General features: G+C 65.4%; 42 protein-coding genes, 1 tRNA gene and 1 riboswitch (1 of these 44 only partly in view). Of the genes, 9 read left to right on the forward strand and 34 right to left on the reverse strand.

Annotation, left to right across the window (positions count from 1 at the left end; genetic code table 11):
• Positions 1-2,580 carry the 3' portion of a DNA polymerase III subunit alpha gene (gene dnaE, locus ACE3RQ_RS07850; RefSeq protein WP_374521405.1) on the forward strand. Its footprint begins 984 nt before the window's first position, so 2,580 of the gene's 3,564 nt are visible here — the last part of the coding sequence; the start codon falls outside the window, past its left edge; its stop codon occupies positions 2,578-2,580.
• 150 nt (positions 2,581-2,730) lie between these two features.
• Here the strand turns inward: dnaE and tolA are convergent, their stop codons facing one another.
• The 25 genes from tolA to ACE3RQ_RS07975 all read right to left on the reverse strand — a co-directional run bounded on the left by tolA (position 2,731) and on the right by ACE3RQ_RS07975 (position 25,809).
• A complete protein-coding gene (gene tolA / locus ACE3RQ_RS07855) occupies positions 2,731-3,690 on the reverse strand; it encodes a cell envelope integrity protein TolA (protein WP_374521406.1) in 960 nt (319 codons plus the stop codon).
• Between the two features lie 6 nt (positions 3,691-3,696).
• Complete coding sequence (locus tag ACE3RQ_RS07860) at positions 3,697-4,131, reverse strand: ExbD/TolR family protein (protein WP_374521407.1); 435 nt, start codon at positions 4,129-4,131, stop codon at positions 3,697-3,699.
• 15 nt (positions 4,132-4,146) lie between these two features.
• Positions 4,147-4,839 carry a protein TolQ gene (gene tolQ / locus ACE3RQ_RS07865; RefSeq protein ID WP_374521408.1) on the reverse strand — a complete coding sequence of 231 codons (693 nt, stop codon included), beginning with the start codon at positions 4,837-4,839 and terminating at the stop codon, positions 4,147-4,149.
• Positions 4,840-4,869: 30 nt separating this feature from the next.
• Positions 4,870-5,286, reverse strand: a complete 417-nt coding sequence (gene ybgC / locus ACE3RQ_RS07870) for a tol-pal system-associated acyl-CoA thioesterase (RefSeq protein WP_374521452.1) — start codon at positions 5,284-5,286, stop codon at positions 4,870-4,872.
• A gap of 2 nt (positions 5,287-5,288) precedes the next feature.
• Positions 5,289-6,509, reverse strand: coding sequence for a pyridoxal phosphate-dependent aminotransferase (locus tag ACE3RQ_RS07875; protein ID WP_374521409.1), 1,221 nt, complete (start codon positions 6,507-6,509; stop codon positions 5,289-5,291).
• Positions 6,510-6,516: 7 nt separating this feature from the next.
• A complete protein-coding gene (gene nusB / locus ACE3RQ_RS07880) occupies positions 6,517-7,023 on the reverse strand; it encodes a transcription antitermination factor NusB (RefSeq protein ID WP_374521410.1) in 507 nt (168 codons plus the stop codon).
• Positions 7,024-7,025: 2 nt separating this feature from the next.
• Complete coding sequence (gene ribH, locus ACE3RQ_RS07885) at positions 7,026-7,490, reverse strand: 6,7-dimethyl-8-ribityllumazine synthase (RefSeq protein ID WP_374521411.1); 465 nt, start codon at positions 7,488-7,490, stop codon at positions 7,026-7,028.
• 26 nt (positions 7,491-7,516) lie between these two features.
• A complete protein-coding gene (gene ribBA, locus ACE3RQ_RS07890; protein WP_374521412.1) occupies positions 7,517-8,647 on the reverse strand; it encodes a bifunctional 3,4-dihydroxy-2-butanone-4-phosphate synthase/GTP cyclohydrolase II in 1,131 nt (376 codons plus the stop codon).
• Positions 8,644-9,288, reverse strand: a complete 645-nt coding sequence (locus tag ACE3RQ_RS07895; protein WP_374521413.1) for a riboflavin synthase — start codon at positions 9,286-9,288, stop codon at positions 8,644-8,646. The genes ribBA and ACE3RQ_RS07895 overlap by 4 nt, the downstream gene beginning before the upstream one ends.
• A gap of 69 nt (positions 9,289-9,357) precedes the next feature.
• Positions 9,358-9,777, reverse strand: coding sequence for a type IV pilin protein (locus tag ACE3RQ_RS07900; RefSeq protein ID WP_374521414.1), 420 nt, complete (start codon positions 9,775-9,777; stop codon positions 9,358-9,360).
• Positions 9,735-12,704 carry a pilus assembly protein gene (locus ACE3RQ_RS07905; protein WP_374521415.1) on the reverse strand — a complete coding sequence of 990 codons (2,970 nt, stop codon included), beginning with the start codon at positions 12,702-12,704 and terminating at the stop codon, positions 9,735-9,737. The genes ACE3RQ_RS07900 and ACE3RQ_RS07905 overlap by 43 nt, the downstream gene beginning before the upstream one ends.
• 6 nt (positions 12,705-12,710) lie before the next feature.
• A complete protein-coding gene (locus ACE3RQ_RS07910) occupies positions 12,711-13,286 on the reverse strand; it encodes a PilX N-terminal domain-containing pilus assembly protein (protein WP_374521416.1) in 576 nt (191 codons plus the stop codon).
• Entirely contained in the window at positions 13,283-14,014 is a 732-nt protein-coding gene (locus tag ACE3RQ_RS07915; protein ID WP_374521417.1) for a PilW family protein, read from the reverse strand. The genes ACE3RQ_RS07910 and ACE3RQ_RS07915 overlap by 4 nt, the downstream gene beginning before the upstream one ends.
• 5 nt (positions 14,015-14,019) lie before the next feature.
• Entirely contained in the window at positions 14,020-14,496 is a 477-nt protein-coding gene (gene pilV / locus ACE3RQ_RS07920) for a type IV pilus modification protein PilV (RefSeq protein ID WP_374521418.1), read from the reverse strand.
• A complete protein-coding gene (locus ACE3RQ_RS07925) occupies positions 14,490-15,002 on the reverse strand; it encodes a GspH/FimT family pseudopilin (RefSeq protein WP_374521419.1) in 513 nt (170 codons plus the stop codon). The genes pilV (ACE3RQ_RS07920) and ACE3RQ_RS07925 overlap by 7 nt, the downstream gene beginning before the upstream one ends.
• A 161-nt stretch (positions 15,003-15,163) precedes the next feature.
• Positions 15,164-16,303, reverse strand: a complete 1,140-nt coding sequence (gene ribD / locus ACE3RQ_RS07930) for a bifunctional diaminohydroxyphosphoribosylaminopyrimidine deaminase/5-amino-6-(5-phosphoribosylamino)uracil reductase RibD (RefSeq protein ID WP_374521453.1) — start codon at positions 16,301-16,303, stop codon at positions 15,164-15,166.
• Position 16,304: 1 nt separating this feature from the next.
• Positions 16,305-19,691, reverse strand: coding sequence for a pilus assembly protein (locus ACE3RQ_RS07935; protein ID WP_374521420.1), 3,387 nt, complete (start codon positions 19,689-19,691; stop codon positions 16,305-16,307).
• A 20-nt stretch (positions 19,692-19,711) separates the two neighbouring features.
• The gene (locus ACE3RQ_RS07940) at positions 19,712-20,266 is read right to left on the reverse strand and encodes a hypothetical protein (protein WP_374521421.1); all 555 of its coding nucleotides are present in this window, start codon (positions 20,264-20,266) and stop codon (positions 19,712-19,714) included.
• 65 nt (positions 20,267-20,331) lie between these two features.
• Entirely contained in the window at positions 20,332-21,270 is a 939-nt protein-coding gene (locus ACE3RQ_RS07945) for a PilW family protein (protein ID WP_374521422.1), read from the reverse strand.
• An 8-nt stretch (positions 21,271-21,278) separates the two neighbouring features.
• Positions 21,279-21,893 carry a type IV pilus modification protein PilV gene (gene pilV, locus ACE3RQ_RS07950; protein ID WP_374521423.1) on the reverse strand — a complete coding sequence of 205 codons (615 nt, stop codon included), beginning with the start codon at positions 21,891-21,893 and terminating at the stop codon, positions 21,279-21,281.
• Complete coding sequence (locus ACE3RQ_RS07955; protein ID WP_374521424.1) at positions 21,890-22,363, reverse strand: GspH/FimT family pseudopilin; 474 nt, start codon at positions 22,361-22,363, stop codon at positions 21,890-21,892. Before ACE3RQ_RS07955 ends, pilV (ACE3RQ_RS07950) begins: the two co-directional genes overlap by 4 nt.
• Positions 22,360-22,794: a type IV pilin protein gene (locus tag ACE3RQ_RS07960; RefSeq protein WP_374521425.1), complete on the reverse strand. Its 435-nt coding sequence runs from the start codon at positions 22,792-22,794 to the stop codon at positions 22,360-22,362. Before ACE3RQ_RS07960 ends, ACE3RQ_RS07955 begins: the two co-directional genes overlap by 4 nt.
• A 201-nt stretch (positions 22,795-22,995) precedes the next feature.
• Positions 22,996-23,445 (reverse strand): transcriptional regulator NrdR, encoded by a 450-nt coding sequence (nrdR, locus tag ACE3RQ_RS07965; protein WP_374521426.1) that lies wholly within the window; start codon positions 23,443-23,445, stop codon positions 22,996-22,998.
• A gap of 22 nt (positions 23,446-23,467) precedes the next feature.
• On the reverse strand, positions 23,468-24,712 hold the full coding sequence (glyA, locus tag ACE3RQ_RS07970; protein WP_374521427.1) for a serine hydroxymethyltransferase: 1,245 nt from the start codon (positions 24,710-24,712) through the stop codon (positions 23,468-23,470).
• Positions 24,713-24,748: 36 nt separating this feature from the next.
• A riboswitch (ZMP/ZTP riboswitch) is annotated at positions 24,749-24,894 on the reverse strand.
• 27 nt (positions 24,895-24,921) lie between these two features.
• Positions 24,922-25,809 carry a lytic transglycosylase domain-containing protein gene (locus ACE3RQ_RS07975; protein ID WP_374521428.1) on the reverse strand — a complete coding sequence of 296 codons (888 nt, stop codon included), beginning with the start codon at positions 25,807-25,809 and terminating at the stop codon, positions 24,922-24,924.
• A gap of 796 nt (positions 25,810-26,605) precedes the next feature.
• Between ACE3RQ_RS07975 and ACE3RQ_RS07980 the strand changes: the two genes are divergently transcribed.
• Both ACE3RQ_RS07980 and ACE3RQ_RS07985 read left to right on the forward strand, forming a co-directional pair.
• Positions 26,606-30,112, forward strand: coding sequence for a DUF748 domain-containing protein (locus tag ACE3RQ_RS07980; RefSeq protein WP_374521429.1), 3,507 nt, complete (start codon positions 26,606-26,608; stop codon positions 30,110-30,112).
• Positions 30,113-30,241: 129 nt separating this feature from the next.
• A complete protein-coding gene (locus ACE3RQ_RS07985; protein ID WP_374521430.1) occupies positions 30,242-32,827 on the forward strand; it encodes a DUF349 domain-containing protein in 2,586 nt (861 codons plus the stop codon).
• On the opposite strand, the gene ACE3RQ_RS07990 is transcribed toward ACE3RQ_RS07985, so the two are convergent.
• The 6 genes from ACE3RQ_RS07990 to ACE3RQ_RS08015 all read right to left on the reverse strand — a co-directional run bounded on the left by ACE3RQ_RS07990 (position 32,817) and on the right by ACE3RQ_RS08015 (position 37,972).
• Positions 32,817-33,659: a zinc-dependent peptidase gene (locus ACE3RQ_RS07990; RefSeq protein WP_374521431.1), complete on the reverse strand. Its 843-nt coding sequence runs from the start codon at positions 33,657-33,659 to the stop codon at positions 32,817-32,819. The genes ACE3RQ_RS07985 and ACE3RQ_RS07990 overlap by 11 nt on opposite strands.
• A 6-nt stretch (positions 33,660-33,665) precedes the next feature.
• Positions 33,666-34,496: a UDP-2,3-diacylglucosamine diphosphatase gene (locus ACE3RQ_RS07995; protein ID WP_374521432.1), complete on the reverse strand. Its 831-nt coding sequence runs from the start codon at positions 34,494-34,496 to the stop codon at positions 33,666-33,668.
• 33 nt (positions 34,497-34,529) lie between these two features.
• A complete protein-coding gene (locus ACE3RQ_RS08000) occupies positions 34,530-35,036 on the reverse strand; it encodes a peptidylprolyl isomerase (RefSeq protein ID WP_374521433.1) in 507 nt (168 codons plus the stop codon).
• Between the two features lie 2 nt (positions 35,037-35,038).
• The gene (locus ACE3RQ_RS08005) at positions 35,039-35,623 is read right to left on the reverse strand and encodes a peptidylprolyl isomerase (protein ID WP_374521434.1); all 585 of its coding nucleotides are present in this window, start codon (positions 35,621-35,623) and stop codon (positions 35,039-35,041) included.
• Position 35,624: 1 nt separating this feature from the next.
• Complete coding sequence (locus ACE3RQ_RS08010) at positions 35,625-36,908, reverse strand: murein L,D-transpeptidase family protein (protein WP_374521435.1); 1,284 nt, start codon at positions 36,906-36,908, stop codon at positions 35,625-35,627.
• 143 nt (positions 36,909-37,051) lie between these two features.
• Entirely contained in the window at positions 37,052-37,972 is a 921-nt protein-coding gene (locus ACE3RQ_RS08015) for a tetratricopeptide repeat protein (protein WP_374521454.1), read from the reverse strand.
• 288 nt (positions 37,973-38,260) lie between these two features.
• Between ACE3RQ_RS08015 and cysS the strand changes: the two genes are divergently transcribed.
• The 6 genes from cysS (at position 38,261) to ACE3RQ_RS08045 (ending at position 43,877) form a co-directional block, all read left to right on the forward strand.
• Positions 38,261-39,736, forward strand: coding sequence for a cysteine--tRNA ligase (gene cysS, locus ACE3RQ_RS08020; RefSeq protein ID WP_374521436.1), 1,476 nt, complete (start codon positions 38,261-38,263; stop codon positions 39,734-39,736).
• Positions 39,736-40,386 carry a DNA-3-methyladenine glycosylase gene (locus ACE3RQ_RS08025; protein ID WP_374521437.1) on the forward strand — a complete coding sequence of 217 codons (651 nt, stop codon included), beginning with the start codon at positions 39,736-39,738 and terminating at the stop codon, positions 40,384-40,386. Before cysS ends, ACE3RQ_RS08025 begins: the two co-directional genes overlap by 1 nt.
• A 43-nt stretch (positions 40,387-40,429) precedes the next feature.
• On the forward strand, positions 40,430-41,416 hold the full coding sequence (locus ACE3RQ_RS08030) for an acetyl-CoA carboxylase carboxyltransferase subunit alpha (protein WP_374521438.1): 987 nt from the start codon (positions 40,430-40,432) through the stop codon (positions 41,414-41,416).
• 13 nt (positions 41,417-41,429) lie between these two features.
• Positions 41,430-42,383 (forward strand): tRNA lysidine(34) synthetase TilS, encoded by a 954-nt coding sequence (tilS, locus tag ACE3RQ_RS08035; RefSeq protein WP_374521439.1) that lies wholly within the window; start codon positions 41,430-41,432, stop codon positions 42,381-42,383.
• Positions 42,384-42,453: 70 nt separating this feature from the next.
• Positions 42,454-43,734, forward strand: coding sequence for an aspartate kinase (locus ACE3RQ_RS08040; protein WP_374521440.1), 1,281 nt, complete (start codon positions 42,454-42,456; stop codon positions 43,732-43,734).
• A gap of 50 nt (positions 43,735-43,784) precedes the next feature.
• Positions 43,785-43,877: transfer RNA gene (locus ACE3RQ_RS08045), tRNA-Ser, on the forward strand.
• Between the two features lie 241 nt (positions 43,878-44,118).
• On the opposite strand, the gene ACE3RQ_RS08050 is transcribed toward ACE3RQ_RS08045, so the two are convergent.
• Genes ACE3RQ_RS08050 through ACE3RQ_RS08060 form a run of 3 tightly spaced genes read right to left on the reverse strand, consistent with a single transcriptional unit; the run spans position 44,119 to position 46,633 of the window.
• A complete protein-coding gene (locus ACE3RQ_RS08050) occupies positions 44,119-45,795 on the reverse strand; it encodes a recombinase family protein (RefSeq protein WP_374521441.1) in 1,677 nt (558 codons plus the stop codon).
• Entirely contained in the window at positions 45,795-46,196 is a 402-nt protein-coding gene (locus ACE3RQ_RS08055) for a DUF2924 domain-containing protein (RefSeq protein ID WP_374521442.1), read from the reverse strand. The genes ACE3RQ_RS08050 and ACE3RQ_RS08055 overlap by 1 nt, the downstream gene beginning before the upstream one ends.
• Positions 46,193-46,633, reverse strand: a complete 441-nt coding sequence (locus ACE3RQ_RS08060; protein ID WP_374521443.1) for a DUF3489 domain-containing protein — start codon at positions 46,631-46,633, stop codon at positions 46,193-46,195. Before ACE3RQ_RS08060 ends, ACE3RQ_RS08055 begins: the two co-directional genes overlap by 4 nt.
• Positions 46,634-47,002: the final 369 nt, after the last annotated feature.

Genomic DNA, 47,002 nt, shown 5'->3' on the forward strand with positions numbered 1-47,002 from the left:
CGCCCGCGCTACGTGGAGCGACTGGAGTTCGAGCTGAACACCATCTTGAAGATGGGGTTCCCGGGCTACTTCCTCATCGTGTCGGACTTCATCAAGTGGGCCAAGGAAAACGGCTGCCCGGTGGGCCCGGGTCGCGGCTCGGGCGCCGGCTCGCTGGTGGCCTATGCGCTGCTCATCACCGACCTGGACCCACTGCAGTACAACCTGCTGTTCGAGCGCTTCCTGAACCCGGAGCGGGTGTCCATGCCCGACTTCGACATCGATTTCTGCCAGAGCAATCGCGACCGCGTGATCGACTACGTGAAGGACCGCTATGGCAAGGACGCGGTGAGCCAGATCGCCACCTTCGGCACCATGGCCGCGCGCGCGGCCATCCGCGACGTGGGGCGCGTGCTCGACTTCGCCTATGGCTTCTGCGACGGCATCTCCAAGCTCATCCCCAACAAGCCGGGCATGAGCGTGACGCTGCAGTACCCGCCCAATCCGCCCAAGGACGGCGACAAGAACAACTACGCCATCGCCATGGAGCCCATCCTGGCCGAGCGCATCCAGAAGGAAGAGGACGTCAAGACGCTGATCGAGCTGGCGCAGAAGCTCGAAGGCATGACGCGCAACATCGGCATGCACGCCGGTGGCGTGCTGATTGCCCCGGGCAAGCTGACCGACTTCTGCCCGCTCTACATGCAGCCAGGCAGCGAATCGGCCGTGAGCCAGTACGACAAGGACGATGTGGAGGCCATTGGCCTGGTGAAGTTCGACTTTTTGGGCCTGGCCACGCTCACCATCCTGGAGATCGCGCGCGAGTTCATCATGAAGCGCCACAAGGGCCAGGAGAACTTCGCGTACGAGAACGTGCCGCTGGACGACCCCAAGGTCTATGCGCTGTTCTCCAAGGGCCAGACCGAGGCCGTGTTCCAGTTTGAAAGCCGCGGCATGCAGGGCATGTTGCGCGACGCCAAGCCCTCGCGCCTGGAAGACCTGATCGCCCTGAACGCGCTCTACCGCCCGGGCCCCATGGACCTGATCCCCACCTTCGTGGCCCGCAAGCACGGGCGCGAGGTGGTGGAGTACCCGCACCCGCTCACCGAGCCGGTGCTGGCCGAGACCTACGGCATCATGGTCTATCAAGAGCAGGTGATGCAGACCGCCCAGGTGCTGGGGGGCTACTCGCTCGGTGGCGCCGACATGCTGCGCCGGGCCATGGGCAAAAAGAAGCCCGAGGAGATGGCTGAGCACCGCATCATCTTCCGCAAGGGCGCAGCCGAGAAGGGCATCAGCGAAGAGAAGGCCGACGAGGTTTTCGACCTGATGGAGAAGTTCGCCGGCTACGGCTTCAACAAGTCGCACGCCGCCGCCTACTCGCTCCTGGCCTACCACACGGCCTGGCTCAAGGTGCACTACACGGCCGAGTTCTTCTGCGCCAACATGACCGTGGAAATGGACAACACCGACAAGCTCAAGGTGTTGTGGGAAGACGCGCTGAAGATGGGCCTGAGCTTCGAGGCGCCCGACGTGAACCGGGGCTTCTACCGCTTTGAGCCTGTCACCGACAAGGTGATCCGCTACGGCCTGGGCGCGGTCAAGGGCACTGGCCAGCTCGCCATTGAGGCCATCGTGGCCGCGCGCGAAGGCCGGGGCGAGGGCCCCAACGGCCAGGAGAGCGGACCCTTCACCAGCCTGTTCAATTTCTGCCTGCGGGTGGACCGCAGCCGCATCAACAAGCGCACGGTGGAGGCCCTCATCAAGGCCGGCGCCTTCGACAGCCTCAACCTCAACCGCGCCGAGTTGCTGGCCTCGCTTGACCTGGCCTTTGAATACGCCGCCACCACCCAGGCCAACGCCAACCAGGGCGGCCTGTTCGACATGTTCGACGACGGCCACGGCTCCAGCACGCAAGAGCCGCCGCTGGTGGCCACCACGCCCTGGGGCGTGAAAGAGCGCCTGACGCACGAGAAGAGCGCCATCGGCTTCTACTTCTCGGGCCACCTGTTCGACGAGGTGGAGCGCGAGGTGCGGCGCTTTGCGCGCACGCCGCTGGCCAACGTGACCGAAAGCCGCGACCCGGTGGTGCTGGCCGGCATCGTGTCGGACTTCCGCGTCATCAACGGCCAGCGCGGCAAGCTCGCCTTCTTCAAGCTGGACGACAAGACCGGCGTGCTGGAGGTGAGCGCGGACGAGAACCTCATCAACGCCCACCGCGCCATCTTGAAAGACGACGAACTGCTGGTGGTGCAGGCGGTGGTGCAGCCCGACCGCTTCTCGGGCGGCCTGCGCTTGAAGATCCAGCACATCTGGGACCTGGGCTCGGCCCGTTGCCGTTTTGGCAAGTACCTGCGCGTGGCCGTGAATGGCCATGCGCCCGACATCGCCCAACTCGTCAAGACCTATGCCCCGGTGCGCGAGCAGACCGAGCAAGGCGAGTTGGTGCGTGGCTTGCCGGTGCGCCTGTCGGTGCTGCGGCCCGGCGCGCAGTGCGAAATTCAGCTGGACGATCGCTCGCTGTTCTTCCCCTCGGACGCGGCGCTGGCGAGCTGGATGGCGCAGGCCCACGAGCAAAAGGCCGAGATCGTGTTCGATTGACCCCCCCCTGCGCCGCTGCGCGGCTTCCCCCCGAGGGGGACGCCACCTGGCGGCCCGGCGGAGCCGGTTCCGCGGTGGCCACTGGGTTAGGGGTGGCGCGCCGGAGACAGGGTTGGGTTTTCGCTGCGTGCGGCAGGCGTGCCTGCCGGCTCAGTCCAGCGGGCGCAGGCCGATCACCAGAGACGAGGGCACGCGGCCGTCGGTGTCGCGGGGCAGGGTGGCGGTGCGGTCGATGGCGCGCAGCACGGCGTCGTCCCACGCGGGGTTGCCGCTGCTCTTGGTGATGCGCCGTGAGGTAATGGTGCCGTCGGGCAGGGTGCGCACCTCGACCTCGGCGCGCGGGTTGCCGGGAGCGGATTCGGTGAACACGATGTTGGGCTTGATGCGCGCGGCCACCTTGGCGCCGTAACCCGGCGTGGGGCCGCTGGACTGTTGGGCCGTGCCGGTGCTGGTGGCGCTGCCGGTGGCGCCGGCCTGGCCCATCATGCGCTTGAGCTGGTCTTGGCGCAGCTGTTCCTTCAGCTGGGCTTCGCGCTTTTCGTCGGCGGCTTTTTTCTCGCGCTCGCGCTTTTCCTCGGCCAGTTTCTTCTCGCGTTCGCGTTTCTCTTCCGCGAGTTTTTTCTCTCGTTCTTTCTCGGCCTTTTCCGCTTTCTCGGCCGCGAGCTTCTTCTCGCGCTCGCGCTTTTCCTCGGCCAGCTTTTTCTCGCGCTCTTTTTCCTTGCGTGCGGCTTCCTCGCGCGCTTTCTTTTCTGCCTCGGCCTTTTCTTTGGCCTTGGCCATGGCGATATCGGCCTGGCTGGGCGCGGGGGGTGGTGGCGGCGGTGCCTTCACCACCGGCTTGGGCTCGGGCGCGGGGGCTGGCTTGGGTTCGGGTTGCGGCTCCGGGGGCGGTGGGGGCGGGGGCTCCACCGCGCGCGGCGCCGCCTGCTGCGGCAGGCGCGACCAGAGCTCGGCCTCGACCGCGGGCATCTCGGCGTCTTGTTTCCACTGCACGCCCCAGGTCAGCGCGGCGATCAGCGCACCGTGCACCACCAGGGCCAGCGTGAGCGGGCGGCCCCAGCGGTCTTGCCGGGGCGGAGCGAATTCGGAACGGTCAGCGGCTGTCTGCATCGTGGCTCAACGGGCGGCCTGAACGGCCAGGCCCACGCGGGCAATGCCCTTGGCCTGCAGCTCGCCCATGACCTTCATCACCACGTCGTACTTGACGTTCTTGTCGGCGCTGATGATCACCGGCGTGCCGCCTTCGGTGCCGTCGGTTTGCAGTTGGCGCACGCGCGCCACCAGTTGCCCCATGGGCACGGCTGGCGTGTCGGCGCTGCTGTTGCCGGGGCGAACCTGAATCTGTTCGTCTTTGTCGATGATCACTTGCACGAAGGCATCGGGCTGGCGCGCGGCCTGGCCCACGCTGGGCAACGCGATCTGGCTCGGCGTGATGAGGGGAGCGGTCACCATGAAGATGATCAACAGCACCAACATCACGTCGATGAAGGGCACCATGTTGATCTCGTTGATGGTGCGGCGACCCCGGCCGCGGGCGGCGAGCTTGGCCATGTGTGCGCGCTCCGGTCAGCGGCCCGAGGGCGATTGCGAGCCCACGTTGCGCTGCAGGATGTTGGAGAACTCTTCCATGAAGGTCTCCATGCCGTTGGCCACGCGGTCGATGTCGTGGGCGAAGCGGTTGTAGCCGACCACCGCCGGAATGGCGGCAAACAGGCCGATGGCGGTGGCCACCAGCGCCTCGGCAATGCCGGGGGCCACGGTGGCCAGCGTCACCTGGGTGAGCGCGGCCAGGCCGGTGAAGGCGTGCATGATGCCCCACACCGTGCCGAACAGGCCCACGTACGGCGCCACCGAGCCCACCGTGCCCAGGAAAGACAGATTGGACTCCAGCACGTCGAGTTCACGCTGGAAGCTCGCCCGCATGGCGCGGCGCGCGCCGTCGAGCAGGGTGCCGCTGTCGGTGATGTGGCGCTCGCGCAGCTTCTGGAACTCGCGCATGCCGCTGGCGAAGATGCGCTCCATCGGCCCGCCGGTGCGAGCGGACTGGGCGGCGGCGGCGTACAGCTCGTTGAGGTTCTTGCCTGACCAGAAATCGCGCTCGAAGTCGTCGTTCAGCGCGCGCACGCGCTTGAGCGTGGAGAGCTTGCGGAAGATGGCGGCCCAGCTGATCACGGACATGGTGACCAGCAGGGCCACCACGGCCTGGACAACCCAACTGGCGTTGAGCATCAGTTGGACGATGGAGAAGTCGTGGCTCATGGCGATGGGAGGAAAAAACCGGTCGAAGGTTCAGGCGGCGTGGCCGGCCAGGGCGTCGAGCACCTCGGCCGGAATGCGTTGGGGGCGAAAGGTCTGAGCGTCGATCCAGCCGATGCGGATGCTGCCTTCGCACAGCAGTTCACCGTCTGGGCCGGGGCCTCGGCGCGCGGTCTGGGCGATTGTCATCGACGCACGGCCGGCTTCGACGACCTGGGCTGTCACCAGAAGTAAATCGTCCAGGCGCGAGGGCCGGTGGTAGCGCAGCTCGGTGCCACTGACCACGAACATGCCCCCCGTGCGCTCGCGCAAGGCCTGCTGTTCCACGCCCAGCGAGCGCAGCCACTCGGTGCGGGCGCGCTCGAAGAACTTGAGGTAGTTGGCGTAGAAGACGATGCCGCCGGCATCGGTGTCTTCCCAGTACACCCGCACCGGCCAAGTGAAGGGCACGGTCACAGCGCGGCCTCCAGGCGGGCGATGGCCTCGCGCAGCTGTTCCATCGAGTTGGCGGTGGAGAAGCGCAGGTAACGCCCTGGTTCGGCCTGGGCAAAGTCGCGCCCTGGCGTGGCGGCAATCTGGCAGCGCTTCATCAGCTCAAAGGCCAGCGCCCAGCTGCCGCCCTGGTCGGGGCGATCGCCTTGCGGCGGGATACCCCAGCGCTGGCAGAGCTGGGTGACGTCGGCCCAGGCGTAGAAGGCGCCATCGGGCATCACGGGCACGCAGAGGCCCAGGCGATTGAGTTCGGGGATGAAGGCGTCGCGTCGGGCCTTGAAGGCGGCACGACGCCGCTCGTACTCGGCCAGGCTGTCGGGGTGGAAGCAGGCCAGGGCCGCGTGCTGGGCGATGGTGCTGGCGCAGATGAACAGGTTTTGCGCCAGGCGCTCCACCGCGCCCACCAGGGCAGGGGGCAGCACCAGCCAGCCCAGGCGCCAGCCGGTCATGTTGAAGTACTTGCTGAAGCTGTTGACGCTTACCACCTCGTCGCCCAGGCCATCGGGCAGGCCCAGGGCGCTGTGGCCAAAGGCGTCTTCATAGCTCAGGCCCAGGTAGATCTCGTCCACCAGCGTCACGCCACCACGCTCGCGCACGTGGGAGGCAATGTGCGCAAGTTCCTCGCGCGCAATCGAGGTGCCGGTGGGGTTGGAGGGAGAGGCCAGCAGCACGCCGCGCGTGGCGGCGGTCCAGTGCTCGCGCACCTGATCGGCGCTGAGCTGAAAGCGTTGCTCGGGCCCTGCGGGAATCATCACCGCTCGGCCTTCGGCCGCCTGCACGAACTGGCGGTTGCACGGGTAGCTCGGGTCCGGCATGAGCACCTCGTCACCGGCCTCGATGAGCGCCAGGCAGGCCAGTTGCAGCGCCGCCGATGCCCCGGCCGTGATGGCGATGCGCGCCGGGTCGATGTTGACCCCGAAGCGCTGGGCGTACCAGCCGCTGATGGCTTCGCGCAGCGCGGGCAGCCCCAGGGCCGGGGTGTACTGGCTGCGCCCGTCGCGGATGGCGCGCTCGGCGGCCTCTTGCACCAGGGGTGGCGCGGTGAAATCGGGCTCGCCGATGTTCAGGTAGATCATGGGCCGGCCGTTCGGGCCTGCCTGGTGGGCCATGGCCTCGGCGGCCTTGGCCAGTTCCATCACGTAAAACGGGTCGACGCGCTGCGCGCGCTGGGCAATGCGCATGGCGCCGTCAGCCCTTGCGGTGGTTGGGCTTGCTGGCGCCAGCGGCCACTTCCACCGGGCGCAGCTGCGCGGCCAGGGGGTGCAACACACCGTTGACGAACTTGTGCCCGTCGGTGCCGCCAAAGCTCTTGGCCAATTCGATGCACTCATTGAGCACCACGCGCCACGGCACGTCCAGGCAGTGCTGGAACTCGTAGGCGCCGATCCACAGCACACCGCGCTCAATGGGGGAAATTTCTGCCAGGGGGCGGTCCAGGCGCGGGGTGATGAGCGCATCCAGCGCGTTGCCCTCGCGGATGCAGCCATGCACCAGCGCGTCAAAGTGCACGCTGTCGCATTTGTGGAAGCCAGAGAGGTCTCGGGTGAAGGCGTCGATGTCGGACGCCTCGTTCTTGCCGACCAGGTGCTGGTAGAGCGCCTGCAGGGCGAATTCTCGGGCGCGGGTGCGCGCCGATTTTTCAGTGGCCTTGCGCTTGATGGGCAGGCCGTTGTCGGACTCGGGGGTCTGGGTCATGGTCAGCCGATCTGTTGGAGCACCTGGGCCATCTCCACCGCCACGGTGGCCGCGTCACGGCCCTTGTCGGTCTGGCGGGCGATGGCCTGTGCCTCGTTTTCCACCGTGAGGATGGCGTTGGCAATGGGAATCTGGTGGTCGAGCGACACGCGCGTCACGCCGGCGCCCGACTCATTGGCCACCAACTCGAAGTGGTAGGTCTCGCCGCGGATGATGCAGCCCAGCGCCACCAGGGCGTCGAACTGGTCGCGCTCGGCCATGGCCTGCAGGGCCACGGGCACTTCCAACGCGCCGGGCACGGTCACGTGCACGATGTTCTTCTCTTGCACGCCCAGGCGCAGCAGTTCTTCTCGGCAGGCCTGGAAGAGGGTGTTGGTGATGGGCTCGTTGAAGCGGGCCTGAACGATGCCGATGGTCAGCTTCTTGCCATCGAGAGGGCCGCTTGTGCCTTTGTCTGCACCAAACATGGTGATGTCCGTTTCTGTGTGGGGGATCAGGGTTGGCGGCTGATGAAGCCGGTGACTTCCAGGCCGTAGCCGACCATGCTGGGCATGCGGCGGGCCTGGCTCATGAGCTGCATCTTCTGCACGCCGCAGTCGCGCAAGATTTGGGCGCCCACGCCATAGGTGCGCAGGTCCATGCGGCCGCGCTCAGGCGCTTGTGCCGAGCGCGCGGTGCCTTCGAACTGGGCCAGCAGCTGGTCTGCCGATTCGCCGCAGTTCAGCAACACGGCCACGCCACGGCCGGCATCGGCGATGTGGCGCAGGCTGGCCTCCAGGCTCCAGCTGTGCATGGAGCGGCCCACTTCCAGGGCGTCCAGCACCGACAGGGGCTCGTGCACGCGAACTGGCACCGCGTCTTGTGCCGTCCACTCGCCTTTGACGAGCGCCAGGTGCAGGGCACCGCTGGGCTGGTCTCGGTAGGCATGGGCGGTAAAGGCGCCGAAGGCGGTGTTCAGCGCGCGGGTGCCCACCTTCTGCACCAGGCTTTCGGTGCGGCTGCGGTAGTGGATGAGGTCGGCGATGGTGCCGATCTTCAGGCCGTGTTCGGCGGCGAACACCTGCAGGTCGGGCAGGCGGGCCATGGTGCCGTCGTCCTTCATGATCTCGCAGATCACGGCGGCGGGGGTGCAGCCGGCCATGGCGGCCAGGTCGCAGCCGGCTTCGGTGTGGCCGGCGCGCATGAGCACACCGCCTTCCACGGCTTGCAGCGGGAAGATGTGACCGGGCTGCACCAGGTCTTCGGCCTTGGCGTCGGGTGCCACGGCGGCCTGCACGGTGCGGGCGCGGTCGGCGGCGGAGATGCCGGTGGTCACACCTTCGGCCGCCTCAATCGACACGGTAAAGGCCGTGCCCATCTTGGTGCCGTTGCGCGGCACCATGGGCGGCAGCTTCAGGCGCTCACAGCGGTCTTTGGTGAGCGTCAGGCAAATCAGGCCTCGGCCGAAGCGGGCCATGAAGTTGATGGCCTCGGGCGTGACGTGGTCGGCGGCCAGCACCAGGTCGCCTTCGTTTTCGCGGTCTTCTTCGTCCACCAGGATGACGATCTTCCCGGCACGCATGTCGGCAACGATGTCCTCCACAGGGGAGATGGCCACCGGGGCCAGGGCTTGGGGCGCGTTCATGCGGGTTCCTTGTTGGGGTTGAGGCCGGCGCTGAGCATGCGCTCGACATAGCGCGCGACGGTGTCGATTTCGAGGTTCACCGTGCTGCCTGCGCTGAGGTCGCCCAGCGAGGTGTTCTCCACGGTGTGGGGAATGAGGTTGATGCTGACCTCGCAGCCTTCGGCGTGGTCGGCGACGCGGTTGATGGTGAGGCTCACGCCGTTGATGGTGATGGAGCCTTTGTACGCGAGGTACTTGCCCAGTTCGCGAGGTGCCATCACCCGCAGCTCCCAGCTCTCACCCACCGGGGCGAAATGGCTGACGCGGCCGATGCCATCCACGTGGCCCGAGACAATGTGGCCACCCAGGCGATCATTGGCGCGCAGCGCCTTTTCCAGATTGACGCGAGCGCCCGCGGCGCCCAGGCCCGTGGTGCGTGCCAAGGATTCGGCGGAAATGTCGATGGTGAAGCGTTGCTGGGGAAGGTCGAGTGAGGTCACTGTCATGCAGGCCCCATTGAGGGCGATGCTGTCGCCCAGACCGACGTCGTCGAGATATCCAGGCGGCGTCTCGATGGTGAGCCGCTTGCCATGGTCCAAAGAACTGCCCAGCGCATGGAGGTCGACGATGCGCCCCACGCCGGTGATGATGCCGGTAAACATCCGGCTATTTTCGCAGGGTTTCGCCACCGTGCCGGCGACGGGGCAGAACCACGTGACGCAAGCGGGTCTTCAGCGTCGCCAGCAGTCGGGCTGGCTGGCGGCTTGCAGGCCAGTGTGGCTGAGGCTAAAGACGCCACAGCGGTCATTGAGTTGCGCCGCCGCGGGCGTGGCCGTGATGGTGTAGCTGTTTCGGTCAGGGGTGCGCAGCCGAAGGGTGTACGCGCCGTTCTCGGTTTGTTGCAACGGCACTGGCAGGGCGACGGCTTGGCCGGCAGCGTTTTGGTCGTAGCGGTGGTTTTCCGCGTAGAAACGCTCCATGAATTGGGCGGCGCTGTAGAGCTTGGCCTGGGCGCTCAGGCGGCGGCCCTTGGCCACCTGCTCGCGGTAACTCGGGAGGGCGATACTGGCGAGGATCGCCGCGATCGCCACCGCCAACATGGCCTCGATCAGCGTGAAGCCGCGGAGGCGGCGGGGCTTGGTTCGGTCCATGTGAAAGTGAGTTCGCGCCAGTTGTAGCGACCGGAGACGCCGATGGCACGGCGCGCCCCGGTGGGGATGGTGGAGGCATCGGCGCCCAGGAAGCGGGAGATGTTGTCTGGGCGGGTGATGGTGCTTGCGTCCCGGTAACGCAGTTGGATGCTTTTGTCTGTGATGGGCACCAGCGCCGTGCTGCCGTCGGCGAACAGCAAGGTCAGCAGACCGTCGGTGCTGGTGAGCCGAACGCCGACGAGGTTTCGCACGCTGCCTGGCATGCCTGTCCCCACCGATCCCGTGGGATCGCCCGACCCTTGCGGGGTAGAGCCAGGTTTGCTTTGGCTGGTTGTGTCGAGGGCGGGGTCTGGGCGCCAATTGCGTGAGCCGAAGCAGCCGTTGCCGGCCTGGTGCCAGAACATGGTGTATTCGGCCAAGACCCACTTGTCGCGATCGGCGGCCTTCACCCGCCAGCCATAGCGCGGGTCTTGTTGGGATTTGGCGTCTTGGGCGTTGGGCTCAAGGGCGCTGGCCGGGGTGTCGTGTCGGATGAACTGCAGGGTGAGGGCGCCGTTGTAAATGCTCCCCAGTGGGCCGGGCTGGACGCTCGGGCCAGACTTGACGCAGCCGGTCTCGGTCGGCATCAGGCCAGCCCTGATCGCGCCACCGTCCTGCCACCAGTCCTTGGCCGAAAACGCATCTGGCGGCAGGCGCCAGACCAATGGCTCCACGCCGGCCCGGGTGAAGGTTGGCAGGCTGTCGATGAACTGTGTGTCGGCGGCGCTGGCTTGTCCCTGGAATTCCTTCACCGAGACGAACGGGCCATTGGCCACCGACAGGTAGCTGGCCGGGTTGAGGTAGGCGTTGAGGACCAGCACCTTGAACGGGGTGCCGACCGCGATGGCCTTGCCCAGGTTGAAGGCACTGTCGCTGGGGTTGTTGAAGTTGATGCCGACCACGTTGTAGCGATCGTCGTACTCGTGCTGGTGCTTTTGGCTGCCGTAGGACTTTCCCGCCTTGTAGTGGAGGTCTACGTCGAAATGGCCACCGCTGATGCCGCCCTCGGTGGGCGTGGATGCCGTGGGGGTGTTGGCGGTGATGCTCAGTTCCGGGTTCTGGTTCAGGTACGTCCGACCGAGCCGGCCAGCGTCGGCCAGCACCGGTTGCGACACCACGCCATTGCCCACCCATTGGCTGGAGATTACATGTCCCTCGATGTTGTCCGATGCGTTCACCGACCCATCGGCATTCGTGTCCCATACCGGTCGAGGAGGCGCGGCGCCAGTGAGCGATTGGACCTGGTTGACCCAGTTCACGCCAGGTGCGGCACCGGGGTCGCTCTTCTGACTGGGGTTGGTGCTGCTGAAGGTGATCAGGCCGTCGGTGAGAAGCGGACCGCTGCCCACCAGGCGCTCGCCTGGCGGCAGCGAGAGGCGCCAGCCCATGTGCTGGGGCATTGACACGGTGAAAGTGTCCCAGTTGGGTTGGTGGGCGCTCAGGTGACGCCATCGATCGCTCTCGGTGGTGGGCGCGAGCTCGGTGATGGTCTGGTCCAGCCAGGTGGTGTGGGTCGCGGGGGCGCCGTCCCACAGTCCATAGACGCTGTGCGCCCGCCTGTCGTCCAGGTCGGCAGGGGTCAGCGTGCGGCCGGTGCCGAACACCACCATCTGGCCCCCCTGTGGGTGTGGCGTGACGACTGGGGCGGTGGTGATCGCCATGCCATCCGGGTCGGTGAAGAGCAAGGTCGGGCGGGTGCTGCCCAGCGGCAAGGTGCGAAGGTCAAATCGCCACAGCTGCCCGAACAGGTCTCCTGCATAGGCCCAATCCGCCGTGCCATCGCCCGTGCTGTCCACCAGGGTGGGCGTGGACAGCCCGTTGGGGGTGTTGGCGCTGCCGCTCAGCGTGGGCCATTCGGCGATCAGCGCGCCGGTGATGGCATGGACCACGAACAGAGACGCCTGTTGGTTGCCCGCATTGAAATAGCCGTTGCCCACCACGACGGCCGGCGTGCGTTCGGTGTTCTGCAGCCGGGTGAACTGCGGCATGGCATGGGTCTCGCCCAGATTGGCAAAGCCTGGCGTCAGGGGGGTGATCTCCCAAAGCACTGACTTGGCCGCCTCTGAGGGGGCAGTGGCCTCCGCAAGCCCCACATCCAGGGCGAACAGCCCCGCTCCGCCAGCGCCCAGCCCGCCCACCAGCAGCGTGCGGCTGCCGCCCGGTTCTAGCACCTCGGTCATGGCCAAGGGGCCGTCCACCCTGGGGGCGGCGGCTTGGCTGGCTTGGGTCAGTGAGGCCATCTTGGGCATCAGCATGGAGGGCACGTAGGCGAACCGCTCCTGGCCATTGGTGGCGTCAAGGGCGTGCAACATGCCGTCGCTGGCGCCGAAGTACAGTCGCTGCCGACCGTCGCGGTGTCGCCAGTGCACCAGTGAGCTGTGGACCACGGCGCCCAGCAGCTCCGCTCTGGGGCGAAATGGGCCGCTGGGCGCTTCGAGGCTCCGGTCGCCCCGCAGATAGCGCAGAACCCGAGGCCCGAGAACCCCGTCGCCCAAAGCGGCTTGCTGGCTTGGCGCGAGGGTGTCCCAGGTGAACGGTGTGCCCTCGCCCGTGGGCAGACGAGTGAAGATCCGGCGGCCCAGCTGAGGATCTTGCTTTTCGATGGCGATGCTGGCCCTGGGGTCTGGCCAGGGGGAGGTATCCAGGATGTTGCCTTGGGCATCAAGCCGTTTGGCCACCACGCCTCCATAGCCCCAGGTGCCAATGAATCGAGGAAGGAAGATCGACTCCTGGCCGCTGTCCAGCACGTGCTGGCTCAAGGCCGGGCGTGAAGTCCAGCCCACCGTCCATACGGTCGTCGCGGTCGCCGTGGTCTGGCTCCACGTCACCGACGAAGAAGGCATGCAGACCAGCGCCGCGATGGCCGAGAGGGTGATCAGGTGCTTCATGGTGCTTCAGATGGCCGGTTGGCAGACACCGGTTCGCCGTCGGTACTGCGCTTGCAAGGTGACGAACGATCGAGCAGAGAGCCCGTTGGCTCGCACCGTGATGAGGTACCTGGCCACACAGGGCGCACCCGGCCCCATGGGCGTGACGCTTCCCTGGTACTCGATCAGGTATCGAGGGGACGCCGCCAGTGCCATCGTGGCGACCGCATCGGTCGGCGGTGAATAGGCTTGGGTGATGGTGGACTCTGGTAGCCAGGCGCTGGCCGGCAGTCCTCGCCAAGCCTCAGCCGCAGGAGAAGAGCGGCAGATGCCCTTCGTGCAGACGGCAGGAAAGCTCGACTCGAGCAACGGTGAAAAAAGAGCACCTTGATTGCCCTCGATCAGTGACTCCGCATGGCGCAAGGCCGCTTCTGCTGCCTGAAACGCCACTTGCCTGTCTCGTTCCTGATACGCCAGTTGTTCCTCAAGGCCGACTGCCTGCAACATGGCAAAACTCAACGCGCTCAAGAGCAGCATCAAGGCCAGTCCCCAGACCATGACGGATCCCGCCTGGTGTTTGGCGAATCGCGCGATCCTTTTCATGAGCGGCTTTGCCTCACGGATACCGTGGCCGTGAACGCACGGCGAAGGCGTCGATCACTTGGAGTCACGAGCCGCCCGTCTGCGTCTTCATAGGGTTGCGGGCTCTCCGTCAGCCCGTCTTCGCCAGACTGCAGGCGCAGGTACACGCGAACACTGACCACATTGGCCCAGTTCGGCACCGCGGCAGGAGCCAATTGCTGCTCGGCGTTTCCGTCCCCGTCGTTGTCCAGGCCCAGCGTGAAGCGCAGGTCTTCTACCGATGGGACCAAGGGTTGGGTCGTGCCCAGTGCCGTGCATTGCAAAGAGGCCTGTCCCAGGCGCCATTGCTCGGTTTGGATGCTGGTCGCCTTCGACGAAACGCCCAGGCAGTTGGTTTGCGTGCCGTCGCTCAAGCCCCAGTACCGCAGACGGAGGGTGGAGGCCGAAGCGGTGCCGCTGCCACCAGGTCCGATCACCGCGCCTTCATGGAACGTGTCGTCGGCCGCGAAAGGGGCGCTTTCTGGGGTGCTGTCGTTCGGTCGAAAGCCTGCTTGGCGGATGGAACGCCCCAGGGCGAACAGCGCAAAACGGCCAGCGTCTTCCATGCGACTGAGTTCTTCCTGGACGCGGGCATTCAAGCGCTGGCGTGAAACGCCTTCGCTGATGCCCATCACCAGGAGCAGGCCGATGGCCAGACCCACCAACATTTCGATTGGGCCGAAGCCGGCCTGCGTGGACAGTGGGCGCATGCGATTCAAAGATTGGAGACCAAGCTGACGCTGGCGACTTGGCTCGAACCTGAGCCGGCAGGGGTGACAGTCCATTGCAGCAACACCTGTGCACGACCCTGTGGCGACACAGTGATCGCCGCCATGCCGGAGGGCAGTCGGGTCTGCAGTTGCGCCAACCAGGCGCCAAGTTCGCGCGTGGCCATGTCGGTGGAGTCGGGGGCCGGCGCCGGCGCCATCAGATCGCGGTTGAAAGCGCCCTGGCGGGCCAGCGGGGCTTGCGCGCGCATGCGCTCCATCATGTCGCTCGCCAATTGGGTGGCGACGGATTCGAGCGATAACAAGCCGCGCGCCCGTAACGCCGCCAGGTTGGCGGCACTCAAACCCAGGATGCCGACGCCCACGATCAGCAGCGTCAGCAGCACTTCGATGAGGGAGTAGCCCATTGCCTTCGACGGGGCCAGGGGTCGCCGGTTCAAGCGATTCACGATGGGGCTCAGCAAGTGGCTTGTTCGGGAAAGGTCATGGGGGCTGACACGGTCACTCGTCCGGTGGCGGCGATGACCACGTCGCGCCGGGAGTTGCCATCCAACAGGCAAAACGTGCCATTGCCCAGGCCTGTGCTGCCGATGGGGCGTCCGGTTGGGGTGAACGCCAGCCAGTCTCGGTAGGTGGCCGTGGGTTCGACGCGCACAGTCGGTCGGCCAGCCCCGATGCGCAGCAGGTGGTCGACGCCATCCAGCACACCAGGGCGATTGTTGCCGGTGTCGGCGTTGTCCAAGAAGGCAATCCAGCCCTGGTCCCAGCGCTCGCCATCGCAGTTGGGGCGTTCGCTGGTGAAACTCGTTGATCGGCAGACCGTTACCCGCGCGCCACGTCGGATGGCCTCGCTGCGGGCAAACAGCAGCAGTTGGCTCAGTTCATGGGCTTCAGACAAGGTTCTGTAGCGCGACAACAGACCCTGAAAGGGCGGGATCGCCAGTCCAAGGAGCACAACGGCCAGGGCCATGCCCATGATCAAGTCGATCGCGGAGAGGCCGGCTTGTGTGGCACGCAGACGCTGCCGCTTCGGGAGATGCGATGAAGCCATCCCCTGAGGGTAAGAAGTGGTTATTACATATGGCTAGTCAAGACGACAAGAGGCGCGATATCAGCATCGAAAGGTAATACTTAAATACGATTTTTCTGCGTCTTCAGCCTGGCCAGAATCCGCCAGTCGTCGCCCACCCGTTCCTGCGAATGGAATTGAAGCGGAAGCCCCTGAGAGACCCGCTCGAAAGGGCCAAGATTGGCGAGGTGCGCGCCTTGCCCCAGGATGACCGGGGCCAGGTAGAGCAATACCTCGTCCACCAGGCCCTCCCTCAGCAGCGAGCCGTTGAGCTTGTGGCCCGCTTCGATGTGAAGTTCGTTGATCTCTCGCTTGCCCAAGTCTTGCAGCAGCGCCTGCAGATCCACCTTGCTGGCGGCCCCAGGCCGAAGGATGAGTTCTGCGCCCGCCGCTCGTAGCGCGTCTTCCTTGGCCGGGTCTGACACCGCGTGGTAAATCCAGATGGCGCGCTTCTGCCCGCTCTTCAGTGCATGGAACAGCCGCGCGTGAGGCGGTGTTTCCAGCCGGCTGTCCACAATCACCAGGGCGGGCTGGCGCGGCGTCTCCACCAGCCGCACGTCCAGCACGGGGTCGTCCTCCAGCACTGTGCCAATGCCGGTGAGGATGGCGCCTGCACGCTTGCGCCAAGCGTGGCCGTCGGTCCTGGCGGCTTCGCCCGTGATCCACTGGCTTTGGCCATTCGGCAAGGCCGTGATGCCGTCGAGTGAGGCGGCCATCTTCATCCGCACCCAGGGGATGCCGCGTTCCATGCGACTCAGAAAGCCGATGTTGAGCTCGCGCACCGAGCGGGCCGCCTCGCTCTCGGGTGGCAACAACTGCACCTGGATGCCGGCCTGGCGCATGCGCGCAATGCCCTGGCCCGCCACGAGGGGGTTGGGATCCTCCAGGGCCACCGTGACACTGCCCACCTGAGCTTCAATGAGCGCATCGCAACAAGGGGGGGTTCGGCCGTGGTGGGCACAGGGCTCCAGGCTGACCCACACGTGTGCCCCTTTGAGGTCGAGTCCCTCTTTCCGGGCCTTGGCCAGGGCAGATGCTTCGGCGTGAGGCCCCCCGGCCTGCAGGGTGTTTCCCGTGACGACCTGGCCATTTCGCGTTTGGATCCGGCAGGCCACGCGCGGATTGGGTTCAGACAAGCCGATGGAGGCCTCGGCGAGGCCCAACCATTCGGCTTGGGCGGGAAGGGGTAGGGCGGAGTGCAGGTCAGTCAATTCGCTGGTAGCGGTACAGGGGTTTGCGGTTGGCGCGCACGTTCGGGGTGACGCGTTTGGGCGAAATGGGCGTGGCGCCCGGGCCGCCGATGATGAAGGGCACGGCGCGTTGGGAGTCACCATCGCCGATCACCACCACCCCGCCCACCGGAGACGGCGGAATGCCCTCCGATTCAAACACAGTGACCACAGGTGCGTCCGCGAGAGCAGAACCGGTCTGGAAGTCGATCTGGTAGGCCCGGCCTGTGCCCAGGTTGCTGCACTGGTTGGTGCCAGTGGCCTTGGCCTGGTAGGTGTTGAAGTAAGTCACGCCGCCCAGGGTCAGCGGGGTGGTCACGACTTGCTCGTATGGTGTAGTGGTGGTGGAGAGGTTGCGGAACCAGCCTCTCTTCCCTGTGAGGGCAGTGGCGGCCAAGCTGGTCGAGTTGGTGACGTTGAGCAGCGTGGATGGCTCCGAGCCGTTTGTGTCGTAGCCCACCACTGGCGTGATGGAACTGACTTCCGTGAAGTTGTCGCGAATGCCGTAGAAGCGGTTTTTCACGCGCGCGGCCAACGACTCTGCCGAGGGCTTCTCCCGGTCACCGGTGCCCACGAGCACGGTGGCCTGGTTGCCGATCACCACCACGTTGGCCGAGTACAGGAACTTGCGGCGTTCGCTTTCGGCGGAGCCGCTTCCCCACTGGCCGACCGTGGCGATCTTGAAGACCTTCCAGGCCTGGACGCTGGAGACACCGCCCACTTTGTACGAGGCGTAGGAGGCCGTTGGGTCGCTGGTGTTGATGCGCCAGATGTTGCCGCGGGTGTCAACGGCGTAGATGAGGTCGGTGTACCCGTCCCCGTTGACGTCCACGGGCGTCACGTCGGCGGTGAAGCGGCCGGCAGAGCTGTCCAGTTCGTTGGTGGCCACGCCGATGAAGCGGTTGTGGGTGCTGGCTTCGGAGGAAGAGGGGCCCGACTGGGCGTCCAAGACGACGATGCCCTTGCCCTTGGAGACGCTGTCGCAGGCGGTGAGCGATTCGTTGTCTTCACACGAGTGGTAGCCCGCACCAAACACCACCAAGGGCTTGGTGAAGCCCTTGACACGAATCGCCACAGGGGTCGACCAGCTCTCGCCCATGTTGCTGTTGGTCGAGTCGTTGTAGCGCCAGAGCAGGGTGGGTTGGCCTGTCGTGGTGGTGGCTGTCGTGCTTGGCTTCTTGGTCACGTCGAAGGCATAGACCCCGCTGCCGCCGCGTCGCATCGTCGGGTAAATCCAGAGTTTGGAGATGGTGTCGCCCGAGCGCTCCTGGTAGCCACCAATGGAGCCGTCGAAGAAATAGGTCTTCGGCGTGGGCGTCGGTGATTGGTCTAGGTCGACGTTGGGGTAGGAAATCAACGGGCTGTTGGTGCGAACCCGTTCGATGTTGGCAAAGTGCTCTGGCGCCACGAAGGCCCACAGTTCATTGCCGTCTGTGTTGGCCTGGTTGCCGTTGACGGCGCGCAGGGTGCCATCACCGGCCCCATAAAACACCACGACATCGTTGCTGCTGCTGGTGCCGTAGTTCACGGCCAGCGGACGCGAGTGCACGACCTCTCCGTGAACGGTCGGTCGCATGGCAGTGGCGGACATGCCGTACTGGATGTTTTCGGTAGAGCCAATGTTGCGGTCGCCCACGTTGACGCCTCGAATCCAGCTGGCCAGTGTGGCGTTGGCCGTGTTTTGTTCGGTGTTGGGGAAATTGGTCAGCGAGGAGCAGTTCGTGGCCGACGTGCAGGTTCGCATGTTTCGGTCTGATGGGGCCACCGAGCGCAGGCGTTGGCCTGCACCACCGCGTTCCACGATGGGGCCATCTGGCAAGTCCGAGTAGGGCTTGACCGTCACGCCTGCCACGGTGGCCGTGGTGCAGGCATTGGCCTCGTTGTAGCCCGTGACGTTCTCCCAATAGGCGTTGGAGTCAGTGCTCCAGTAGCTCACGGCGCACTGCTGGATGAAGCCGGTGTTGGCCTCATCTACCGCTTGCTCACCATCGCGACCCACCAGCTTGAGCAAGCCGTTGTCCAGGGCGAAGCGGTACTGCTTCAGGTTGCCGGCCCAGCGCTGCTGAGCCTGTCCATCAGGGCGGAAGACACCCATGAAGACTTGGTTCAGGAAGGTGCCCTGGGCGTTCACGCTCACCGGCAGCGATGCACTGGTGAACACGCTGTCCACCGCGGCAATTTGGCTAAGGGTGCGCTTGAGCGCTTCTATCAAGGCGTAAAGGTCGCCGCCAACGGCAAAGTAGCGACCACCGCCGTTGTCGGCGATGGACTTGAGCAGTGTGGCCTGGGTCGTTCGCTCACTGGCACTACCACTGCCATCCGGGTTGAAAACGTCAATCGTGAACGTCTTGACGTTTTGAATTCCCGGCACGTCGCTTACGTCTGTGTCACGCAGAAACTTTGCCCACTCGTCGGCAAAACGCACGTCGCTCTTGTCGGCGTTGAGCAATGGCTTGGGGTAAATCTGGGCGCCCGGGTTGTAGCCCAGGTTGGTCATCAGCGCATTGGTGGGCGGGGTGGCGTTGGTGTTGACCTGGTCCTCGGCGTTGGGGAACTTGTTGCCAATGAGGATGATGTAGTTGTTGCCGCAGGCGCCATCGGTGTCAATGGGTGAGCGGTAGGTGGTGCGGGCAGCGCCATCGGAGAAGGCCTGCTGGTCCTCCATGGCCGCATCCGACGCGGAGAACTTGGTGGAGTAGCGGGTAGGGCCGAAGGCCGTGGCCGACGTGGGGCTGCCCGCCGTGCCTGCGCGTGCCCCGGTCGGATTGGTCCATCCGCCGAAGTACTTGAAGGCTTCGAAGAAGGCCGAGCCATACTCGGCGCTGGAAGGCGCCTTGTAACTGGGTTCGTTGATGTTTTGGTCGATCCGTTCGAGTGACGAGCGCACACTAGCGCAATGCGTGCTGTCCAGATCGGCGACGCGCTGATGAATGTAGCCACCCGAGGCGCCGTTGGTGTTGGCCGTGCCGCCCTTGATCATCATGATGCCGGCGCGGAAGTTCAGGCGGTCGGTGTTGGTGTTGCAGGAGAGTTCATTGAGCACCAGCTTCAAGGCGCGCACTTCCACCTGGCCCTGGGTCAGGCTGCTGTCGGTGCCGAACACCGAGTCCACGTAGCTCCGGCAGGCGTTTGCGACGGTGGTGTCGGTGTAGGTGCTGCAGCGGTTGCGAACCGTGGTCTTGTTCCAGGCCTGGTTGTTGGCGGACCAGTTGGACGTGTTGTCCAGAAAGAAGAGCACGTTGGGTGCCGCCGCCCTGGCGTTGACGCCAGCGTAGATGTCGATGTCGGCCGACGAGGCGGGCAGGGCCAGGGTGGTCGCCAGCAACGCCGCGGCTAAAGGAAGGGGCTTTGTCGGGTGCATGGTTACCGTCCAGTTGGTCGTCAATCACAGTCGTCAAGGGCGTCGACACCGCGGCGCACCTCCACGCCTTGCCGAACCCTGATATTGGCCTCAAGCAGCTTTGGGTCGGCCACGGCAGCCTCTACCTCATAGAGGATGTTGGCGCAGAGTGAGTTGTCGTTAGGGGAGCCGGCGGCTGCAATGTCCACAATGGTCAGGGGGGTCGCCCCGCCGCCAAAACACACCGAGTCTTCGGCGGCCACGTATTGCACACCGCTGGCCTCCTTGATGAGTTCGGCGTTCTTGATGATCCGGCTGCGTTTGCATTCGAGGTTGGCCACCGTTACCACCATGGAGGTGGTGGCATCGTCGGTGCTCTTGTCGATGTTGCCCAGGTTCACCGCCACTTGTCTGCCAGTTCCGGTGAAGTTGTCATCCCACGTGCTCACTTCCGAGTTGAGCATGATGTCAAGCGCGTAGTTGGCGGACGACACGCCCTCGGTGCGCAGCTGCTCGTTGTTGACTACCAGGGTGTGGACGGTGGAGAGGCGATAGACCATCACGGTGATGAGCGTGATCAGCAGCAGCATGATCATGCCCACGAGCAAGTTGCCTCGCTGGGCGTGCGCAGGGCGCTGGCGGCGGTGGGAGGCAGACTGCTTCATGATTGGCGTTTGAGCGTCGGCGCCTCAAAGGGGATGAAGGTGTTGTAGACCCGGCGTTTGAGGTTGTCGGTGGTGCCTGGCTGGGTCTGGCGACTGGGGGAACTCGACAAGGCTTGGACACCCACCCGCAGGCCGATCACGTTGGTCCACTCCGCACCGGTCGGCGCTGGCTTGAATTCGTCGATGCTGCCGTCGGCGTTGCCGTCGATCCCGTAGCTGATTTGAAGGTCTTCAATGCCGTCCACCAACACCACCGGCGCCGGGTTGGTGCTGAGGCCGATTTCCTGGTAGCTGAGTTGGTTGTCAGCCGAGACGTAGTAAACGCGGCGGATGAGCTTGCGCCGCGGTGCCGTGCCTGCAGCGCTGCAGGTCTTGTTCTGCAGCGTGAACGTGCCAGACCCAGACCCTCCGGTGGCCAGTACAAAAGGGGTGGTGCCGTACTCCGTGCCGCACTCGCTGACTTGCAAGTAGGCAAAGTTGTTGCTCTCTGCCGCGCACCCGGTCTCGCCTACAGCGCAGGTGCTCACCCGCTGCACGAAGATCGCATCGGTGCCCGATTTTCGCGAAGCCAGGCAGGACGGCTTGGCGTCGGTGTCCAGCACGCCGAACACCGGCATGCCCAGCGAGTCGGTCCAGTCGGCAAGGGCGCTCGAGCAGAGTTTGCTGAGATCGAGCGTGTTCCCGGGAACCGCCACCAGCGTGCCGTAGAAACCGGTTAGGGCCAGTTCCCGTCCGAGCACGTCGGACGCGTAGCGGCCGTTCTCCATGACCTCGGCGCTCAGGTCGATTTCGCGACGGGCCGAGTTGCTGTTGATGAACACAGCCGTGAGCGCGGCCAGCAAGAGGAGGCTAACTGCCATGGCCACCATCAGTTCCACCAGCGTCAAGCCACGTTGGTGGTGCCGCCGGTGAGTGGTGGTTGGCTGTGCTTGCATGAAGGGCCTCATGGTGTGGTGGCCGCCAGTTGGGGCACGAGCACGCGCAAGGTCAGACCTCGGCGCAGGCCGTCAGCAAACCCCTGTCCGCCTCCGCTGAAACAGGTGGAAGCCAGCGAGGTCGCCGGCGGCTCGTTGGATGGCGCAATGCCCTGCCACACCACGACGACGTAGAAATCGGCCAAGGCGCCAGCCTGCGGCGTGGCCGGTCGGATCACACAACCCCTGGCCCCGATCATGCCGCCCAAGGTGCTGGTGCCAGCCAGCGAGGCGCCCCGCAGCGCGTCTCCCCAGGCGCACATGGCTGTTTCGGCTGCATTGGCCGGTGGCGTGGAGCAGGTGACGTTGCCATCGACGCCCACATAAACCGATCCGTCCGTTGAGCTCAATGCCGGATCAGCAAAGTTGGTGCGCAATGCACGGGATGCGCGCAGGACGCTCTCCATCTCGCGGGCCAGCGAGAGTGCTTGGCTGCGCTGGTAAGACTCCAGCTCAATGTTGGCGGCCCGGCTTTGAAGCCCGAACACGCCCAGGATGCCAATGGTGATCAGGGCAACTGTTACCAGCACCTCGATGAGAGAGAACCCTCGTGCACGGCCACGGGGAAGGGTGAGAGCCTTCATGTCGCACATGCTCCGCTTCGCGACGAGGTCTTGCCAGACGGGGTAATGGTGATGCAGCGCTTGTCGCTGGAAGACCCGTATTGCAGCTCGTAATTGCCTTCACCCGCAATCAGCCGACCGGTGCCATTGAAGGTAAAGGTGCGGGCAGCAGCATTGATGCCTTCAAACCCGGTTTCGCTGCGCACAGTTTGGCTGTTGATGACGATCGACCAGCCGTTGGAGATGTTGCTGATCGTGAAGCCCACGGAGGTGTTCCGCTTCAGGGCCTCGCTGCGCGCCAGCCAGACAGACTGGTTGACGGCCGAGGCGGCATTTGTGAGGCGCTGGTCCACGATCAGGCCGCGGAAGGACGGCGCCGCGATGGTGGCCAGGACGGCGATCACCACCATCGTGACCAGCAGTTCGATCAGTGTCAGACCGAACTGTGCTCGGCGAGGGCTGGCGATGGTGGAGTGGCCCAATTGCTTCATTTGCCCCAGTAGCCTGTCGCGTTGGGCAGCTTCGTGCCGTTGTTGGACAAAGTGATGTTTTGTTCCCCGCGCGCGGCCAGGCCTGGGGATGGTGTGGCCGTGGCCAGGAAATAAGGGGCAGGCGTACCCGATGGCGGGGTAATGGTCACCGAGAAGGTGTAGTCATTACGAATTTCTTGCGGGGCCTGGAACCGGATGGCGGTGAGGTCGGTGGTATAGGCGCGTTGGTCCAGCAGGTAGATTTGCTGGCGATTGGCCAGATCTTGCAGAGCGGTTTGGGCTGTCGCCCGTTTGCCCTTGCGCACGTAATCTGTGTAAGACGGGTAAGCGACGGCAGCGAGGATGCCAACAACGGCCACCGCGATCATGAGTTCAATCAGCGTGATGCCGCGTTGGCGGAAGGGGAGATTAATTCGGAGTGCGCCTAGCATTACTTGATGCTAAGTGGGGAGCTTCTATTTGTGACTGCCGCCGGTCTCGCTTGCGGGGCCGCCCGTCGAAGCTCAGTTTTCTGGATTGAATTCCTCAGGCTGAGAGGGGCAACGTGCCCTTTTCAATGGGCTTTCTCAGAGGCAAAACGCGTCGCTCAATCCGAAGATCAATTGATATTAAAGTGTTAATAAATTGATCAATCAGCGCTTCACTTCATCCACCAAGGCGCGGAAGTCATCAATGTCTTCAAAGCTTCGGTAAACGCTGGCGAACCGGATGTAGGCCACTTTGTCGAGCTTCTTGAGCTCTCGCATCACCATTTCACCCAGGCGGGTGGCGGGCACCTCGCGGCTGCCGAGGTTGAGCAACTTTTCCTCGATGCGTTCGATGGCCGCGTCGACCTGCTCGGTGCTGACCGGGCGTTTGCGCAGGGCCAAAGCAAAGGAGGCGCGCAGCTTGGCCGGCACGTAGTCCACTCGCCGGCCATCCTTTTTCACCACGGCCGGGAAGCTGACCTCCGGCCTTTCGTAGGTGGTAAAGCGTTTCTCGCAATGACCGCACTGCCGGCGGCGGCGGATGAAGTCGGCGTCTTCGGAGACGCGCGTTTCCACGACCTGGGTTTCAAGGTGTCCGCAGAAAGGGCACTTCATGCGCGGTCGCCGGCGGCAGGCATTACTTGTAGACCGGGAAGCGCGCGGTCAGGGCATTGACCTTGGCGCGCACGGCTTCGATGTTGGCCGCGTCGCGCGGGTTGTCCAGCACGTCAGCGATGAGGTTGGCGGTCAGTCGGGCTTCTTCTTCCTTGAAGCCGCGGGTGGTCATGGCAGGGGTGCCGATGCGAACGCCGCTGGTGACCATGGGCTTTTCCGGGTCATTGGGAATGGCGTTCTTGTTGATGGTCATGTGGGCTTGGCCCAGCACGGCCTCGGCTTCCTTGCCGGTGATGCCTTTGGCGCGCAGGTCGACCAGCATCACGTGGCTTTCGGTGCGGCCGGACACGATGCGCAGGCCCCGCTCGGTGAGCGTCTGGGCAACGACCTGGGCGTTTTTCACGACCTGCTGTTGGTAGGCCTTGAACTCGGGCGTCAGGGCTTCCTTGAAGGCTACCGCTTTGGCCGCGATCACGTGCATCAGCGGGCCACCTTGCAGGCCGGGGAAGATGGCGCTGTTGATGGCCTTCTCGTGCTCGGCCTTCATCAGGATGATGCCGCCACGCGGGCCGCGCAGGCTCTTGTGGGTGGTGGAGGTGACCACGTCGGCGAAGGGCACCGGGTTGGGGTACACGCCCGCGGCGATCAGGCCAGCATAGTGGGCCATGTCCACCATGAAGATGGCGCCGATTTCCTTGGCGATCTTGGCGAAGCGCTCGAAATCGATGCGCAGGCTATAGGCAGACGCACCGGCCACGATGAGCTTGGGCTTGTGCTCGCGCGCCTTGGCTTCCATGGCGTCGTAGTCGATCTCTTCCTGGGCGTTCAGGCCGTAGGAGACCACGTTGAACCACTTGCCAGACATGTTCAGCGGCATGCCGTGGGTGAGGTGACCCCCTTCGGCCAGGCTCATGCCCATGATGGTGTCGCCCGGCTTCAGGAAGGCGAGGAACACGGCTTCGTTGGCCGACGCACCGCAGTGGGGTTGCACGTTGGCCGCATCGGCGCCGAAAAGTTGCTTGACGCGGTCAATGGCCAGCTGCTCGGCGATGTCCACGTACTCGCAACCGCCGTAGTAACGCTTGCCCGGGTAGCCCTCGGCGTATTTGTTGGTGAGCTGGGTGCCTTGGGCGGCCATCACGGCTGGCGAGGCGTAGTTTTCGCTGGCGATCAGCTCGATGTGGTGTTCCTGGCGGGCGTTCTCGGCCTGGATGGCGGCGAACAGCTCGGGATCGGTTTGCTCAATGAGAATGTTGCGGTCGTACATGGCAGTCCTGTGAGACGTGAAACCTTGCGCGGTGACAAGGGCTGCCCAGGCGAACGGCGGGTCGCCCGGAGCGTGAGTCTGGCGGGCGGTACGCTTCCCAGTGGTTGTCCCGGCCAGTGTGCCGGGGGGCCACGTCAGCACCCAGTTGACCTGGGCGCCTATCGCCAGTTGCGTACGCGGCGAATTCTAGCCGAGCGGCCAACGGCCGCTCAGGAGTGGGCCAATGCCGCAGCGGGTCGCGTGGTGGCGCTGGGCACCACGGCCTCGATTTCTGCTCCAGGCGCTTGGGCCGGGTGAACCGGGGTGGACACGGGAATGACTGCGGGTGCCGGCATGGCCGTGCGCGGAACGGGCCTGCCCAGTGCCACGCTCTGAATGCGCAGGTGTTCGGCCATTACCTTGTTGATGTAACCGCTGCCATCGGTCGTCACTGCGCCCACATAGAGGCGCAGGCCACCTTCCACCGACCCTGCGCGGCGGATGGCGTCTTTCAGGACCTGAACCCCCACTCGCAGATTGGAAACGGGATCAAATGCGGCCAGCTGACCTCCGAAATCCTCGTATTTGTCGGTGTGCACTCGGGTGAGCACCTGCATCAACCCTTGGGCGCCCACTGGGCTTTGGGCGAAGGGGTTGAAGCGCGACTCCACCGCCATCACAGCCAGGATGAGCGTGGGGTCGAGGTTGACCTTCTCGCCCACGGTGAATGCCTCGGCCACCAGGGCGCCCAGCGGCTCGGGCGCCACGCGGTACTTGCGGCTGAGCCAGTAGGTCACCTTGGCCTGTTGTTCTGGCAGCTCGGCGGGCAGTGCAGCGGTCACCCGGTCCACCGCAGTGGGCTCAGGTTCGATATCGGCGGACCCAGCCACCGCCTCCTGGCGTTGCAGCAGCCAGCCCAGCAGTTGCTCTTCGGCCGTGGTTCGCAGGTCAGGGCGTGCACTGAGCACGACCACCGACATGGCGAGCAGCATGCCCAGCAGTGCCAGGCTGTTGTGGGTGATGTCGAAAAAGCCCCGGTACACGTCACCCAACGTGATCTTCAGGGACGCCATGGCGCGTGAGGCGCTCTTGTTCGGCGTGAATTGCATGGCAGACATGTGTCGCTCCTTTCATGGCGGATGAGACCCGGAGGTCGTGTTCCGTTGGATTGGGTCGCCATCGGCTCCGGTCGTTTGGTCGACGTCGGGGCCGAATTAGCCTCTAGCGGCAGCGTTCGGTCGGGCCCTTCCGGGCAAAACCGGCGGATAGTAGGGAGAGATAAATATCCAGTCAATGTTTTAGATGTCGTTTTTTATGAAAAAAAGTAATAAATAAAGGTGTCGTCAATGACATTGACATCGGGTTTCCCCAGGGGAAATGGCCCTTGCCTGGCTGTTTCTCCTGTGTGTCAAAAAGGCTGCCGTTTGTCGGTTGATGGCCGCCATTCGCGTTTGCCGCTAGAGCTTTTGGCGCGATCTCATCGCCCCTTGGTAGGCGATAAAAATTCCCCATGACCGTTCAGTCGCCACGTGGTTGCACCACCCGAGGCGCGGCATTAAGGTTGAGTCGCTGGTCTTCAGGACCAGCCTCAGCCGGTCAAGCGGTGACGCCGCTAACCGGCCTTTAATGGGGGCAATCTGTTGCCCCCTCGGCTGGTGGGACATCACCCTCCCACCGCCCGCCCGACGGCAAGTGCTTTAGCCCGCCGTCAACCCCGGCAAGCCTGGCTTGCCGGGGTTTCTTCATTTGGGAAGGGCACGGTGATTGGCGATACTCCTGCCCATGCGCCCCCAGACATCCCCCCTCATCACGCGGCTTTCATCCTGGCTCGCGCCCCGGCGTCGGCAATGGGGCCGACGCTTGGCGTGGGTCTCGGGGGGCCTGGTGGTTTTGTGGGCTTTGCTTGGCCTGGCCTTGCCCCCGTTGCTCAAGTGGCAGGTGGAAAAGCAGGGCAGTGCGGCACTGGGGCGTGCCGTGTCGGTGGACAAGGTGTCGCTGACGCCTTGGTCGCTGGAAATGGTGGTGGAGGGGCTGCGGGTGGCCGATGCCAGTGGCCAAGGGGAGCAGCTGGGCTGGGACCGTCTCTATATAGATGCTGAGCTGCAGTCCCTGGTGCGCTTGGCGCCTGTGCTGGACGCCATTCGGCTGGAAGGACTGCGCGTGGCGATTCGCCACCTGGGCGAGGGACGCTACGACATTGATGACGTGCTGGAGCGCCTGCAGGCCAAGCCCTCGGCACCCGACGCCGAGCCCGCCCGATTTGCCTTGTTCAACCTGGAACTGGTGGGTGGTCAGGGCACTTTCATCGATGAGCCGCTGGGGCTGACCCATCGCGTGGATGGCGTGCACCTCACCGTGCCCTTTCTCAGCAACCTGGCCTCCAAACTCGAGGTGATCACCCAGCCGCGCCTGGCGTTCACCCTCAATGGCAGCCAGTTCGATTCGGCCCTTCAGACCACGCCTTTTGCCCAGAGTCACCACACCGAGGCCAGCCTGGACGTGCCCGCGCTGGATGTCTCGCCCTACTTGCCTTATTGGCCCAAAGCCTGGGGAGTCCGGCCGCAGGCTGGCACCTTGCACCTGTCGCTCAAGGTGCTGTTCGAGCAGGCCAACGACCCGGTGGTCGTGTTGTCTGGGGGCCTGGGTCTGTCTGGTCTGAAGGTGGCTCAGCGCTTGGATGGCCAAGAACAGGACTGGCTCGCCTGGGATCGCCTTGAGGTGGGCGTGCAGCGCTTCGAGCCCTTTGCCCGCGTGCTGACGCTGGACCATGTGCGCCTGCAGGGGCCTCGCTTGGGCCTGTCTCGTGACGCCAGCGGCCGCTTGAACGTTGAGCGCTTGCTGGCTACCCTCATGCCCACTCCTCGACCTGGAGCGCAGAAGGCCGCGCCCCCCAGTGCGTCGCCCTGGCGGGTGCAGTTGGCCGAGGTGTCGGTGCGCGCGGGCGTTGTCGATTGGCGAGACGCCACCACCCGCCCAGCGGCTGCCTTGACCCTGTCTGACGGGGAATTGAGTGGAGGCCCCTGGCGCTGGCCTGAAACGGCCCCGGCCCCCTTGAGCGTTCAGGCCCGCCTGAACGGCGCCCCGGTGTTGGCCAAGGGCGATGTGTCGGACCGCGAGGCCCGTTTGCGCGTGGAGGCCGGGCCTCTGCCTTTGTCGGCGGTGGGGCCCTATGTGAAAGAAGCGCTGGTGCCCGACCTTGAGGGCCGGGCCCAGGCGGCGTTCGATCTGGTCTGGCGGGCCCCCGCTGAGGGCCGCGCCATGGCCTTGACGCTCAGTGCGCTGCAAGCGCGTGTGGACGGCATGCGCCTGAGGTCGGGGCGCGAAGACCTGGCGCAGTGGGCGCGGCTGCAGGTGGACGACGCGGTGCTTGACCTGCCTGGCCGTCGCGTGGCCCTGGGGGCGGTGACGCTGGATGGCCTGAACCTGCCCGTGCAACGTGATGCCCAAGGGCGCTGGATGGCGGAGCGTTGGTTGCCGTCCGGGCGAGAGGCGGCGCAGGCCCGTCAAGCGACACCGACTGCGGCTCCCTGGTCGGTGCAAGTGGGCAAGCTGGCCGTGAACGGCGCGCGCCTGGCCTGGACCGACCGCCTGCCAGCCACGCCAGTGCAGTTGGTGCTCAGCGAGCTGAACCTGAGCGCGCAAGGCCTGCAGCCCATGGCGGCGCGGCAGGCGGATGTGCCCATCACCTTGCAAGCGCGGGTGGCGTCAGTGTCGGCCCGGCGGGCTGAGGCCGGACGCTTGTCGGTGAAAAGTGTGGTGCGCCTGCCTTCAGCGCAAGCCGGCTGGCGCTGGAGCGGCCAAGTGCAGGCCGAGCGCCTGCCGCTTCAGGCCGTGGAGCCCTATGTCAGCGAGCGCCTGAACCTGGACCTGCAGCGCGCAGACGCGAGCTTCCGGGGGCGGGTGGAGGCGTTCCAGCACAAGCGTGGCGTGGCGGTCTCGGTGGCCGGAGATGCGGTGCTGGACGATGTGCGTGCCAGCACCCTGTCGCCGGCCGAAGACCTGCTGCTGTGGAAATCGCTGCAGTTGCGGGGGGTGAACTTCAAACTGACGCCAGACGAGCCTCTTCGCCTGGCAGTGGCCGAGACGGTGCTGAGCGATTACTTCGCTCGGGTGATCGTGGCGGAGACGGGCCGCATCAACCTGCAAGACCTGGTGAAACCAGCGCCCGCAGGTGGCGCCGACACGAACCAGCAGCCCGCCACCGCCGGGCCGCCTCCCGATATTCGCTTCGGCCCGATCAGTCTGGTGAATGGCCGTGTGCTTTTCTCTGACCGCTTCATCCAGCCCAATTACTCGGCCAACCTGAACGAACTCTCTGGAGGGATCAGTGCCTTCTCCAGCCTGCCGGCAGCCGGTGAGCAAGCGCCCGCGCTGGCCGACCTGTCGCTGCGCGGCCGAGCAGAAGGCACCGCCGCCCTGGAAATCACCGGTCGTCTCAACCCGTTGGCCAGGCCGCTCGCGCTGGACGTGAAGGGGCGCGTGCGTGACCTGGAACTGCCTCCTTTGTCGCCCTATAGCGCCAAGTACGCCGGTTATGGCATCCAGAGGGGCAAGCTCAGCGTGGATGTGGCCTACCGCATCGAGCCCAGCGGACAGTTGACCGCGAGCAACCAGATCGTGCTCAACCAACTCACCTTTGGTGACCGCATTGAAGGCAGTCAGGCGCCCAACCTGCCGGTCAAGCTGGCGGTGGCCTTGTTGGCCGACCGAAACGGTGTGATCGACATCAACTTGCCCATCAGCGGCTCGATCAACGACCCTCAGTTCCGGCTGGGCCCCATCATCGTGCGCCTGGTGTTGAACCTGATCGGCAAGGCCATCACCTCGCCGTTTTCGCTGATTGCGTCTGCGTTCAGCGGCGGCCATGCAGAACAGGGCCTGGTGCCCTTCGAGGCCGGGCGTGCCGACTTGGGCGACGCAGCGCGTGAGCAACTCAATGCCGTGGCCAAGGCCCTGCAAGACCGGCCCGCCCTGGTGCTGACCGTGGTGGGCCAGAGCGACCTGGAAGCCGAGCGCAACGCCTACCAGCGCGCCCGCCTGGACGAGCAAGTCAGGGCCGAGAAGCGGCGGGCACTTGCGCGCGCAGGGGGCGCCGTGCCCCAGCAAGTGACAGTGAGCACGGAGGAATACCCCGCCTTGCTGCGCGAGGTCTACCGCCGAGCTGACATTCCCAAACCACGCAACCTGCTGGGCATGGCCAAGGACATTCCCCAGGCAGAAATGGAAGCCTTGCTGCTGGCGGCCACGCCCGTGAGCGACAACGCCATGCGCGAACTGGCGGTGGCCAGGGCGGTGGCTGTCAAGGAGCACCTGGCCGAACAGAAGGTGCCCGAAGACCGTTTGTTTATCGGGGCGCCAGTGCTCAAGGCAGCCGATCAGGCCTGGGCACCAAGGGTCGAGCTGCAAATCGCTCCGCGCTAGGGCGTTACACCGGGGCAGACAGCGGCGACAATACGCGTTTTCGCCGGGCGCGACCGTGCAGGCCCGCACCGCCTGCCCACCGTGCCCGTCGTCTCCCCATTGCGCCCTTTTCAAGCCGCTGATCCTGCCGTGAACACGCCACCTGCCAAACCCGCCAACGCCTCCCATCCCCTCGACGCCGTCACCGGTGGCGCCTTCTCCGCGCCCACTTCTGGCGAGCGCGCCGCACGGCTGCGCGAGTGGCTGGCCACCGATCCTTCCGCCGAGTTGCTGGCCGAGGTCTACAAGGACATGGCCAACCGGGATCGCGGCGCTGCCAAGCCGGTGAAAGAAAAGCTGGACGAGATCAAGCGCCAGAAGACGCAAGAGCAGATCGCGGCCGACTGGGCGGAGAAGGCCCAGGCTTTGCTGGCGCAGTCCCGGCTGAACCTGGCCGACGCCCTGGCCTGGCAACGAGATGCGGCGCGCGCAGGTGCGCCCTTGTCGCGCGAGCCCCTGGCGGCCTTGCGCCAGTCGCTGGCCGAACGGGTGCGGGCCATTGAAGACCTGCAGCACGCCGTGCAAGTGGAGCGCGAGGCATCGGTGCTGCTGGCACAGCGCATCGAGGTGCTTTCGACCAAGCCCTGGCGCGAAGCCCAGCAGGCCGCCGATGCCCTGCGGGCCGACGTGGCGCAGTGGCAGCAACAGGCCCAGGGCCTGACCACCAATGAGCAGTGGGCCAGCGTCGAACCGAAGTTCCCGCCCATGCTCGACGCCTCTCGCCAGCAACTCCAATTGGTGTGGGACGCCTTCGAGGCAGCGCTCACCCAGGCGGTGGCCGCCGCCGAAGACCCACAGGCGGCGCTGCCTGCCGTCCCGGTGTGGGCCGATGAGCTGCGCGTGCAACGAGGCCAGGAGCCGCTGGCCGCCGCCGAACGTGCCGCCGCCGATACCCAAGCCCAGCAAGAGCGGGCCAAGCGGGTGGCCGCCGAACTCGACGCTGCTTTGACCGTGCTGGAAAAAGAACTCGCCGAAGGTCATGGCAAGGCCACCCCGAAAGCGTCGGCCGATGTGCGCGCCTTGCTCAAGGCCAATGCCCGCGTGATTTCTGCCGAACTGGAAGCGCGCGCCCATGCCGCGCTGGCCAAGGCCGGCGAACTCGAGGGCTGGCAGCGCTGGCGCGCCGACCAGATTCGCGAAGAACTCGTGGCCAAGGCTGAGGCCCTGGTGAAGGCGCCCGAAGGCCAGCGCCTGGGTGGACGCAAGATGCAGGAGACCCTGCGCGCCCTGCGTGAGCAGTGGAAGGCCACCGACCAGGGCGGTCAGCCCAACCACGCGCTGTGGAAGCGCTTCGACGAAGCGTGCAACGAGGCCCACAAGGTGGTGGAGGCCTGGCTGACCCAGGTGCGCGCGCAGAGCGAGGCCACCAAGGGTCAGCGCCTGGCCATCATCGAAGAACTTCGTGCGTGGACGGCCGCGAACGCCGAGAGCACCGACTGGAAGGGCCAGATCCGTGCGCTGCACGGCTTCTCCGAGCGCTGGCGCGAAGCGGGCCACCTGAGCGAAAAGGCGTTTGCCGACATCCAGCCGGTCTGGAAGGAGGCCATGCACGCGGCCCATGCTCGCCTGGAGGCCGCGCAGGCCGAGAGCACCGCACGCCGCCAGGCCCTGATTCAAGAGGCCCAGGCCCTGGGGGAGGCGCCTACCCTGCGCATCGACGCCATCAAGGCGCTGCAGCAGCGCTGGCAGGCCGAGGCCCACTCGGTGCCGCTGGACCGCAAGCACGAGCAAAAGCTGTGGGAAGCCTTCCGCGCCCCCCTGGACGCGGCGTTTTCTCGCAAGTCTGCCGAGCGCGAAAAGGCTGCCACCGCCCTGAGCGCGCACGACCAGCGCGTGCTGGACGCGGCGCGTGCCCTGGAGGCAGCGAGTGCCACGGGGGATGCTCAGCAGATTCGCGCCGCCATGTCAGCGCTTGAAGCCGCACTGGCCGCCGAGCCCGCGCCTCAGGGGCAGTCGGGCGAGGCCGCACCGGCTTCTGGCCCCGCCGCCGAGCCATCGGCCGATGCTGCAGCCGAAACACCCAGCCCCGCGCCGGCCGCGCCGGCTCGCAAGCTGGTGGCCATGCGTGGCGACGATCGCCCAGGCCAAAAGCGCGCCGAACCCGCTGCGCGCGATGCTCGCCGTGACGGTCGCCCCGGCCGCGATGGCCGGGATTCGCGCGACGGCCGCGACTTCCGTGATGCCCGTGGCCCCCGTGACGATCGCGCCCCGCGCGGGCCGCGTCTGGGCGATGTGGCTTTCCGCGCGCAGCGCCAAGCCATTGAAGCGGCACAGGCCAGTCTGCGCAAGCTGGCGGCCCAGGCCCACGGCGAGGTGCTGACCCAGCTCATGACCGCCTGGGAAGGCCGTGATGCCGAGCAATTGCCGTCGGCGCAGGCCCTGGGGTCGCGCTTGAACGCGGCTGACCGCGCCGCCTGGGGCAAGGCCTTGAGCCAGCCCGCGGCCGAGTTGCCTGCACAAGCCCTGTTGCGCCTGGAGATGGCGGCCGATGTGCCCACGCCGGCCGAACACCTGAGCGATCGCCGCTTGCTGCAGCTGCAGCTGCTCACCCAGCGCAACGCGCCCGCGCCCATCGACACCTGGGCGAAGGACGTCGCCGCCGTGTTGGCTGGTCGGCACGAGGCGGCCGCGGCGCGGCGCCTTCAGTCCGTGCTGAAGGTGCTGCTCAAGCGTTGAAGAACGCGTCGTAGAGGGCTCGCAGCGCCGGAAACGCCTGTTCAAAGCGCTGTGGGTTGACGAAGTAGGCCTCGCAGGTCACGGCAAAGAACTCGGCGGGGTCTTTGGCGGCGTAGTCGTCCAGCCAGGGGGGCTCGCCGCCGAAACGCTCGGCCATGCTCAGGGCTTCGCGAAAGCTGGCGTAGGCCTCTTGCATGGTGCGGCGCCAGCGTTCGGTGGCATCAAGCACCGTGGCGCAGCCCATGAAGCCGGCAAATAGCGGTGGCGCGCCGTCTGGGTGTTCGCCAAGGCGCATGCCGCGCATGTCGATCTTGTGCACGAATTCGTGGATCACCACGTTCGTGCCGCGTTCGGCCAGCGTGCCTGCCTGGGCCACGTCTTCCCAGCTCAACATCACCGGGCCGCGGTCCATGGCCTCGCCGGCGAGTGCTTCGGTGTAGCTGTGCACGACGCCGCTGGTGTCCGTCACGCGGCGCCGCGCCAGGGCGGCGCCAGGCTGCACCACGATGCCCACGAAGTCGTCGTACCAGGCCAGGGCTTGCAGCGGGTGCGGGCGAGGGCGACCATCGGTGCCGCGCATGCCCAGCAAGGGGCGGCAGGCCTGGGCCGCGATGGCCAGGGCCATTTCGTCGGTCACCGCAAGGCCGTGGGCGCCGTGAAACTCCTTCTCGGCCAGAAAGGCCGCCGACAGCGACTTCAGGCGCTGGCGATCGGGTTCATCCAGGCATGACAAGAAAGGGTAGTGCGCCAAGGTGCGTCGCCACAGCGCCTCGGGCACCTCGGGAATGGCTTGCCATGCGGGGGGCAGCCAGCTCTTGAAGGTTCTCCACATGCGGGGTCAGACCGCCGGCAGGTCCAGGCGTTCCAAGCCTTGCCCGCTCAGACGCAAGACTTGCAGCCGCGCGGGGCGGGCTGTGGCGTCCCAGTCGCTCAGCACCAGGCGGCGCAGGCCTTGGCCCAGGCTGTGTTCGGCGGGGCGGTGGGTGTGGCCGTGGATCAGGATTTCGGCTGAGGCCGCCTGCAGTTGCTGGCGAACGGTGGCATCGTCCAGATCGGCCCAGAGGCTGGGGTCCGGCCCCAACTGGCGCTTGCGCGCTTCGCTTTGGGCGCGCAATTGGCGGGCCACCGCCTGGCGCTCGGCGAGGGACCGGGCCAGGAAATCTTGTTGCCAAGCAGCGGTGCGCACCTGTTGCCGAAAGCGCTGGTAATCGGTGTCGGCCACGCACCAGGCGTCGCCGTGGCTGAGCAGGTAACGCTGGCCGTGCCAGACCAGCACGGTGGGGTCGGGCAAGGCTTGCATGCCCATCTCGCGCAGCCCGTCGGGGCCCAGCAGGAAATCGCGATTGCCCGCCATGAAGAAGAGGGCGGTGTGTTCGGAGAAGCGGCGCAGTGCGGCCGCGCAGGCGCGCCAGAACGGGGGTTCCGCATCGCCCGGTGCACTGGCGCCTTGGTCCAGCGCGTCGTCGCCGATCCAGACCTCGAAGAGGTCGCCAAGAACAAAGAGCGCGTCAGGTGCGGGTGCCCGCTGGAGGTAGCGCTCGAAGGCCTGCCAGGTGGCGGGCTCGCCGGATTGCAGGTGCAGGTCGGAGACGAAATCGATCACCCGCCAGTGATCGGGGGCCCGCCATTCGTTCGGGCCGGCATGAAGGGCGGGAGAGAGGTCCGGCATGAGAAAACGCAAGGGGCCCGAGGGCCCCTTGCATCAAAGCGCAACTGCCTTTTCGATGACCACGTCGGTCTTGGGCACGTCGGCGTGGAAGCCGCGGTTGCCCGTGGGCACGCCCTCGATCTGCTTGACGATCTCGGTGCCCGAGACCACCTTGCCGAAGACCGCGTAGCCCCAGCCCTGGGCGCTGGGCGCGGTGTGGTTGAGGAAGCCGTTGTTGGTGACGTTGATGAAGAACTGTGCCGTGGCCGAGTGCGGGTCGCTGGTGCGCGCCATGGCAATGGTGTAAACCTCGTTCTTCAGGCCGTTGTTGGCCTCGTTGTTGATCGGCTTGTCGGTGGGCTTCTGGCTCATGCCCGGCTCAAAGCCGCCGCCCTGGATCATGAAGCCCGGAATGACGCGGTGGAAGATGGTGTTGTTGTAGTGGCCCTTGTTCACGTACGACAGGAAGTTCTCAGTGGACAGGGGGGCTTTCTCGGCGTCGAGTTCGAGCGTGATCACGCCCATGCCGGCGATGTGCAATTCAACTTGGGGGTTGGCCATGGTCATTTCTCCAGAGTGGCTTTGAGGATGGTGATGGGGGTTTGGGGCACGTTCTGGAACATGCCCCGGTTGCCGGTGGGCACGGCGCGGATCTTGTCGACCACTTCGATGCCGCTGACCACGCGGCCAAACACGGTGTAGCCGTAGCCGTCGGGCTTGGGCGCGTTGAGGTTGTCGTTGTTCACCACGTTGATGAAAAACTGCGACGTGGCCGAGTTGGGGTTGGACGTGCGCGCCATCGCGATGGTGCCACGGTCATTCTTGAGCCCGTTGCTGGCCTCAAGGGGCACCGGCGCGCGGGTGGGCTTTTGCTGCAGGTCGGCGGTGAAGCCGCCGCCCTGGATCATGAAGTTGTCGATCACGCGGTGGAACACGGTGCCATCGTAGTGCTGGTCGGCCACGTATTGCAGGAAGTTCTCCACCGTCTTAGGGGCCTTGGCCGAGTTGAGCTCGACCACGATGTCTCCCTGGCTGGTGCTCAGTCGAACGCGGGGAGGTTTTTCCGGGGTGGCGGCCAGCAAGGGCAGGGCCAGTGAAGCGGCGGCGAAGAAGGCCACGGTTCGTCGGCGCAGCAGCGGGAGGGACATGTCAGATGACTCCTTCAAAAATAATGGACCAGCGGTCGTTCTCGCGCACCCAGTACTGGCGGCGAGTCTGGCCGCGCACCTGGCCAGCGGCGACTTCGCCGAAGGTCACGACCATCACGTCTTCGTGGTCGCGCCAGCGCAGCATCGACCGCTCCTTCAGCCGGAGTTCGCGCACGGGCTGTGCGGCCAGTTCGGTTTCGATTCGCGGCCACCATTGGGCCAGACCACTGCCCTGTTGCTGAAAGCGCGGTGAGTAAAGCCCTTTGAGGGTGGCCAAGTCGCGTTGGCTGCGGCTGCGTCGCCAGGTTTCCAGTGCCTCTGTGAAAGCCTCGCGATCATCGGCCAGTTCAATGGGGTTCACCCATTCCAGGCGCTGCGCGATGAGCACTGGCGTGCTGCGAATTTGCACCGTGTCGAGCAGTCGCTTCAGGTCGGGGTTTGACATCACCACGCAGCCGTCCGATGCCTGGGGGGCTCGCACGAACTGGTCGGACGGCGTGCCGTGCAGCCAGATGCCGCTACCAGTCTTGCCGCGCTGTACGTCCAGTGCGTTGGGGTAGTTCAGTGGAAGGGCGCCGGCACCGTAAAGGTCGGGCAGGCTGTCCGGGTCGAGGGTGCTGGTGATGTAGTACACGCCCAGCGGCGTGCGCTTGTCGCCCTCGGTGGTCTTGTCGATGCCGGCCAGACCCACGGAGATGTAGAAGTCGGCCAGAAGGCGCAGGGCAGGGGCGCCATCGGTGTCGGGGCGGCTGCGGTTTTCGAACAGGTACAGGCGCGAGCGCGAGGCGTCCACCGCAATGGCGTGTCGGCTTGACGGCGCCAGTTCGAGAAAAGCGGATGGAATGGCGCCTTCCGGAGGTCGCTCGGCCAGGGCCTGCAGGCGCCGGCGGGATTCCTCTCGCAAGGCGGCCAACTGGTCGCGCGCCGCGACGGCCTGGGTGTCGGCCACGTCGCCCAACTGGCGAACCGGTCGTATCCGCAGGCTCAGCAGGTCACCGTGCACCAGTTGGGCCAATTGGAAGTTGGGGTGGTCGCGCACGAGCTCGGCGGAGAGTGCCAATGCCTCTTGGGTGCGACCGTTGCCGATGAGCCGGTAGATGTCGATCAGGCGCGTCTCCGCCGCTGCCAGTGTGGGCTTCACCGCCTTCCAGTGGCTGTCGTCCAGGCGAAGGCGGGTGCTGCTCAACGAGGCGGTGCCAGCGGAGGGATCTACGGCCGCCATTGCCCGCTCGATGATGCCGCGCCCCGGCGACAAGGCCATGTCGGCGCCGCGCGGATCGGGCACGGGCAGATCACGGCGCCAGGCAGCCCAGGCCGTGAGAAGGCAGATCGCGGTCAGGCATACGCCCCCCAGGCGCCGCCAGGGCAGGGTGGCGAGTGGCAGTGGGCGCGCAGTGAGCCCCGGCTGGCGGCGACGCCCCTGGACCATCAACCGCCAGTGCTCTCGCGCACGATCAGCCAGCGGTTGCCGCTCTTGACCAGGTCAAGGCGCTTGCGGCTGGTGATGTTCAGGCTGTCCGAGTTGTAGGCCTGGCGGAATTGGGCCGTGGCCTTGTCGCCGTTCACGTCGACCTTCAGGTCAGAGACGGTCACCGAGATGCTCTTGCGCGGTTCGATGCGAGAGCGGCGCTCGGCTTCCCAGGCTTTGCGGTTCTGGCCGTTGGGTGGGGTGAAGTCGGGACCATAGGCTCCGAGGTAGCCGCTCACGTCTTTTGAGGACCAGGCCTTGGCCCAGGTGTCGATGGTGTTTTGCACCTCACCCTGCGCAGCGCTGGCGGTGGGCGCGGCGGGCTGTGCCGGTGCGGCCTGGGCGGGTGCGCTGGGCTTGGCGGCAGCCGGCGCCAGCACCGCGCTGGCCGGGCGGGCGGTGGACCCGGTGCCATTGAACAGGTTGCGGATCAGGTTGAGTTTGGGGGGCACAGCGGTGTTGCCAGCGTCCAGCTGCAGGGCCTTGCTGTAGGCCTGGCTGGCGAGCTTGGCGTACACGTCACCCAGGTTTTCGTGCGCAGTGGCGTAGCTGGGGTTGGTGCGGATGGCCATTTCCAGCGCGGCGCGGGCCTTGTCGAACTGGCTGAGGTTGGCGTAGAGCACGGCCAGGTTGTTGTAGGGCTCAGGCAGTTCGGGAAAGTCTTCGGTGAGCTTGGTGAAGGTCACCAAGGCGTCCGAGGTCTTGCCGCTTTCCGTCTGGATCACCCCCTTCAGAAACCGCAACTGTGGGTCTTTGGGCTTGGCCGCCAGTGCCTGATCGGCCTTGATCAGGGCCTCGCTGTACTGGCCCGCGCGCAGCAGGCGATTGACCTCTGCTGCCTCATCACCCTGCGCCAGGGCAGGCAGAGTGAAGAAGGCCATGGCGCAAGCGGTGGCGGTGGCCAGGTGGCGCACGTTCAGGGCAAAGGAGGCACGGCGCGCGGCCTGCGGGTTGATCACGGGGTGTTGCATGGAACCTCGGAGGGCGAACCGGGCCACCACTGGCCCGCGTGGCTGGGAATCGTAGCGCAGCGCCAGCGGCAATGCCGTGCCGGGGCGGGCTGGATATACTGGCGCATTGTACTTGAGGGGTCCGGGCTGAGCGGCCTTGCCGAGCGGGCCTCCACGGGCCGCGCGCCATGCCCAGGGCTCCCGTTGTTCGCCCTCCCCATGTCCCTGAAGATTCACAACACCCTCACGCGGCGTCTTGAGCCGTTCGCGCCCCTTGAGCCCGGCCACGTGCGCATGTACGTGTGCGGCATGACGGTGTATGACCTCTGTCACCTTGGCCATGCCCGCGCCATGCTGGCTTTTGATGTGGTGCAGCGCTGGTTGAAGGCCAGTGGCTACCGCGTCACCTACGTGCGCAACGTCACCGACATCGACGACAAGATCATCGCCCGCGCCCTGAAGAACGGCGAGACCATCCAGTCGCTCACTGACCGCATGATCGACGCCCTGCACCAGGACGCCGACGCCCTGGGCATTGAGCGCCCCACGCACGAGCCCCGTGCCACCGAGTACGTGCCCGAGATGCTGGGCATCATCCGCCGACTTGAGGGCAAGGGCCTGGCCTACCGCAGCGACAACGGTGACGTGAACTACGCCGTGCGCAAATTCCCTGGGTACGGCAAGCTGTCGGGCAAGTCGCTTGACGAATTGCGCGCGGGTGAGCGCGTGGCCGTGAACGACGGCAAGCAAGACCCGCTGGACTTCGTGCTCTGGAAGGCCGCCAAGGCCGACGAGCCGAGCGAGGCCAAGTGGGACAGCGACTACGGCCCCGGCCGCCCCGGTTGGCACATTGAGTGCTCGGCCATGAGCTGCCAGATGCTGGGCGAGAGCTTCGACATCCACGGCGGTGGCGCTGACCTGCAATTCCCTCACCACGAGAACGAGATCGCCCAGAGCGAAGGCGCCACCGGTCAGCCGCTGGCGCGCTTCTGGATGCACAACGGCTTTGTGCGCGTGGACAACGAAAAGATGTCCAAGAGCCTGGGCAACTTCTTCACCATCCGCGAAGTGCTGCAGAAGTACGACGCCGAGACGGTGCGTTTCTTCGTCGTGCGAACCCATTACCGCAGCGCCCTGAACTACAGCGACGCTCACCTCGATGACGCTCGCGCGGCGCTCAAGCGCCTGTACACCGCGCTGGGCAATGGCCAGCAATGGCTCGCCAGCCACGCCAAGCCGGCTGTTCCCGTGCCCTTGGCCGAACTGGACCGCGCCGATGGCCTGGTGCAGCTGTTCATCGACGCGATGAACGACGATTTCAACACCCCTGAGGCCATGGGGCAGCTCTTCACGCTGGCCTCCGACATCAACGTGCTGGTGCAGGGCTTGCAGCAGGCGTCCGTTGATCCGGTGTGGGCCGGTGCCGCGTCCGCGTCGCTGGCGCACAAGGCGCAGGCGTTGTTGTCGCTGGGCGCGGTGCTGGGCCTCTTGCAGCAAGACCCGGTGGCCTACCTGCAAGGCGGTGGGGCGGCACAGGGGTTGGACGAAGCGGCCATCAAGGCCCAGATCGAGGCGCGTGCCGCGGCCAAAAAAGCCAAGAACTTCGCCGAGGCTGACCGCATTCGGCAGGCGCTGCTGGAGCAGGGGGTCGTGCTCAAGGACGGCCCGGGCGGCACCACCTGGGAGCGTGCCTGATGGTGGGTGTGGTGTTGCCCGAGTTCGGGCCCGATGCGCCAGCTTATTGGCAGGACGCTTGTCGCCATCTGGTCAAGCGTGACCGCGTGATGAAGAAGCTCATCCCCCAGCACGCAGGCGTGTGCCTGCAGTCGCGCGGGGACGCTTTCGTCACGCTGGCGCGCAGCATCGTGGGACAGCAAATCTCGGTGAAGGCCGCGCAGTCGGTGTGGGAGCGCTTCGCGGCGCTGCCGCGCAAGATGACGCCCCAGCACGTGCTCAAGCTCAAAGTGGACGACATGCGAGCCAGTGGCTTGTCGGCCCGCAAGGTGGAGTACCTGGTGGACCTGGCGCTGCACTTCGCCAACGACCAGGTGCACGTGAAGCAGTGGGAATCGATGGACGATGAGGCCATCATTGCCGAGCTGGTGGCCATTCGTGGCATTGGTCGCTGGACGGCCGAGATGTTCCTGATTTTTCACCTCATGCGCCCCAACGTGCTTCCCCTGGATGACGTGGGCCTTCAGCACGGCATCAGCCGCGCCTACTTCTCGGGCGAGCCAGTGAGCCGCAGCGAGATCCGCGAGGTGGCCGCTTCATGGGCCCCTTACTGCAGCGTTGCCACTTGGTATATTTGGCGGTCGCTGGATCCGGTGCCGGTGAACTACTGAGTCACCGACGTCGTTGGCATAAACAAGAGCACAGGAGTCCACCTTGGCCAAAAAGAATTTTCTCGATTTCGAGCAGCCCATTGCCGAGCTCGAAAGCAAGATCGAGGAACTGCGTTACGTGCAGAGCGAGTCGGCGGTCGACATCTCGGAAGAAATTGAGCAACTCGCCGGCAAGAGCCTTCAACTGACGAAGGACATCTACAGCAACCTCACCCCGTGGCAGATCACCAAGATCGCCCGCCACCCCGATCGGCCCTACACGCTTGACTACGTGCGCGACATCTTCACGCACTTCGTCGAGCTGCACGGCGACCGCCATTTCGCCGACGACCTGTCCATCGTCGGTGGCCTGGCTCGCTTCAATGGCATGCCCTGCATGATCATTGGCCACCAGAAAGGTCGCGACACCAAAGAGCGTGGCCTGCGCAACTTCGGCATGACCAAGCCCGAGGGCTACCGCAAGGCCCTGCGCCTGATGAAGCTGGCCGAGAAGTTCAAGCTGCCGGTGTTCACCTTTGTGGACACCCCGGGCGCTTATCCGGGCATCGATGCCGAGGAGCGCGGGCAATCGGAGGCCATCGGCCGCAACATCTTCGAGATGGCCCAGCTGGAGGTGCCCATCATCTCCACCATCATTGGCGAGGGTGGCTCCGGTGGCGCGCTGGCCATTTCGGTGGCCGATCAGGTGCTGATGTTGCAGTACTCGGTGTACTCGGTGATCAGCCCCGAAGGTTGCGCCTCCATTCTGTGGAAGACCAGCGAGCGCGCCAGCGACGCCGCCGAGGCCCTGGGCATCACGGCTCACCGCCTCAAGGCCCTGGGTCTGGTCGACAAGATCGTCAACGAGCCGGTGGGTGGCGCCCATCGCGACCACAAGCAGATGGCGGCTTTCCTCAAGCGCGCATTGAACGACGCCTGGCGCCAGGTAGCCGACCTCAAGGTTAAGGAACTGCTGGAGCGCCGCCATGCCCGCCTGGACGGTTATGGCCGCTTCACCGACACCAAGGCCGAGGCCAAAGACAAGCGCTGAGGCGCTGCAGCGCATGGCCGATCCTGCCGCGCAGGCATTGGCCGCCTGGTCCCTCCGCCACCCCTTGGCCGTCGACGGCCTGATTGGGGTGGCCCTCAGTGGTGGGGCCGATTCCACCGCCTTGGTTCACGCTGCCCAGGCGCAATGGCCAGGGCGGGTGGTCGCCCTGCATGTGCACCATGGCTTGCAGGCCGCCGCCGATGGCTTTGAGGCCCATGTGCGCGCCACCTGCGAGTCGCTGGGCGTGCCGCTTCGTGTGGCCCACGTGGACGCCCGCGCTCAACCGGGCCAAAGCCCGGAGGATGCGGCTCGCCTGACCCGCTATGCCGCGCTGGCCGGCATGGCCGCCGACCTGCAGGTGGTGCTGTTGGGGCAGCACCTTGGTGACCAGGCCGAGACGGTGCTGCTGGCCCTCAGCCGTGGGGCCGGCTTGCCCGGGCTGGCCGCCATGCCCGACGCGTTCGAGCGCCATGGCGTGCGGTTTGCCCGGCCGTTGTTGTCGGTGTCAGCCGAACGCCTGCGAGAGTCGCTGAAGGAGCGCGGGTTGGCTTGGGTGGACGACCCCACCAACACAGATCTGCGCTTCACGCGCAACCGCTTGCGCCAACGCCTGCTGCCACTGTGGCTGGAGCTGTTTCCGCACGGTGCCCAGGCACTCGCTCGCACTGCCTCGCACGCAGCGCAGGCCCAGCAACTGCTGGACGACCTGGCCCGCCTTGACCTTGAGGCCCTGGGGCAGCCGCCCAGGCTCAAGGCCCTGCAGGCTTTGAGCCGAGAGCGCCAGGGCAATGCCCTGCGGTACTGGTTGCGTCAAGCCCATGGCGTGCTGCCCAGCGCGGCGCAACTCGAGGAATTGCTGGACCAGGTGCAGGCTTGTCGCACGCGTGGCCATGGCCTCCGGCTGAAAGTGGGGCCAGGCCTGCTGCTGCGCGACGGCGAGAGCCTGCGGTACACCCCCTCGGTATAATCCCGAGGTTTTGCCCGGTTTCGGCTGGGCACCCGGCCCCACGCGGCCTTTTCAGCACCCACCCATCCCGATGGCCTTGATTGTTCACAAGTACGGCGGCACCTCCATGGGGTCGACCGAGCGCATTCGCAACGTTGCACGTCGCGTGGCCAAATGGCACCGTGCCGGCCACCAAATGGTCGTGGTGCCCAGCGCCATGAGCGGCGAAACCAACCGCCTGCTGGGCCTGGCCAAGGAAGTGGCGCCCGAGAAGCCGGGCAAGGCCTATTCCCGCGAACTCGACATGCTGGCCTCTACTGGCGAGCAAGCCTCGTCGGCCCTGCTGGCCATTGCCCTGCAGGCCGAAGGCCTGGAGGCCGTGAGCTACGCCGGCTGGCAAGTGCCGATCAAGACCAACGACGCCTACACCAAGGCCCGCATCGAGTCGATCGACGACGAGCGCATTCGCGCTGATTTGGCTGCCGGCAAGGTGGTCATCGTCACCGGCTTTCAGGGCGTTGACCCGGCCGGCAACATCACCACGCTGGGCCGTGGCGGCAGCGACACCTCGGCCGTGGCCGTGGCCGCCGCGCTCAAGGCGGCAGAGTGCCTGATCTACACCGACGTGGACGGCGTGTACACCACCGATCCCCGCGTGGTGCCCGAGGCCCGCCGCCTGCTTCGCGTGAGCTTTGAAGAGATGCTGGAGATGGCCAGCATGGGCAGCAAGGTGCTGCAGATCCGCTCGGTGGAATTCGCCGGCAAGTACAAGGTGCCGCTGCGTGTGCTCTCCAGCTTCACGCCCTGGGACATCGACCTGAACGAAGAAGCCAGCTCTGGCACCCTGATCACTTTTGAGGAAGACGAAACCATGGAACAAGCCGTCGTTTCCGGCATTGCGTTCAACCGCGACGAGGCCAAGATCTCTGTGCTGGGCGTGCCCGACAAGCCTGGCATTGCCGCCCAGATTCTGGGTGCGGTGGCCGACGCCAACATCGAAGTTGACGTGATCATTCAGAACGTGAGCAAAGACGGCAAGACCGACTTCAGCTTCACCGTTAACCGCAACGAATACCAGAAAACCATGGACTTGCTGAAGTCCAAGGTGGTGCCGGCGCTGGGTGCGGCCGATGTGGTGGGCGACGTGCGCATCTGCAAGGTGAGCATCGTGGGCATTGGCATGCGCAGCCACGTTGGCGTGGCCAGCCGCATGTTCCGTTGCCTGAGCACCGAGGGCATCAACATCCAGATGATCTCCACCTCCGAGATCAAGACCTCGGTCGTGATCGACGAGAAGTACATGGAGCTGGCCGTGCGCGCGCTGCACCGCGAGTTTGACCTGGACCAGGACGCCGACGCGATCAAGGCCTGATCCACCGCCGCCAAAAGGCCCCAATTTTTGAGGCATAATACGCGGCTTCTGGAGTGATGACCGAGTGGCCGAAGGTGCTCCCCTGCTAAGGGAGTATGGGGTGTAGAGCCTCATCGAGGGTTCGAATCCCTCTCACTCCGCCAGTAAGTCTAGGGCTCCCGCAGTGCGGGGGCCCTTTTTCTTTCCGGAGCCCCATTTCTCGCGGGCTCCCAGCCGGATCCAGTTTCTCTGCTGGCTCTCCCCGGGCAGCTTTGCCCCTTCTTTTCTCGACGCATTCTCTGCTGGCGATTTTGTCCAGTGAGGCTTTTGCCTTTTCGGTCGAACCGCACCAAAGAAAACGGGGCGCATTTGCGCCCCGTTTGTTTTCCTGACCCTCCGGCCTGTTCAGGTCATGCCCAGTGCCTGGCGCTGCTCGTCCCAGTCCATGGGCAGCGGCATTGCCTGCATCAGCTTTGAGGCATTCAGGTCGGCCGGATGATCCCCCGTTGCAATGGCCTGGGTGATGTCAGGGGCCAAGAGCGCCAGGTGCACCATGCGGGTCACATAGCCTGGCGAGACCTTCTCCTCCTGCGCAATTTCCCCGATACCTTGCCCCTGGAATGTCAGCCGCTGCAGCCACTCTCGTGCCTTGCTCATCAGACTGATCAGGGTCTGATCCGGCTCACGCGCAGGAGGCGCATCAGGTCCGCCAATCACCAAGCGAACCGCCATGCCGCAGCGCTTGCGCTGCGCCTGCACTGTGATCTCGACGAACTCGTTGGCTGTCCCTGCCTTCACGATGCCGGACCCCACCAGATCCACCGCAATCCGAATCGAGTTCGGTCCCACCTCGACCGCCTCAACGCATTGGCCAAGGTGATCCCGGGCGTTTTGAGCCAGTGCCACCGCCAATTGCTTGGCCGCAGCAATTGCACCGCTGGCTGCGCGCGCGTCGGCCCAGCCCACGGCATCCACCACCTGCTTCTGATCAGAGGCCCAGTTCATGACCGCTTTCACCACCATCTGCTCGACCTCGTTGGCCGGCAGCCGGATCGGCTCGCCTGGATCCTCTATTGGGGTCACGTAGTAACGGTATCGCTTGTTGCCCTTGCGCGTGTGCGAAGGAATCAGGCGCCGCCCGGTTTCATCAACGAGCTTGCCGCTCAGAAGACTGGGATTGGCTGCATGGGACTTGGATTTGTGCCCGTTTCGATTGGCCTCCAGGCGGTCTTGCACCGCTTTCCATAGGCTCTCGTCAATGATGGCGGGATGCTGTCCAGGATGAACCTCACCCTTGTGCACCATCAGGCCGATGTAGACCGGGTTGCTGAGGACGCGATACAGGTGGCCGCGACTGAAGGGCTTGTTGCCTCCGAAGCCCTCGCGCTTGTGATTGCGCACAGGAGTGAGCCAGCCCCGTGCTTGCAGCTCTTCACTGAGCTGGCGAACGCCGTTGAGCTTGAGGTACAGCTCAAAGATCTCGCGGATCCGGCTGGCATGGGGCTCTTCGGGCTCCAACGTTCGTCCCTTGGCTTGGTACCCCACCGGAACCAAACCTCCCATCCAGAGGCCCTTGCGCTTGGAGGCGGCAATCTTGTCCCGGATCCGTTCGCCGGTCACTTCACGCTCGAACTGCGCGAACGACAGCAACACATTGAGAGTAAGTCGCCCCATGGAAGTCGTGGTGTTGAACTGCTGGGTCACCGAGACAAACGAGACCCCCTTGGCGTCAAACAGCTCCACCAGTTTGGCGAAGTCGGCAAGTGAACGGGTCAGGCGGTCAACCTTATAGACCACGATCACCTTGATCTTGCCGGCCTCAATGTCGGCAATCAGGCGCTGCAGGGCGGGGCGCTCGACATTGCCGCCCGAGAAGCCGCCGTCGTCGTAGGCAGTCGGCAGCAAGGTCCAGCCCAGGCTCTTCTGGCTCAGAACAAAGGCCTCGCATGCCTCGCGCTGAGCGTGCAGGGAATTGAAGTCCTGCTCCAGACCCTCCTCCGATGACTTGCGCGTGTAGATGGCGCAGGCCAATGTCGGTACCTGCGCAGAGCCGGAGAACGAAAAACCAGCTTTCTTCACCATCAGTGGCGCACCCCGAAGAAAGCTGGCCCAGACCAGGGGGTGCCAGTGATGGCACGCGCCACTGCGCTCAGGCTCGTGTAGGTCTTGCCTTGGTGCTCAAAGCCCTTGGGCAAGACGAGCACTTCATGTGTTTGGCCCCGCCATTCGCGCAGCAGGCGTGTGCCTGCTGTCAGCAATGCGGTACGGCGAGCACCAGCAGGTCGCAGGGCGAGATTCAGGTGATTCGCGCTCTTGGAAGCACCCGCCTCGCGGCCAAGGGCTTCATCTTGAACGTGCCAGGCCAGTACCCGGCGCAGCAAGGCGACTTGCACGTGGGCGGGCGGTTCACGGTCGAACAGCGATTGCCAACGTTGCACGAGGGCAGTGCGATCTGCGCTGACGATCTGATCCAGCGTGTTCATGGGGCCACGTCCTCCACGATGCGGTAGACGCGAACACCGTCAATGGATCGCTGCTGCACGTCCAAACCCAGGCGCTTGCGCAGCGAGCCGCTGATCATGCCGCGCACGGTGTGGCGCTGCCAGCCGGTGAGGGCGATCATCTGCGCCATGGTGGCTCCAGGATCGGAGCGCAATAGGGCGATGAGCTGGGCTTGTTTGCTCTGGGCCGGCAGAGAGGAGGGCTCGGTCGATGTTGCCGCGGACTCGGGCGCGGCGGGCGGGACTGAGGCAGCTGGCGAAGCCTTGACGGCGGGAGCCTTGGATCTGCCGGCGGCTGTCTTGGCTCCAGAGGTCTTGGGATTGGAGGTGGGCTTTCGCGTGGAGGTGTTGGGCTTCCTCGCGGAAGATTTGGTCGCGACTGTTTTGAGTTTCGATGGCGTAGAGGCGTTGCGTTTCATTTCTTGCTCCCGTGCCAAAAAGGCACGGCGGCAGTAACGCTCTACTTCGCGAGCCGATCAACTACTTCGCCAAGTGGCCGTGTCATTTGGTCATGATCCGCGTTTATGGCTTGCTACCCAGGTGATGGTGTTGCATGGGGTGCAAGGGGTAGCGAGTTCGAATCCCGCCACGCCGACCAGTGATACGAAAGCCCGGTACCGAAAGGTATCGGGCTTTTTCGTTTCTTGCGCCCGTGATTTTAAAAAAAGTCCAAATAAATCAATGGGTTACGTTTGTCGGCAGAGTGGTGTCCGTACCCCTGGGCTTGTGGCTGTGACCTGCCCCCTTTAGACGTACCAGTGTTGAGTTAGCGAGTCCAAGGTTGTGGA

This window comes from Hydrogenophaga sp., assembly GCF_041913525.1.
Lineage (GTDB): Bacteria > Pseudomonadota > Gammaproteobacteria > Burkholderiales > Burkholderiaceae_C > Hydrogenophaga.

What these genes read in the sequence shown, in the direction of transcription:
- ACE3RQ_RS07910 (WP_374521416.1), bottom strand. Translation starts at nt 13,286, where the DNA reads ATGAAAAGGATCGCGCGATTCGCCAAACACCAGGCGGGATCCGTCATG.
- nrdR (WP_374521426.1), bottom strand. Translation starts at nt 23,445, where the DNA reads ATGAAGTGCCCTTTCTGCGGACACCTTGAAACCCAGGTCGTGGAAACG.
- ribH (WP_374521411.1), bottom strand. Translation starts at nt 7,490, where the DNA reads ATGTTTGGTGCAGACAAAGGCACAAGCGGCCCTCTCGATGGCAAGAAG.
- ACE3RQ_RS08060 (WP_374521443.1), bottom strand. Translation starts at nt 46,633, where the DNA reads ATGAAACGCAACGCCTCTACGCCATCGAAACTCAAAACAGTCGCGACC.
- ACE3RQ_RS07945 (WP_374521422.1), bottom strand. Translation starts at nt 21,270, where the DNA reads ATGCAAGCACAGCCAACCACCACTCACCGGCGGCACCACCAACGTGGC.
- ACE3RQ_RS07990 (WP_374521431.1), bottom strand. Translation starts at nt 33,659, where the DNA reads ATGTGGAGAACCTTCAAGAGCTGGCTGCCCCCCGCATGGCAAGCCATT.
- cysS (WP_374521436.1), top strand. Translation starts at nt 38,261, where the DNA reads ATGTCCCTGAAGATTCACAACACCCTCACGCGGCGTCTTGAGCCGTTC.
- glyA (WP_374521427.1), bottom strand. Translation starts at nt 24,712, where the DNA reads ATGTACGACCGCAACATTCTCATTGAGCAAACCGATCCCGAGCTGTTC.
- ACE3RQ_RS07995 (WP_374521432.1), bottom strand. Translation starts at nt 34,496, where the DNA reads ATGCCGGACCTCTCTCCCGCCCTTCATGCCGGCCCGAACGAATGGCGG.
- ACE3RQ_RS07875 (WP_374521409.1), bottom strand. Translation starts at nt 6,509, where the DNA reads ATGCGCATTGCCCAGCGCGCGCAGCGCGTCGACCCGTTTTACGTGATG.
- ACE3RQ_RS07900 (WP_374521414.1), bottom strand. Translation starts at nt 9,777, where the DNA reads ATGGACCGAACCAAGCCCCGCCGCCTCCGCGGCTTCACGCTGATCGAG.
- ACE3RQ_RS07940 (WP_374521421.1), bottom strand. Translation starts at nt 20,266, where the DNA reads ATGATCATGCTGCTGCTGATCACGCTCATCACCGTGATGGTCTATCGC.
- tolQ (WP_374521408.1), bottom strand. Translation starts at nt 4,839, where the DNA reads ATGAGCCACGACTTCTCCATCGTCCAACTGATGCTCAACGCCAGTTGG.
- ACE3RQ_RS07915 (WP_374521417.1), bottom strand. Translation starts at nt 14,014, where the DNA reads ATGCGCCCACTGTCCACGCAGGCCGGCTTCGGCCCAATCGAAATGTTG.
- ACE3RQ_RS07860 (WP_374521407.1), bottom strand. Translation starts at nt 4,131, where the DNA reads ATGGCCAAGCTCGCCGCCCGCGGCCGGGGTCGCCGCACCATCAACGAG.
- tolA (WP_374521406.1), bottom strand. Translation starts at nt 3,690, where the DNA reads ATGCAGACAGCCGCTGACCGTTCCGAATTCGCTCCGCCCCGGCAAGAC.
- ACE3RQ_RS07960 (WP_374521425.1), bottom strand. Translation starts at nt 22,794, where the DNA reads ATGCTAGGCGCACTCCGAATTAATCTCCCCTTCCGCCAACGCGGCATC.
- ACE3RQ_RS07935 (WP_374521420.1), bottom strand. Translation starts at nt 19,691, where the DNA reads ATGCACCCGACAAAGCCCCTTCCTTTAGCCGCGGCGTTGCTGGCGACC.
- ACE3RQ_RS08055 (WP_374521442.1), bottom strand. Translation starts at nt 46,196, where the DNA reads ATGAACACGCTGGATCAGATCGTCAGCGCAGATCGCACTGCCCTCGTG.
- ACE3RQ_RS07925 (WP_374521419.1), bottom strand. Translation starts at nt 15,002, where the DNA reads ATGGCCCTGGCCGTTGTGCTCCTTGGACTGGCGATCCCGCCCTTTCAG.
- ACE3RQ_RS08025 (WP_374521437.1), top strand. Translation starts at nt 39,736, where the DNA reads ATGGTGGGTGTGGTGTTGCCCGAGTTCGGGCCCGATGCGCCAGCTTAT.
- ACE3RQ_RS07955 (WP_374521424.1), bottom strand. Translation starts at nt 22,363, where the DNA reads ATGAAGCAATTGGGCCACTCCACCATCGCCAGCCCTCGCCGAGCACAG.
- ACE3RQ_RS08050 (WP_374521441.1), bottom strand. Translation starts at nt 45,795, where the DNA reads ATGGTGAAGAAAGCTGGTTTTTCGTTCTCCGGCTCTGCGCAGGTACCG.
- ACE3RQ_RS07975 (WP_374521428.1), bottom strand. Translation starts at nt 25,809, where the DNA reads ATGTCTGCCATGCAATTCACGCCGAACAAGAGCGCCTCACGCGCCATG.
- pilV (WP_374521423.1), bottom strand. Translation starts at nt 21,893, where the DNA reads ATGAAGGCTCTCACCCTTCCCCGTGGCCGTGCACGAGGGTTCTCTCTC.
- ACE3RQ_RS08040 (WP_374521440.1), top strand. Translation starts at nt 42,454, where the DNA reads ATGGCCTTGATTGTTCACAAGTACGGCGGCACCTCCATGGGGTCGACC.
- ACE3RQ_RS07905 (WP_374521415.1), bottom strand. Translation starts at nt 12,704, where the DNA reads ATGAAGCACCTGATCACCCTCTCGGCCATCGCGGCGCTGGTCTGCATG.
- ACE3RQ_RS08015 (WP_374521454.1), bottom strand. Translation starts at nt 37,972, where the DNA reads ATGGCCTTCTTCACTCTGCCTGCCCTGGCGCAGGGTGATGAGGCAGCA.
- tilS (WP_374521439.1), top strand. Translation starts at nt 41,430, where the DNA reads ATGGCCGATCCTGCCGCGCAGGCATTGGCCGCCTGGTCCCTCCGCCAC.
- ACE3RQ_RS07895 (WP_374521413.1), bottom strand. Translation starts at nt 9,288, where the DNA reads ATGTTTACCGGCATCATCACCGGCGTGGGGCGCATCGTCGACCTCCAT.
- nusB (WP_374521410.1), bottom strand. Translation starts at nt 7,023, where the DNA reads ATGACCCAGACCCCCGAGTCCGACAACGGCCTGCCCATCAAGCGCAAG.
- ACE3RQ_RS08005 (WP_374521434.1), bottom strand. Translation starts at nt 35,623, where the DNA reads ATGTCCCTCCCGCTGCTGCGCCGACGAACCGTGGCCTTCTTCGCCGCC.
- ACE3RQ_RS08000 (WP_374521433.1), bottom strand. Translation starts at nt 35,036, where the DNA reads ATGGCCAACCCCCAAGTTGAATTGCACATCGCCGGCATGGGCGTGATC.
- ribBA (WP_374521412.1), bottom strand. Translation starts at nt 8,647, where the DNA reads ATGAACGCGCCCCAAGCCCTGGCCCCGGTGGCCATCTCCCCTGTGGAG.